Source organism: Maribacter vaceletii, from assembly GCF_003634105.1.
GTDB classification, from domain to species: domain Bacteria; phylum Bacteroidota; class Bacteroidia; order Flavobacteriales; family Flavobacteriaceae; genus Maribacter_B; species Maribacter_B vaceletii.
This window is the reverse complement of record NZ_RBIQ01000007.1, coordinates 1,730,142-1,787,734: the sequence shown is the minus strand read 5'-3', so window position 1 is coordinate 1,787,734 and position 57,593 is coordinate 1,730,142. Positions and strand designations below refer to the sequence as shown.

At 31.0% G+C, this 57,593-nt stretch carries 64 protein-coding genes (1 of these 64 only partly in view); 52 read left to right on the top strand and 12 right to left on the bottom strand.

From position 1 onward, the window contains the following. Window positions 1-202: 202 nt before the first annotated feature. Window positions 203-2,191: a putative porin gene (locus CLV91_RS07450; protein ID WP_121065575.1), complete on the bottom strand. Its 1,989-nt coding sequence runs from the start codon at window positions 2,189-2,191 to the stop codon at window positions 203-205. Between the two features lie 149 nt (window positions 2,192-2,340). Here CLV91_RS07450 and CLV91_RS07445 point away from each other — a divergent pair, with 149 nt between their 5' ends. The 6 genes from CLV91_RS07445 to CLV91_RS07420 all read left to right on the top strand — a co-directional run bounded on the left by CLV91_RS07445 (window position 2,341) and on the right by CLV91_RS07420 (window position 12,238). Beyond that, window positions 2,341-2,937: a ribonuclease HII gene (locus CLV91_RS07445; protein ID WP_121065572.1), complete on the top strand. Its 597-nt coding sequence runs from the start codon at window positions 2,341-2,343 to the stop codon at window positions 2,935-2,937. Window positions 2,938-2,968: 31 nt separating this feature from the next. Then, a complete protein-coding gene (locus tag CLV91_RS07440; RefSeq protein WP_121065569.1) occupies window positions 2,969-5,428 on the top strand; it encodes a ribonuclease HII in 2,460 nt (819 codons plus the stop codon). Between the two features lie 126 nt (window positions 5,429-5,554). Then, window positions 5,555-6,874 (top strand): OmpA family protein, encoded by a 1,320-nt coding sequence (locus CLV91_RS07435; RefSeq protein WP_121065566.1) that lies wholly within the window; start codon window positions 5,555-5,557, stop codon window positions 6,872-6,874. A 2-nt stretch (window positions 6,875-6,876) separates the two neighbouring features. After that, complete coding sequence (locus tag CLV91_RS07430; RefSeq protein ID WP_121065563.1) at window positions 6,877-7,575, top strand: TapB family protein; 699 nt, start codon at window positions 6,877-6,879, stop codon at window positions 7,573-7,575. Between the two features lie 73 nt (window positions 7,576-7,648). Further along, a complete protein-coding gene (locus CLV91_RS07425) occupies window positions 7,649-8,920 on the top strand; it encodes a S8 family serine peptidase (RefSeq protein WP_121065560.1) in 1,272 nt (423 codons plus the stop codon). A gap of 594 nt (window positions 8,921-9,514) precedes the next feature. Then, window positions 9,515-12,238, top strand: a complete 2,724-nt coding sequence (locus CLV91_RS07420; RefSeq protein WP_121065557.1) for a CHAT domain-containing protein — start codon at window positions 9,515-9,517, stop codon at window positions 12,236-12,238. Window positions 12,239-12,243: 5 nt separating this feature from the next. Here CLV91_RS07420 and CLV91_RS07415 read toward each other — a convergent pair whose 3' ends face one another. Further along, complete coding sequence (locus CLV91_RS07415; protein WP_121065554.1) at window positions 12,244-12,978, bottom strand: tetratricopeptide repeat protein; 735 nt, start codon at window positions 12,976-12,978, stop codon at window positions 12,244-12,246. A 4-nt stretch (window positions 12,979-12,982) separates the two neighbouring features. Beyond that, complete coding sequence (locus tag CLV91_RS07410; RefSeq protein WP_121065551.1) at window positions 12,983-13,549, bottom strand: RNA polymerase sigma factor; 567 nt, start codon at window positions 13,547-13,549, stop codon at window positions 12,983-12,985. A 197-nt stretch (window positions 13,550-13,746) separates the two neighbouring features. On the opposite strand from CLV91_RS07410, the gene CLV91_RS07405 reads away from it, so the two are divergent. The 7 genes from CLV91_RS07405 (at window position 13,747) to CLV91_RS07375 (ending at window position 19,849) form a co-directional block, all read left to right on the top strand. After that, a complete protein-coding gene (locus tag CLV91_RS07405) occupies window positions 13,747-14,817 on the top strand; it encodes a YncE family protein (protein ID WP_121065548.1) in 1,071 nt (356 codons plus the stop codon). A gap of 137 nt (window positions 14,818-14,954) precedes the next feature. After that, complete coding sequence (locus CLV91_RS07400; RefSeq protein ID WP_121065545.1) at window positions 14,955-15,965, top strand: Kelch repeat-containing protein; 1,011 nt, start codon at window positions 14,955-14,957, stop codon at window positions 15,963-15,965. 35 nt (window positions 15,966-16,000) lie between these two features. Then, window positions 16,001-16,363, top strand: a complete 363-nt coding sequence (locus CLV91_RS07395) for a hypothetical protein (protein ID WP_121065542.1) — start codon at window positions 16,001-16,003, stop codon at window positions 16,361-16,363. Between the two features lie 4 nt (window positions 16,364-16,367). Next, complete coding sequence (locus CLV91_RS07390; RefSeq protein ID WP_121065539.1) at window positions 16,368-17,021, top strand: hypothetical protein; 654 nt, start codon at window positions 16,368-16,370, stop codon at window positions 17,019-17,021. Window positions 17,022-17,175: 154 nt separating this feature from the next. Then, window positions 17,176-18,372, top strand: a complete 1,197-nt coding sequence (locus CLV91_RS07385; RefSeq protein WP_121065537.1) for an outer membrane protein assembly factor BamB family protein — start codon at window positions 17,176-17,178, stop codon at window positions 18,370-18,372. Window positions 18,373-18,584: 212 nt separating this feature from the next. Further along, window positions 18,585-19,115, top strand: a complete 531-nt coding sequence (locus CLV91_RS07380; RefSeq protein WP_121065534.1) for a hypothetical protein — start codon at window positions 18,585-18,587, stop codon at window positions 19,113-19,115. Between the two features lie 140 nt (window positions 19,116-19,255). Then, window positions 19,256-19,849 carry a collagen-like protein gene (locus tag CLV91_RS07375; protein ID WP_121065531.1) on the top strand — a complete coding sequence of 198 codons (594 nt, stop codon included), beginning with the start codon at window positions 19,256-19,258 and terminating at the stop codon, window positions 19,847-19,849. Between the two features lie 141 nt (window positions 19,850-19,990). Here CLV91_RS07375 and lipB read toward each other — a convergent pair whose 3' ends face one another. Both lipB and CLV91_RS07365 read right to left on the bottom strand, forming a co-directional pair. After that, window positions 19,991-20,692, bottom strand: coding sequence for a lipoyl(octanoyl) transferase LipB (gene lipB / locus CLV91_RS07370; protein WP_121065528.1), 702 nt, complete (start codon window positions 20,690-20,692; stop codon window positions 19,991-19,993). A 54-nt stretch (window positions 20,693-20,746) separates the two neighbouring features. Further along, the gene (locus CLV91_RS07365) at window positions 20,747-20,902 is read right to left on the bottom strand and encodes a YqaE/Pmp3 family membrane protein (protein WP_121065525.1); all 156 of its coding nucleotides are present in this window, start codon (window positions 20,900-20,902) and stop codon (window positions 20,747-20,749) included. Between the two features lie 151 nt (window positions 20,903-21,053). On the opposite strand from CLV91_RS07365, the gene lysS reads away from it, so the two are divergent. Together lysS and CLV91_RS07355 are read left to right on the top strand one after the other, a co-directional pair. Next, window positions 21,054-22,745 (top strand): lysine--tRNA ligase, encoded by a 1,692-nt coding sequence (gene lysS / locus CLV91_RS07360; protein ID WP_121065522.1) that lies wholly within the window; start codon window positions 21,054-21,056, stop codon window positions 22,743-22,745. A 95-nt stretch (window positions 22,746-22,840) separates the two neighbouring features. Further along, window positions 22,841-24,271, top strand: coding sequence for an SLC13 family permease (locus CLV91_RS07355; RefSeq protein WP_121065519.1), 1,431 nt, complete (start codon window positions 22,841-22,843; stop codon window positions 24,269-24,271). 66 nt (window positions 24,272-24,337) lie between these two features. Here CLV91_RS07355 and CLV91_RS07350 read toward each other — a convergent pair whose 3' ends face one another. Then, the gene (locus tag CLV91_RS07350; RefSeq protein ID WP_121065516.1) at window positions 24,338-24,742 is read right to left on the bottom strand and encodes a hypothetical protein; all 405 of its coding nucleotides are present in this window, start codon (window positions 24,740-24,742) and stop codon (window positions 24,338-24,340) included. 551 nt (window positions 24,743-25,293) lie between these two features. Here CLV91_RS07350 and CLV91_RS07345 point away from each other — a divergent pair. The 28 genes from CLV91_RS07345 (at window position 25,294) to CLV91_RS07215 (ending at window position 45,805) form a co-directional block, all read left to right on the top strand. Beyond that, window positions 25,294-25,479 carry a hypothetical protein gene (locus CLV91_RS07345; RefSeq protein WP_121065513.1) on the top strand — a complete coding sequence of 62 codons (186 nt, stop codon included), beginning with the start codon at window positions 25,294-25,296 and terminating at the stop codon, window positions 25,477-25,479. 298 nt (window positions 25,480-25,777) lie between these two features. Continuing rightward, the gene (locus CLV91_RS07340) at window positions 25,778-25,957 is read left to right on the top strand and encodes a hypothetical protein (RefSeq protein ID WP_147406406.1); all 180 of its coding nucleotides are present in this window, start codon (window positions 25,778-25,780) and stop codon (window positions 25,955-25,957) included. A 156-nt stretch (window positions 25,958-26,113) separates the two neighbouring features. After that, window positions 26,114-26,587, top strand: coding sequence for a hypothetical protein (locus CLV91_RS07335; protein ID WP_121065507.1), 474 nt, complete (start codon window positions 26,114-26,116; stop codon window positions 26,585-26,587). Window positions 26,588-26,797: 210 nt separating this feature from the next. Next, window positions 26,798-27,673: an AraC family transcriptional regulator gene (locus tag CLV91_RS07330; protein ID WP_317124771.1), complete on the top strand. Its 876-nt coding sequence runs from the start codon at window positions 26,798-26,800 to the stop codon at window positions 27,671-27,673. 93 nt (window positions 27,674-27,766) lie between these two features. Beyond that, a complete protein-coding gene (locus CLV91_RS07325) occupies window positions 27,767-28,405 on the top strand; it encodes an O-methyltransferase (protein ID WP_121065501.1) in 639 nt (212 codons plus the stop codon). A gap of 97 nt (window positions 28,406-28,502) precedes the next feature. Continuing rightward, window positions 28,503-28,910 (top strand): ester cyclase, encoded by a 408-nt coding sequence (locus tag CLV91_RS07320; RefSeq protein WP_121065498.1) that lies wholly within the window; start codon window positions 28,503-28,505, stop codon window positions 28,908-28,910. Between the two features lie 10 nt (window positions 28,911-28,920). Continuing rightward, complete coding sequence (locus CLV91_RS07315; RefSeq protein WP_211333196.1) at window positions 28,921-29,472, top strand: nuclear transport factor 2 family protein; 552 nt, start codon at window positions 28,921-28,923, stop codon at window positions 29,470-29,472. A 23-nt stretch (window positions 29,473-29,495) separates the two neighbouring features. Continuing rightward, window positions 29,496-29,909 carry a MoaF-related domain-containing protein gene (locus CLV91_RS07310; protein ID WP_121065493.1) on the top strand — a complete coding sequence of 138 codons (414 nt, stop codon included), beginning with the start codon at window positions 29,496-29,498 and terminating at the stop codon, window positions 29,907-29,909. A 42-nt stretch (window positions 29,910-29,951) separates the two neighbouring features. After that, complete coding sequence (locus CLV91_RS16815) at window positions 29,952-30,113, top strand: hypothetical protein (protein WP_170146712.1); 162 nt, start codon at window positions 29,952-29,954, stop codon at window positions 30,111-30,113. A 371-nt stretch (window positions 30,114-30,484) separates the two neighbouring features. Beyond that, window positions 30,485-30,802, top strand: coding sequence for a hypothetical protein (locus CLV91_RS07305; protein ID WP_147406405.1), 318 nt, complete (start codon window positions 30,485-30,487; stop codon window positions 30,800-30,802). A 5-nt stretch (window positions 30,803-30,807) separates the two neighbouring features. Then, window positions 30,808-31,227, top strand: a complete 420-nt coding sequence (locus CLV91_RS07300; protein WP_147406404.1) for a MoaF-related domain-containing protein — start codon at window positions 30,808-30,810, stop codon at window positions 31,225-31,227. Window positions 31,228-31,477: 250 nt separating this feature from the next. After that, entirely contained in the window at window positions 31,478-32,659 is a 1,182-nt protein-coding gene (locus CLV91_RS07295; protein WP_121065484.1) for an integrase core domain-containing protein, read from the top strand. 74 nt (window positions 32,660-32,733) lie between these two features. Next, window positions 32,734-33,444, top strand: a complete 711-nt coding sequence (locus CLV91_RS07290; RefSeq protein ID WP_121065481.1) for a hypothetical protein — start codon at window positions 32,734-32,736, stop codon at window positions 33,442-33,444. Between the two features lie 9 nt (window positions 33,445-33,453). Next, window positions 33,454-34,332, top strand: coding sequence for a hypothetical protein (locus CLV91_RS07285; RefSeq protein ID WP_121065478.1), 879 nt, complete (start codon window positions 33,454-33,456; stop codon window positions 34,330-34,332). Window positions 34,333-34,479: 147 nt separating this feature from the next. Next, window positions 34,480-34,893, top strand: a complete 414-nt coding sequence (locus CLV91_RS07280; protein WP_121065475.1) for a VOC family protein — start codon at window positions 34,480-34,482, stop codon at window positions 34,891-34,893. 256 nt (window positions 34,894-35,149) lie between these two features. Continuing rightward, entirely contained in the window at window positions 35,150-36,640 is a 1,491-nt protein-coding gene (locus CLV91_RS07275; protein ID WP_121065471.1) for a pyridoxal phosphate-dependent decarboxylase family protein, read from the top strand. A gap of 94 nt (window positions 36,641-36,734) precedes the next feature. Continuing rightward, window positions 36,735-38,210: a serine hydrolase domain-containing protein gene (locus tag CLV91_RS07270; protein WP_121065468.1), complete on the top strand. Its 1,476-nt coding sequence runs from the start codon at window positions 36,735-36,737 to the stop codon at window positions 38,208-38,210. 116 nt (window positions 38,211-38,326) lie between these two features. Next, the gene (locus CLV91_RS07265) at window positions 38,327-38,686 is read left to right on the top strand and encodes a VOC family protein (protein WP_211333195.1); all 360 of its coding nucleotides are present in this window, start codon (window positions 38,327-38,329) and stop codon (window positions 38,684-38,686) included. 172 nt (window positions 38,687-38,858) lie between these two features. After that, the gene (locus CLV91_RS07260) at window positions 38,859-39,881 is read left to right on the top strand and encodes a phosphotriesterase family protein (protein ID WP_121065807.1); all 1,023 of its coding nucleotides are present in this window, start codon (window positions 38,859-38,861) and stop codon (window positions 39,879-39,881) included. A 124-nt stretch (window positions 39,882-40,005) separates the two neighbouring features. Next, on the top strand, window positions 40,006-40,557 hold the full coding sequence (locus CLV91_RS07255) for a TetR/AcrR family transcriptional regulator (protein ID WP_121065462.1): 552 nt from the start codon (window positions 40,006-40,008) through the stop codon (window positions 40,555-40,557). Between the two features lie 51 nt (window positions 40,558-40,608). Further along, window positions 40,609-41,469, top strand: coding sequence for an SDR family oxidoreductase (locus tag CLV91_RS07250; protein ID WP_121065459.1), 861 nt, complete (start codon window positions 40,609-40,611; stop codon window positions 41,467-41,469). A 1-nt stretch (window position 41,470) separates the two neighbouring features. Then, a complete protein-coding gene (locus tag CLV91_RS07245; protein ID WP_121065456.1) occupies window positions 41,471-41,824 on the top strand; it encodes a DoxX family protein in 354 nt (117 codons plus the stop codon). 165 nt (window positions 41,825-41,989) lie between these two features. Next, window positions 41,990-42,625, top strand: coding sequence for an MOSC domain-containing protein (locus CLV91_RS07240; protein WP_121065453.1), 636 nt, complete (start codon window positions 41,990-41,992; stop codon window positions 42,623-42,625). A gap of 88 nt (window positions 42,626-42,713) precedes the next feature. Next, complete coding sequence (locus CLV91_RS07235) at window positions 42,714-43,295, top strand: Crp/Fnr family transcriptional regulator (RefSeq protein WP_121065450.1); 582 nt, start codon at window positions 42,714-42,716, stop codon at window positions 43,293-43,295. A 52-nt stretch (window positions 43,296-43,347) separates the two neighbouring features. Then, window positions 43,348-44,001: a hypothetical protein gene (locus CLV91_RS07230; protein ID WP_121065447.1), complete on the top strand. Its 654-nt coding sequence runs from the start codon at window positions 43,348-43,350 to the stop codon at window positions 43,999-44,001. A gap of 8 nt (window positions 44,002-44,009) precedes the next feature. Beyond that, complete coding sequence (locus CLV91_RS07225; protein WP_121065444.1) at window positions 44,010-44,465, top strand: DoxX family protein; 456 nt, start codon at window positions 44,010-44,012, stop codon at window positions 44,463-44,465. A gap of 1 nt (window position 44,466) precedes the next feature. Then, complete coding sequence (locus tag CLV91_RS07220) at window positions 44,467-45,006, top strand: NADPH-dependent FMN reductase (RefSeq protein WP_121065441.1); 540 nt, start codon at window positions 44,467-44,469, stop codon at window positions 45,004-45,006. A gap of 100 nt (window positions 45,007-45,106) precedes the next feature. After that, window positions 45,107-45,805, top strand: coding sequence for an aspartate/glutamate racemase family protein (locus CLV91_RS07215; RefSeq protein ID WP_170146710.1), 699 nt, complete (start codon window positions 45,107-45,109; stop codon window positions 45,803-45,805). A gap of 264 nt (window positions 45,806-46,069) precedes the next feature. Here the strand turns inward: CLV91_RS07215 and CLV91_RS07210 are convergent, their stop codons facing one another. Then, window positions 46,070-46,444 carry a Fur family transcriptional regulator gene (locus CLV91_RS07210; protein WP_121065435.1) on the bottom strand — a complete coding sequence of 125 codons (375 nt, stop codon included), beginning with the start codon at window positions 46,442-46,444 and terminating at the stop codon, window positions 46,070-46,072. Between the two features lie 115 nt (window positions 46,445-46,559). Between CLV91_RS07210 and CLV91_RS07205 the strand changes: the two genes are divergently transcribed. The 7 genes from CLV91_RS07205 to CLV91_RS07175 all read left to right on the top strand — a co-directional run bounded on the left by CLV91_RS07205 (window position 46,560) and on the right by CLV91_RS07175 (window position 52,949). Beyond that, window positions 46,560-47,495 carry an NAD(P)/FAD-dependent oxidoreductase gene (locus CLV91_RS07205; protein WP_121065432.1) on the top strand — a complete coding sequence of 312 codons (936 nt, stop codon included), beginning with the start codon at window positions 46,560-46,562 and terminating at the stop codon, window positions 47,493-47,495. A gap of 2 nt (window positions 47,496-47,497) precedes the next feature. Further along, window positions 47,498-48,100, top strand: a complete 603-nt coding sequence (locus tag CLV91_RS07200; RefSeq protein ID WP_121065429.1) for a class I SAM-dependent methyltransferase — start codon at window positions 47,498-47,500, stop codon at window positions 48,098-48,100. Window positions 48,101-48,173: 73 nt separating this feature from the next. Then, window positions 48,174-48,734 carry a TetR/AcrR family transcriptional regulator gene (locus tag CLV91_RS07195; protein WP_121065426.1) on the top strand — a complete coding sequence of 187 codons (561 nt, stop codon included), beginning with the start codon at window positions 48,174-48,176 and terminating at the stop codon, window positions 48,732-48,734. A 60-nt stretch (window positions 48,735-48,794) separates the two neighbouring features. Next, entirely contained in the window at window positions 48,795-49,457 is a 663-nt protein-coding gene (locus tag CLV91_RS07190; protein WP_121065423.1) for a peroxiredoxin-like family protein, read from the top strand. Window positions 49,458-49,461: 4 nt separating this feature from the next. Beyond that, complete coding sequence (locus tag CLV91_RS07185) at window positions 49,462-50,541, top strand: alkene reductase (protein WP_121065420.1); 1,080 nt, start codon at window positions 49,462-49,464, stop codon at window positions 50,539-50,541. Window positions 50,542-50,726: 185 nt separating this feature from the next. After that, a complete protein-coding gene (locus CLV91_RS07180; protein WP_121065417.1) occupies window positions 50,727-51,818 on the top strand; it encodes a serine hydrolase domain-containing protein in 1,092 nt (363 codons plus the stop codon). A gap of 111 nt (window positions 51,819-51,929) precedes the next feature. Continuing rightward, the gene (locus tag CLV91_RS07175; protein WP_121065414.1) at window positions 51,930-52,949 is read left to right on the top strand and encodes an adenosine deaminase; all 1,020 of its coding nucleotides are present in this window, start codon (window positions 51,930-51,932) and stop codon (window positions 52,947-52,949) included. Window positions 52,950-52,961: 12 nt separating this feature from the next. Here the strand turns inward: CLV91_RS07175 and hemL are convergent, their stop codons facing one another. The 4 genes from hemL to CLV91_RS07155 are packed head-to-tail and all read right to left on the bottom strand — an operon-like array spanning window position 52,962 to window position 56,322. Continuing rightward, on the bottom strand, window positions 52,962-54,239 hold the full coding sequence (hemL, locus tag CLV91_RS07170; protein ID WP_121065411.1) for a glutamate-1-semialdehyde 2,1-aminomutase: 1,278 nt from the start codon (window positions 54,237-54,239) through the stop codon (window positions 52,962-52,964). An 18-nt stretch (window positions 54,240-54,257) separates the two neighbouring features. Then, window positions 54,258-55,073, bottom strand: a complete 816-nt coding sequence (locus CLV91_RS07165) for a glucosaminidase domain-containing protein (protein ID WP_121065409.1) — start codon at window positions 55,071-55,073, stop codon at window positions 54,258-54,260. Then, entirely contained in the window at window positions 55,070-55,978 is a 909-nt protein-coding gene (locus CLV91_RS07160; RefSeq protein ID WP_121065406.1) for a 1-aminocyclopropane-1-carboxylate deaminase/D-cysteine desulfhydrase, read from the bottom strand. Before CLV91_RS07160 ends, CLV91_RS07165 begins: the two co-directional genes overlap by 4 nt. Window positions 55,979-55,989: 11 nt before the next feature. Then, entirely contained in the window at window positions 55,990-56,322 is a 333-nt protein-coding gene (locus tag CLV91_RS07155) for a hypothetical protein (protein WP_121065403.1), read from the bottom strand. Window positions 56,323-56,529: 207 nt separating this feature from the next. Between CLV91_RS07155 and CLV91_RS16810 the strand changes: the two genes are divergently transcribed. Both CLV91_RS16810 and CLV91_RS07150 read left to right on the top strand, forming a co-directional pair. Next, the gene (locus tag CLV91_RS16810) at window positions 56,530-56,688 is read left to right on the top strand and encodes a DUF5522 domain-containing protein (protein ID WP_170146709.1); all 159 of its coding nucleotides are present in this window, start codon (window positions 56,530-56,532) and stop codon (window positions 56,686-56,688) included. 78 nt (window positions 56,689-56,766) lie between these two features. Then, window positions 56,767-57,327: a DUF4136 domain-containing protein gene (locus CLV91_RS07150; protein ID WP_121065400.1), complete on the top strand. Its 561-nt coding sequence runs from the start codon at window positions 56,767-56,769 to the stop codon at window positions 57,325-57,327. Between the two features lie 56 nt (window positions 57,328-57,383). Here the strand turns inward: CLV91_RS07150 and CLV91_RS07145 are convergent, their stop codons facing one another. After that, window positions 57,384-57,593, bottom strand: the final stretch of a protein-coding gene (locus CLV91_RS07145) for an Lrp/AsnC family transcriptional regulator (protein ID WP_121065398.1). It continues 258 nt past the right edge of the window; the window shows 210 of its 468 coding nt (coding positions 259-468); its start codon lies beyond the right edge, outside the window — the gene reads right to left on this strand; its stop codon occupies window positions 57,384-57,386.

Genomic DNA, 57,593 nt, shown 5'->3' with positions numbered 1-57,593 from the left:
ACAACTCTTTTTTAAACTTTATTTTAAATTTTTTTTAAACCAAAACCAACACCCCTTAAAACCAATCACTTACAACATCAAAAAAATTGAGAAAATATAGAAATGTAATCTGCAATAGCACTAGATAAAAACAAAAGCTATTTTTATAATGCTAAAGAGAAACCACAGAGCAGTTAACATAGAGGTAACATTTGTTGTTTTCTTAAGAAAAAAAGTTCCAAACTAACCCAAATCTTATTACAAAATCTCTATAAGGATAGTTTGGAGCAGCATAATGATTATTAGTTTTACCAAAAGAGGAGTTAAAATGTTCTGCTTTTAAGTAAATTCTTGTTTGTTGCACTTTGGCATTTATAAAGAAGTCTAATAAAGGATAGCCTCCTAAGTTTTCCGTGTTTTGAATATAGAACTCTCCTAATAAAGGATTGTATGCATCTATATTATAGGAAGAAAAATACTTAAAGGTTATTCCTGTTTGAATATACATTGCTTTTTTAAAAACATCTGATGAGAAATAGAGTGTATTTCTTGTTACTAATTCTGGAACGTTTAATACTTGATTAGTTTGCGCTACGTTTTGATACATTATAGTATTATGAAGAGCAAACTTTCCTAGCCGTATTTCTTTTTGATATTTTACTTTAATATGATTTACACTGTTTCCTTCTTGAAAAGGTTTTACTGCGATGCTTTCTTCTCCTTCTCCTAACGGAACATCTGGATTTATTTTAAAATAGGTATACTTATTTAACGTTGTTAGGTTACCTTCTAAAAGTCCCCATTTTTTTGATTTCAATTCAAAATTGAGATTATTGACTTTCTCTTTTTCAAATTCCGTATTATACCAGTTATAGTTAAGGTGTTCGCTTTGGTATAATATTTGGTTAAAGTCTGGCATTCTAGAAGAAGAATGTATCCCGAACTTTATACTCGTGTCTGGATTAAAAGAATAACTAGCGGAACCATTAAATATATTACCAGTAAGATTACCGGATATTGTATACTTTATATCTGCATTAACATTAAACCCGCCTATTTGTTTTTTATAATTACCACCTAAGCTAATTTCTTCTCCTTTTAATTGGCTTGGTATAATCTTATCCTCTTTTACAAGCACACTATTAAAGTAGTAATTATAGTTATACAAACTTATATTCCCTTCTAACTTACCTAAAGTAGCATTATAAAATTGTGCTCCAATTTGATTGTACATTGTTTTTAGAACTGCTTTATCATTAACCTCATCTAAAAATGCTTCTCCAAAATAACTATTATCCTCATTTTGCATGTATTGATAATATTTTGTTTCATAGTTAAAGGTATGTGCTAATGCTAAAGAGGTTTTTTCCACTCTACTAGAATCTTTACTTTTTCTAAGCAACTTATAGTTATGTTCTAAAAAATACCTTTTGCCTAATACTTTGTTCTTTGCATCTACAAATAAAACATCTAATCTTCCCCGGTCACTAAAATCTGGATCACCAGAAGCAAATTGCAGCTCAGCATCTGCTAACCCTCCATTTTCCTCGGTCACTATATCTTGTGCTGCAATATGCCCAATTAAACTATACCTGTTATTTTTAGAAAGGTAATTGGTAGTTGCTTTAAAATTTCCTGATTCTGCTTGGTTAATCTGATATTTTCCTAAAGAACGAAACCCTTTAAAGCCCAACGAAAAATTAAGCCTTCTAGAGGTGTTAAAAGTTAGCATAGCATCTAATAACTGCCCTTGTTCAAACGTGGTTTTAAAAAACAAATCGGACATTGGGGTAGCTACATTATAATATTTAATATCTTCTACCTCTGCATAATTAAAATGCTTTGCTTTTGCTCCTAACCTTGGATACAAGGTAGCTCTATTAAAATTTACTCCTAATTTAGTATATGGCTGCCCAACATTTGCGAAAGGCATTAACTCAAAATCGTCCTTTCTTAAATAGTTATACTTAAACTCTTTCCGTATAGTTAATGTAGTATCTAAATAGGTGGTATCTCTTGCGTAGGTTATAATTTTATAATCCTTGATTGTGACTCCTAAAGTATCTCCTTCTTTTACAGAAGCTTTATTTTTAGGTCTTGGTCTTATTTTTTTTAAAACCGTATCTGTTTTTTTTGCGGATATAATAGAATCTGTTTGCGCAGAAACAATAGTTGCGAAACAAATTAAAAAGAAAGAAAAATAATATTTCATAGTATAACTTACAAAAGCAAAGTTAATTTTTTTGTTCCTAATGAAATGTGAAAGTTTTCATGTAAATCAAAATTAATGAACTTTAAATCTTAAAATTCGCCTCTTGTTAGTATTTTAGTAAGCTATAATCTTATATTTTATATATTCTTTTGCTTACCAATATTTTTAAATTTCATGATGAAATAGGAACCGATGAAGCCGGAAGAGGTTGTCTTGCCGGGCCAGTTACTGCTGCTGCTATAGTATTACCTGATGGTTTTTCTAATAGTATTCTAAACGATTCTAAACAATTATCAGAAAAAAAGAGAGTAGAATTACGCCCAATTTTAGAAGCAACTGCTATTTCTTTTGGTGTAACACATATACATCCTACTAAAATTGATGAAATAAATATTTTAAATGCCTCCATCTTGGCCATGCATGAATCTATTGGCCAATTACAAACCTTATCTGAATTTATTATTGTAGACGGCAATAAATTTAAACCTTATAAACATTTTACGCATGAATGTATTATAAAAGGGGATAGTAAATTTATGCGCATTGCCGCGGCATCTGTTCTTGCAAAAACCTACAGAGACGATTATATGGATAAAATTCATGAAGAATTCCCGATGTATAATTGGAAAAAAAATAAAGGCTATCCTACAAAAGAGCATAGAGAAGCAATTAGAAAATTCGGCATAACCAAATACCACAGAAAAAGTTTTAGACAATTACCAGAGCAGATAGTTGTAAAACCTTAAAAATTATAACTTTGTTGTAAAGTAACCTTACATGAGATTTAAGATTTTAATTATTCTAGCTTTTATACTATTTCTTGGTTGTTCTCAAGAAGCTTCTACTACGCATTCTTTACTGAGTTATGTTCCTGATAACGCATCTATCCTAATTAAAATAAACAACTTAGACTCTTTAAAAAATCAACTAAACACTAACGATTTTATTTCTAAAATGAAATCTTGGAAGGCATTCTCAAAAACAAAAAATAAAGTAATTCCTTTAAAATATATAACAAGCAACACCAATGGTATTTTAAGTTTTACTGAATTAGGAAAAGAAAATTTTGAATTCCTATATATAACTGAGCAAATAGATAGTCTTAGTATAGATACTACCGCAAGAGACTCTATACATTCTATTTCCTATGAAAATAAAATAATAGAAAAGCATGTCTATAGAGATGCTTCTTTTTTTACTCTTAAAATTGCTAAAGCATCTATTATAAGTTCCTCTGAAATTTTATTAGAAAACCTACTAAGAAAGCAAAATAATTTAAGTGTAAACCCTGTTCTTGAAAAATTACTGAGCGTTCCCAATCAGAACAAATCGGCCGTTATAATAGCTAACATAAACAATGTAAATTCTATACTTACTCCCCTACTTAAAGACACTTCTTCTTTTTCTATTTCTAATTATGCAGATTGGTTATCTGTAGATGTAACCTTAAATCCAAAAAGTATACATATAAGTGGTATAAGTATTGCAAATGACTCTATTCCTAATTTTTTAAACCTATTTAAGAATACAAATGCATTAAAAAATACAATTGCATCTTTTGCTCCTAGTAGTGCAAATGCAATAGAGTCTTACACTTTTGATGCATATTCTACCTTTTCTAAAAATCAGCAATTATTTTTAGACCGTTCTACGCCTCTAGATTCTTTGTTTAATACGGTAGAAGAAATAGGATACATACACCTTAATAAAGAAAAAGCTATTGTGCTTAACACCTATGGTTCTGAAAACATTTATGAGTATTTAAATGCCAATAAAAAAGAATCTATAGATTATCAGGGAAATGAAATTTTAGCTCTTAAAAACAATACCCTATTAAACAATTGCCTTAATCCTCTCATTAATAATTACAAAGCTTCTTATTGTACCGTATTAGAAAATTCTTTTATTTTCTCATCAAATAAAAATACACTCCAAACTATAATTAATAGCTATAAAAATAATGCAACGTATACCAATAATAATGTGTACACTTCTGTAAACAATACTCTAGCGGAAGAAGCTACTTCTTTGTATATATCTGATGAGAAAAACATAAAAAACAGTATCGCTAAATATTGCACCACTTCTTTTTACAACGATTTTAAAAAGGCAAAGTTTTCTGATTATGCTTTTGGAATACAAACTGTAGCAGATAAAAAGTTTTTTCATACAAATATTTCTATAACACCTATTGTTGAAAATAATACCCGTACTAGTGTTTCGCCACTTTTCTCTTTGCAACTAGAAAGTGATATTTCTATGGGGCCGCAATTTGTAACAAATCACACTACTAAAAAGAAGGAAATAGTTGTTCAGGATATTAATAATGTACTTTATCTTATAGCTACAACAGGGCAAATTCTATGGAAAAAACAGTTAAATAGTGCTATCCAAGGAAAAATTCATCAAGTAGATATATACAAAAACAAGCGTTTGCAATTGGCTTTTACAACAACAAACCAATTTTTAATTTTAGATCGTAATGGTAAAGAGGTTGCTCCTTTTACTATGGATTTTAAAGATGGCAGTCTAAACCCTTTAGCTGTTTTTGACTATGAGAATAAAAAAGAATACCGCTTTGTAGTTACCCAAGGGAAAAGAGTATTTATGTACAACTCTAAAGGCAAAATTGTAAAAGGCTTTAAGTATACCAAAGCTTCTAATAATATCCTTTCCGCTCCAAAACATTTTATTATTAAAAACAAAGACTATTTAGTTTTTAAATTAGAAGGAGGAAAACTTAAAATAGTAAACCGTATTGGAAAAGAACGTGTAAAAGTAAAAGGTAAAATAGATTTTTCTGAAAACGAAGTTTATGCTTATAAAGATAGATTCAATACTACAGATATTGATGGCACACTACACCAAATAGATGTTAACGGAAAAGATACAAAAACCCAATTAGCACTTGTAAAAGACCACGGCTTAGTAACCACTTCTAGGTCTTTGGTTTATATGAATGATAATACCTTAAGTATTAAAGGAAAGAAGGTTACTTTAGATTTAGGTGTTTATGACAAACCCCAAATATTCTTAGTAAATAACAAAATGTACATTAGTATTACGGACATTCAAAATCAAAACATTTACTTGTTTGATAGTCAAGCTAGGCCCATTCCTAACTTTCCCATTTTTGGCACCAGCGCTATTGACCTTACTGATATGGATGGGGATAAAAAACCAGATTTAGTTACCAAAGACCTGGATAACTCTATTGTGGTGTATCAAATTCAATAATATTATTTACCAAGTATACTTATTATACTACCAAAAACACAGCCTTATAATACGTTTGTAAAAAATTTAAACTTTTAAGATGTTAACCTTTGTATTTTGCTTACATAAAATAGGCAAACAACTATAATGAAAACGTCATCAAAAAAAATAAAATTCATTTTTACACTTCTTACTATCTGTCTATTCTCTTTAAATGCTAATAGTCAATTTTTAAAAAACTTAGGAAAAAGAGCAGAAAAAGCTGCAGAGAGAGCTGTTGAAAAAAGAGTAGAAAAAGAAACTGAACAAAAAACAGACCAAGCATTAGATAGTATTTTTGAACCTGGAACTAAGAAAAAGAAAGCTCCAAAGAAAAAAAAACAGACGAAAACAAATCAAGATTCTTCCTCTGAAAATTCTTCTGAAATTAGTATCCAAAGTTCTTCTTCTGACCCAGCCATTGAAGTATATAGAAAATTTGATTTTGTTCCTGGAGACAAAGTTCTTTTATATGACGATTTAGCCAATGATTTTCCTGGTGATTTTCCTGCAAAGTGGAATAGTAATGGTAGTGGCGAAGTGGTTACTATGGGAGAAAATCGCAATAAATGGATGGAATTAAAATCTGGTCGGGGTACCTACTATATTCCAGACACTCCAAATTTGCCTGAAGAATTTACTATTGAGTTCGATTTTTTAACCACAGGATTAGACCAAAAAACTTCCTCTACTACTATTTTTGGTATTTATTTAGATGATAATAATGGTTTTACCACTAAGAAAAATACTGCCATTATTGAAATTCCAATGTGCCAGTTTATAGAAATAGGAATGGTTATAGAATCTTGGAGTAATGGAAAAAGAACGATGCGAAATTCTTTAGACTTAGACATTCGTAAAACCATACAAAAGGAAGCTCATATTTCTATGGCAATTAATAAACAACGTGTTCGCTTATGGATAAATGAAACTAAATATGTGGATATTCCAAGACTACTACCAAAAGCCGATATTACCTCTGTTAAATTTTCTCCTTTTAATTTTAGAGATGGCGTGGATAAAGTTTTTATTCGAAATTTAAAAATTGCAGAAGGTGGTGTAGATTTAAGAAGAAAATTAATTGCAGAAGGAAAAATATCTACTAATGGTATTTTGTTTGATAGTGGTTCTGCTACCATACAACCCCAATCTATGGGTATAATTCGTCAAATATATCAGGTGATGGCGCAAGAAAACAATTTAAATTTAAAAATTGTAGGTCATACCGATTCTGATGGGAAAGCAGATACCAATATGAAGCTTTCTAAAAAACGAGCAGAAGCTATAAAAAATGCACTTGTAACTATATATAATGTATCTGCCGACCGATTAACTACGGCAGGAAAAGGAGCAACCGAACCCGTTGGAGATAATAACACTGCCGACGGCAAAGCCCAAAATAGAAGAGTAGAATTTATAAAACTATAAAAATGAAAAAAATTACCGCATTACTTATCTGTATTCTTTGTGCTTTTTTCTATACAAATGCACAAGATAATTGCAGTAAATATTACCCAATGAAAGAGGGTTCCTCTTTTGAATATACCAATTACAATAAAAAAGGAAAAGTAGAGGGCATTACTACCTATAGTATCTCTTCTGTTTCTTCGGAAGGTTCTGCTACAAAAGCCACTTTAAATTTAGCATTAAGTGATAAAAAAGGAAAAGAAAATTATAAAACAAGTTATACCTATACTTGTGAAAATAATATGGTAAGCATTGACTATAAATCATTATTCCCAGCTGCGATGATGAAACAGTATGAAAGCATGGGCATGAAAATGGAAATTTCAGGTAATGACATAGAAGTACCTAATAACTTAGAAGTTGGTAAAGAACTTAAAGATGCCAATGTTACTATTAATATGAATATGAGTGGCATGGACATGTCTATATCCGTAGACATGACTAACCGCAAGGTTCTAGCTAAAGAAAGTATAACTACAGTTGCAGGTACGTATACTTGTTATATAGTTTCTGAGAAGACCACTTCTAAAACTATGGGAGCAACTATTGAAATGTCTTCTAAATTATGGTTAGCAGAGGGTGTTGGTATGGTAAAAAACGAGACTTACAAAAAGAATGGGGATCTAATGAGCCGTACAGAGCTTACAAAGTATACTAAGTAATTTTTTTTAATATTAAAAATGTTAACCTTTCCAATTAATCAACATTAATAAAAAACACCTTTAAAATCATATAATGAAAAAGATTATTCATGTCTTATCTATTACGATACTGCTTATACTACAAGCTTGTAATTCTGATGATGACAACCAAGAACCGCAAAATGAAAACCACGACCCAACAGTAACCATTTCTCCCGATCAAATGATTGTTAGGTTTGATGCTTCTGTAACCGAAGAAGAACGTATTACTATTAGAAACGAATCTAATGTTACTAATTTTAAAAAATGCGATTGCGGTAATGAGAATATAGAATTATGGGGTATAGACCCAAATGTATTAGATGTAGAAAATGCTGTCAGAGGCTTAAGAGAAAGGGAACGAGGAAGAGCGGAAGGCGATTACCAATTTTCTTTTAGCTTACCAACAGTGACGGACTTTGAGGTTCCGGATGCTATTATCCCTTCAGATATTATTCAATTCACATCCAATACTACAGAACCTGAAGCCGTTACTATTGCGGTTATAGATACTGGAATTGATTATCGCCGATTTTTTGAATCTGGGGGTACTTTATACCAAGATCCTGGTGCCCCAGATTGCGAACCAGAAGATCCAGAACACACCCATACTTCTGGATGGAATTTTATAGATAACTCTGGCACTTCATTAGACTTAAATGGTCATGGCACCTATGTGACAAAACTAATAACTTCCACTTTAGAGGAGAAGAGTATTGGTTATCGTATAATGCCCATACAGGCATTTAATGAAAATGGAGAAGGTTCGCTTTGGGATATTGTCTGTGCTATAGGGTATTTACAACGTGTACAGCAAGAAGGTGGTACTATACATATAGTAAATACTAGTTTTGGTGGCACCATAGAAAAAGAATTGTTTGAAAACGATGGACTTTTAAGCACTATGATTGGGGAATTGCAAAATGATATGCTTTTTGTCGCTTCTGCTGGTAATGAAGGTATAGATGCGGACACTAGTAATGTACGCCATTTCCCTTCTGGCTTTACTGCCGAGAATATTTTAGCCGTTGGTGGTACTATAGAAAATGGAAGTGATTTTAATATGCATCCAGAATCTAACTACGGAAAATTAAGTATAGATGTAGCTGTCCCTTTTGAGGGGTATACCATAAGCGTTGATGGTCTTACAGATGTTGATTTAAAAGGAACTTCCTATTCCGCTGCTCGTGTTTCGGCATTGGTATCCGAATATTACATTAACAATGGTAAACCTAGCCCAGTAGACCTTAAAAATCAATTTTTGAGTACCGCTACTTCTGTTCCGGCATTAAATGATTCTATACATTCTGGAAGAATAATACGATAATAAACATCTACTCTATATTTTAAAATCCCGCATGTATTTGTGGGATTTTTTGTTTTTTACCCTCTAATGAACGTTTCGTTTACATCCGTAGGTTCTCGATACAAAATTCTTTCAGAATTTCACTCGAACGGACGGATTAACAAACTACAAGAAATATCTAAAACGTCCCTTCGAGGTTTTTTTGTAATGAAATGCATCAAAAAATGTATCGAAAACTACTTTAAAGTCAATTTTTCGTCCATTCAAGTACTTTTTCGGGTAAAATTATAGAGATCAGTAGATAAATACGCAACAGTAAATATCCTCAACGGATGGTAATTATGTCTTTTAAAAGATTCACATGTCAGTTCGAGCGGAGTCGAGAACTATTCGTTAGTTCTAAATAGACTTCGACTTCGCTCTCCCTAACATTTACAAAAAATTTGAGCTGTAATTTAGGCAACTATCTCCAGACCTCTATAAAATTATATCGAGAATCCTTGAAAACTAATTTTTCGTGCCTTCGAGTGTCCTGAACCTGATTCAGGATGTATCGAGAATAGAAAAATTAGCCACACCTATAGAGCAAAGTAAATACTTTCCTATCTTTAAAAAATGAAACCTTTTTTCCTTATAGCCTTCCTAATAACTGCATTTTGTTCTGCACAAGATGATGCTTTATTACATATTATAGATAGTGATATTTCCATAGAGGAAAAAGAGCATCAAATAGATTCTCTTTTAAGCCTACGAAATCAAGAACAACCTACCGAATTACTAGCCGATTTTTACCACGATTTAGCAAGCAAATGGTTTTTAGAAAATTGGTGGGATTCTGAAAATCAAGAGGACTTAGATAATGCTTTAGTATATGCCCATAAAGCCTATGACATAAAAAAGAAACTCCCAAGTTTAAAAAAAAGTTCTTTAGAAAAAACACTATTTAATCTAGGGCATTTTAATTATTTAAATAATGATTTGTATGAGGCTATTGATTTTTTTCTACTACTAATTACTACTGGAAAAGATACTCGCCTTATTCAAAAAGCGAATTTAGATTTAGGCAAAATCTATATGTACCTTGGCGACTTTTACAAAGCATTAGATAGATTTAACGCTTATACTACACATTACAATTCTAATACTATCCTTAACAATAGAGAAAAAATAAGTATAGCTAATGTATATATCTTAAAAGCCAATGTGTTTTCGCAAATGGGGATGAAACAATATGCTGCTGATATTCTGTTAAACTTAAGTAATGCAGATAAAATTCTAAAAAAAACAAACAATAATGACACCTTTTATAAAAACAAAATAAACCAATTAAAAGGAAATTTATTATTAAGACTAGGATATTACACTAATGCCATTGCTCACCACAAAAAAGTTATAAATGATTCCATAAATCTTTACCCAGATGAAATGGCTTTTATCTATAGCAGTTTAGGCTTGTCACAAATTAGAATCGAAGATTATAATAATGCCTTATTTAATTTAAAAAAAGCAATTTCGTATGACAACAATTTCACAGATTCCTATGAAAATTTAGGAGACCTCTATTTAAAACAAAACCAATTTAAAAAAGCACTTTTCTATTACCAAAAAGCAATGGTAATGGCAACGCATAAAAAAGAAGTTCTATACGATGGCCTTCTTACCACACAAGATTTAGAATTGGCAGCAGAAAAGGTTTTTTTGCTAAACCATATTATTACCAAAGCCAATGGTTGGTTAGCCTATTATAAATATAACAAGCAAAAATCGCATCTTATAAATGCACTAAAAACGTTTACATTGGCGGATCAGTTGGTAGATATTATCCGTACAGGAAATACGGAATACCAATCTAAATTGTTTTGGAGAGAAAAAGGAGCATCCTTATATATGAAAGCGGTAGAAGTTTGTCATTTATTAGACAAACCCCAAGAAGCTTTTCGTTTAATGGAGCGTAACAAAGCACTACTCTTATTAGAAGATGTTTCTAAAGAAATGGCGCAACTACCCAAAAACCTACTTAAGCAAGAGTATACATTAAAACAGAACATTTATTTATCTGAAAATGAGTTACAGATTACGGAAAGCCAAACAGACAGCACCGTAAATACACTTAAAAACAGCATTTATAAGCACAAACAAGCTTATGAATCTTTTGTAGATTCTGTTTCTTTAGCCTTTCCTAAATATGCAAACCTTAACAAAAAAGTAGATGTACTTTCTTTTCAAAATTTTAAAGAAACCTGTATTTCTAAAGAAGAAGTTGTACTACAGTATATTATGAACAAAGAACAAGGCTATGGTCTCTTAAGTACTTTGGAAAAAACTATACTATTTAAAATTGAAAACGTTGAAAGTCTAAATACAAAAATAATTGAGCTCTATGGCCTTCTAACGGATATAACTGCAAACAAAGAAAAAATAGCGCGCTACAATACCCTTTCTAATACCGTTTTTAAAACCTTAATTCCTTCTTCTATTTATGAAAATATCCAAGGAAAAAAAGTAACCATAATTTCGGATTATAGTTTACAACAAATTCCATTGGAGGCATTAGTAACTAACGTAGACAAAAGCACCTATTTAATTGAAGATGCTGAAATACAATACGCCTACTCTATGTCCTATTTAAATGCTAAAAAAGAAATTACAACCAATGCCGAAAAAAAATTACTTGGTATAGCTCCTATTACATTTACCAATTTAAAACTACCAAAACTTGTTTTTAGTGGAGATGAAGTCCGTGGTATCCATAAACTATACCAAGGTGATATTCTATTAGATACTACTGCCTCCAAATCTAAGTTACTTCCTTTACTTAATAACTATAAAATAATACACCTATCTACCCATGCAGATGCTGGCGAGGACGGAAATCCCTGGATTGCATTTAGTGATGAAAAATTATTCTTAAAGGAAATATACGCCACAAAAAACCAAGCAGACATGGTGGTTTTGAGTGCTTGTAACACTTCTATTGGTGAGCTTAAAAAAGGAGAGGGTGTTATGAGTCTTGCCAGAGGATTTTTCCATTCTGGAGCAAAAAGTGTCGTATCGTCTTTATGGACTATTAATGATAAATCTAGTAAAGATATTATGCTAGAATTTTATAATGGTCTAGAGCAAGGGTTAACCAAGTCGGCTGCTATGCAAAATGCTAAAATTAATTATATTAAGAAGTATAGAACCACCCTAACACCTTCTTACTGGGCTGGTTTAATTGTTATTGGCGATAACGCGCCCATAGAAAACAATACCTTTAATTGGATTTGGGTTTTAATCCCCTTTATGGCAATAGTTATAATCTTCTTTTATTACCGATTTAATAAATCTAAAAAATAACGGTATTATTCCAACTCTTGCAAAAGTAATTCTGCCTCAGTTGTTTTATAGTTGCCAGTAGCAATTACATCTTTTAAAGCCAATTTTGCCTTTTCTTTATCTTTTAACTTTAAGTAAGATAAAGCTGTATACCACATTGCTTCTGATGAAAACTCTCCTTTTTCAGCTATTACCTCTTTAAAAAACGGAATTGCTTTTTTAGGTTCGTTATTATTTAAATACGCCTGTGCTAAATAAAAATCTACATAACTGTTCTCCTCTTTTGCATTTAGAGCTGTTAGCAATTCTATAGCAGAAACAATATCATTGGTTTCATACGCAACAAAAGCTTTTCTTTCTAAAGAATTATCTTCTTCTGCTCCCCTTGTTATAGAATAAACCGTGTTGGGGTACTGTTGAAAATTATCCTCATAAAGTGTATTGTAATTTGTTCCAAAAGCAGAATTATAACCTAACCAACCTATCCCAACCAACAAAACAATAGAAGCCGCTATAGACCATTTTTGAAAATTGAGTTTAATTACTGGTTTGGTATTTTGCTTTATATCGGCTTCAAAATCTTTTAACTTGTTTTTTAAAGCTTTACCCTCTTTATCCTGAATAACTTTTTGTAGACTTTGCTCAAAAGCAAACTGGGCCTTAAATTCGGTATCTGAAGATAATAGTGCATTAAACTCCTTCTCTTGTTCCGGAGTTAATGTGCCAGAAAAATATTGATATAATAATTGTTCTTTTTCCATCTTGCTACATGTTTTCTTTTATACGTTCTTTTAAAGTCTTCATGCAACGCGATTTTGCTGCTTTAACAACATTCTCGCTATTATAATCTCCTTCCACTACAATTTCTTGTATGGTATATCCTCTATAGTAAAATAGTTTTAAAAGCTCTTGACACTTTTTACCTAAGGCAGTAAAATGTTTTTGAAGTAATTCTTGCTCTGTTGTTAATCCAGAAGGTTCTATCTCTATAGTATTTACAAGCTCATCTTCTTTACCTACTAAAGATAAGTCAAAATCGCCGCTAACCTTTTTCTTGTTCTTTCTCATAATATCAAAAATTAAATATTTTCCGATACTGAACAGATAGGTAGATATACTACTGGTAAAACTGTCTATCTTTCCGCTCATTACGTTATTATAAAAAATTACATAGGCATCTTGGTATACATCTATATTCTCATCATCAGATAAGTTATAGCGTTTTGCATAGTTTAAAAACTTATCTCTATTCTCCTCGTATACTTTTTTAAGTACCGCATCGGAGCCTTTTTTTAAGTCTTCTAATGTAATATTTGCCGCTGTATTTTTCACTTTAATGTAATGGGGAACATTAGGTTAACAGTCTTGATGCCTAAATTTAGTCTTTTTCCTTTTTTTAAAGACACTCAAATTAAAAAAACTACTGAGAAACTTAGATATTGTAGTGTTTTGCTTACTTTTAAAAAAAATAAATTCTTTTGTTAACCTTTTAATTTTTATCCCATAAAAGAGAAATTAAAAGATTTATTATGAAAACAAATACAACATTTTTAAGAGCCCTATTTTTATTTATTATTATAACTGTAGTAACAAGTTGTAATAAAAACGATGATTCTTCAGAACCTATTCCAACAAATTCTGTTTTTGGCAAATGGGAAGTAACCAGTGGACAAATGGCAATGAATGACTCTAAGTACGTATACATTAATGAAGACAACACTATACTTATATTAAGTGAAGACGACCGTGGTTTTAGAGACAGTTACACTACAAATATTACAATAACTGAAAATCAAATTATTTTAAGTGGTGGAGGCCAAGGTGGTTCTTCTATTAATAATTTTACATTAGAAGAGAACAAGCTTACTATTATAGTTCCTTATGATGCACCTCCAGCAATTTTAGAACGAAGAACTATGGATAATGAAGCTTCTAATTGGATTAAACCCCTATCTATTTTAAGCAAAGGCAATGTACCTTGGGGTAGAGATGTTGATATTACTTTTGATGGCGAATTTATTCTTGGTTACCACAGCGATGACCGAAATATACTTCAAATTAACCCTGACGATTTTTCAATAGCAGGTACTATCCCTACAACAAACTACCCAAATGCCTTAGAAATAGAAAAATCTGATTCTCCTCATCGCCAATTATTTCAAGGAGGGAGTGGTAATGGAACATTTGATTCTTATTTATATTCTAGTAATTCTGAATACTATACCTCGGAACCACTAGGAGCACACATGAGAGGAATTGCCTCTATAGAGCCTGGCCAATTATGGGTAAATAGCCATAATGCAGAAAAACTTTATAAATACAAATCTAATGGCGCACTATCTCCAGGAGAAATATTACAAACTATAGATCTAGGTTTTCAGCCTAAAGGAATGGATTATAGAGATGGGTATTTGTACATGGTTAAATATGATAAAGTGTATAAATGTACTACCACACCAGATCTTAGAGCTGTAGAAACATATGCATTAAAACAACATGATATAGAAGGAATTACTTTTGATGGCACCAATTTTTGGCTCAATGCAGAATCTAGAGAAAATGATGGATATGAACTTCTTAAAATAGATTTAACTCTTTAATTACAATACCTAAACTACTTTATAAACCTGTGCTTCTTTTATAGTTGTACAGGTTTTTCTTTTAAAAAAAATCTACTATCTGTTAACCTTTTAAGGTAGAAAACATAAAAGGGAAATAACATTTAAAAACTACAATTATGAAAACGTTTAAAATAGTATATCTAGCACTTTTAACATTAGTTATTATTTCCTGTGATAAACATGAAATAATAGAAGAAGATAGTATTCCAAAAGGAGGAGAAACAATAGAATTAAAATTTGAAGTAAAAACCCAACAAGACCAAATGGGCGATTTTGCAGAAAATGCCATGATAGAATTTAATGGTAAAATTTGGTCTTACGGAGGTGTCAATGATTACGGTGCTACTGGAGGTCATTTTGGTTGGTCTAGTGACAATGGAATTAACTGGAGTTCTTTACCTATGACACCAACATCATTAACCACTTTTAGAAGAAACCACACCTTAACTCTTTTTAATGATGAACTTTATATCATTGGTGGTGAAGATGCTTCCGAAAATGCTTATGGAGATATCTGGAAATCTACCGATGGTACTAATTGGACAAATGTGCATGCTACTGCTCCCTTTGGATTAATTCCGGAACATGAAACTCTAGTCTACGATAACAAAATGTTTGTAATAGCGGGTAATAGAACTACGGAAAATACAGAAGTATGGTCTACCATTAATGGTACAGATTGGGTACAAGAAACAACAAATGCTTTCTCAGGAAGAGCAGGCCAAAAAGGAGTTGTTTTTAATAATGCCATGTATATCGTGGGCGGAGAAGATATTGCTGGTCGTAAACTAAATGAAATATGGACCAGTACTAATGGTTCTTCTTGGACACAAGTGAATTTTATTCATTTTCCCGGCAGAAATGCACATACTGTAAACGTGTATGATAACAAAGTTTGGGTAATTGGTGGTAAAGATGCCTCAATAGACTACAACAATGAAATTTGGTACTCAGAAAATATGAGCGATTGGACAATCTATACTGGACCAAGGCCAGGTACCGAAGGTATTAACTCTCATACCATACTTAACTATTCTGATAAACTATGGCTTTTTGGAGGATACCAAAATGATGGTACTGGAACGGCAGAACTAAGAGGTGAAATCACTACAATAGAAATAGATTAAATCTTCCATAATAAAAACTTTAAAAAATTAAAATCATGAAAGTATTTACAACCTTAAGCACTCTATTACTATTAAGCTTATGTACACCCATTTTTGCGCAAACAACTCCTTCACAAGATTCCACAAAACAAGCAAACCTTTTAGATGAACAGGTTAAAATGTACGGTTCTGTTTTTAGTCTTGGAGGTGCAACAGAAGAAGAGAATCCTGTAAAAGGTGCTACAAACTACTTAGACTTATTAGATAAATTAAACCTATCTCCTGAGCTAAAAAAACAAGTAGAAGAAATATACCAATTATATGACACGAGTTTGGATCCTCTAAAAAAAGAAGAATTAAAAATAAGAGCCAATAAAATGATACAAGATGCTATGGCTAAAAGCGCCTCTGAAAACTAATATCATGAAAAAAAACATACTAATCATATTATTATTCAGTGCGTTAGCTGGTTTTAGTCAAGCTACACCTAGAAAAAAGAAAATTAGCATTGGATTAACTGTTATGGGGCAAAATGTTAGTGAAAATACTATAGAAAGTGAATTATCTTATTTTGACTCTAAACCTATTAATTACGATGTACAATTTAAAATTGGGAAGATTTTCTTTAGAGAAAAAATTACCGCAGGTTTCGCTATTAGCTTTAGTACTGTAAATTTTTATGATTGCGAATCTGCTAATTATGATAGAAGACATTCCACCGGAAGTGACTTTGATTCTAATTCCCCAGAATACTATAAATCTACCTTAGAAATGCAATTAGGTGTTTTTGCAAAATACAAAGTTTATGATGAAATTTTTGTGGATGCATATGTTGGTTTATTTGGGGTATTCCCAGATGGTGGCTTTTTTCCTAGTATTAATAACTACGACATAACTAAATATAATTTTAGCATTGGCTACGGTATTCATTTATGGCACTTTCTTGCCTTAGAACCCCATATTAGTATTCGTAACTCTAGAAAAATTTATATGGGAAGTAAAGATCATTATGACAAAATAAGTCCACTTTCTTTTGGATTGGGAATTACATTTAAACTTACAGGAGCTAAACCTTAGTTATATAAAACAAGTAATCCTAAAAACAACAAAAATATTTTGAGTTAGTTCGTTTTTTAGAAAGAGCCAAGATTAAATTCTTGGCTCTTTTATATCCCTAATGTTAACCTTATCTATTTTAAAACATTAAAAAGGGAACTTTAAAACAAAACCCATGAAAAATATAAAATTGCAACGAACCATTTCAATCCAATATTTATGCCTTTTAACACTTGTATTAGTTATGCAGGCATGTTCTAAAAATGATGACACCGTACCTACTATAGAACCAAGTATTCTTCCCATATCCTTATCAGGAGACTTGGCACTTGTAAGGAATGAAAAATCATTGTTAATAGATTTAAATAATGGAAATTTAATAGAAGAAACAGCTACTTCAACTACAGAAAAGTATATACATTTTAATGAAAATTATTATATTTTTCAATCTAACAAAATTCAAAAAACAAATGCATTGGGCGGTGCTCCTATTTGGGAAAAAGAATATATAAATGACCCAGACAGTTCCTACAAAATAGAATCTGCCAAAACTACTTTTTTTGAAACTACTCTTTTTGTTTCTTATAGAAAACAACACAACAGTACTTATAGATCCACATATTATTTTGAAGCGCTAGATATTACAAATGGGAATAGTTTATGGAAACATGAAGTAAGTAGTGAACTAACTCCTTATGTATATAAAAACAGATTAATAACCACCACAAAACCTAATGGAAACGCTTCTATGATTTTCCAATATAGAAACAAACAACTTGGGCATTTAGAAGTGGAACGTACACTAACAGAAAGAATTGGTGGTTTACTATTTAATGGTGATTTTATATACGCTACCTCTTGGCAAAAAAGAGTATTTGCCTTAGACAGAGAATTAAACACGGTTTGGAGTTTTGAAACAGAAGAAGCAAACCCACGTCAACCAATAATTTTAGGGAATCAATTTATATTCTATTCCAGAGATAAACATGTGTATTCTTTAAACAAGGATACAGGAAATTTAAATTGGAAAACTGTAATGCCAAACGGTTTTACTTTAGAAATAAGTGCTTTTAATGATAAAGTATATATTGGGCAACAATCGGGAGATTATAAGTTAACTGTGTATACTCTAAACATAGAGAATGGAGCTATTGACAAAACGCATAATACAGCCATGTCAGAATCTTATTATTCCACAAAATTGCAGTTTTACAAAGACTATTTAATACTTATAACATCGCCGACATCTAATGAATCTGATTCACAAATTCAAGTAGAACTTATTCACCTAACAAGTTCAGAAACACTTTGGTCTACCTTATATAATATTCCATTACGTAATTTAGAAACAACTATAAACGCTACAGATTAAAAACTTTTTTAGTGTTGTAAAGTAAACTACCTCGGGGCAAGCCCACGAGGCATTTATAGGAAACTGATTTTGATTTCGAGGCAAGCCTCGGAGCATTTAAATCTCGATTATCGAGTAAAAGCCGAGATAAAAATCTCGGCTTTTTTATTCTCACATGTTAACCTTTTTAGAAAGAAAACATTAAAAGGAAACAATCTTTAAAAATTACAATTATGAAAACTTTAAATTATTTTAAAACATTAGCATTAATAGCTGTAACATTTTTCTTTGCAAATTGTACAAACCCAGATCGTGATAATGATGTATATGATGAATCTGTAACTATAGATTTATCAGCAGAGAAAATTACTTTTTCAATTAACAAAACAACACAATGGGAAGGTACTGCAACAATTACAGGAACAATTAAAAACATTGGCGACCATTTTTCTTCTGGTAGAGGGCAACAAATTGCTTATTTATATGAAAGAAGCCTTGGTACACCAACTACACAATTAGGAAATATAGTTGCTTCAAAATCATTTTCTGAACTAGCCAGTAATGGCACATTAGAAGTTTCTTTTACTAGACCTTGGAACTCTTCATCACCAGCAGAAGGAGAGTTTGCTCCAGAATACATCCTTGTATTAAGTTATGACCCAGACCTTTTTATAGATGGTAATAAAAGTAATGACGATACCAACCATGATAATAATGAAATTTTAGAAAGTGGCATAGAAATAAATAACCTGTTTAGAAACTAAAAAACGTTCTTTTTTATGTAGTTGGTTTTAGTTAGTTCTTTAAGCTGAGATTTTATCTCAGCTTTTTTTATTTCTGATGTTAACCTTTTAAAACCTTAATCATAAAAGAGAAATAATAATAACTTTTTAAAATTTTAATTATGAAAACAACAATGAAATTATTAGGATTAGCTTTTATGACTTTAAGCTTAACACTTACCTCTTGTGGTAAAGATGGGGATGACGGATTAGATGGTGCTATGGGGCCAGCTGGTGCTCAAGGTATTGCCGGTCAAGATGGAACTAACGGCACCAATGGTGAAGATGGTGAAGACGGCAATGCAAATGTAAAAACCATTAAAATTGATGCCTCTGCTTGGGAAGGTAGCTTTGAGTCTGTTGATGTGTCAGAAATTACACAACCGGTATTAGACAATGATGCTATATTAGCATACATGCTCTCACAAAATAGTTTTTATTACGCTATGCCAGGTACAGTAGACGGGGGCGTTTATAATACTAGACCTTATTACAAAGTTGGAAAATTCTATGTTAATTTTAATAATTTGGATGGTACAAATTACTCTATTTCGGCTGGGGATATTGTAGAAGTAAAATTAATTATTATTGAATCTACAGAAAGTTCAACTTCTAGTAAATCTGGAAAATCTAATGCCCGTTCTCAATTGTTAAATGCCGGTGTAGATGTTAATGACTACCATGCTGTTATGGATTATTACGGATTAAATCACTAAAAATCATCCTTTTATATAAGAAAAACCGAGGCTTACCCCTCGGTTTTTTATTTAGTAAACTACCCTGGGGCAAGCCCGCGAGTCGTTTAGTTGGAAACTAATTTTGATTTAGAGGCAAGCCTCGGAGCATTTAAATCTCGATTATCGAGTAAATTCTGCTTCAAACAAAATAGCAAAATGCTTTAATAACTTTTCTTTTACTTCTTCCATAGAAACTTCTTTTTGCCCTATTTCTACATTTAAAGATGTAACAGCTTTGTCTTTTATTCCACAGGGAATCATTAAATCAAAATATCCCAAATTAGCATTTACATTTAAGGCAAAACCATGCATAGTTACCCATCTACTTGCTCTAACTCCTAAAGCACATATTTTACGCGAAAAAGGAGTACCTACATCTAACCAAACCCCAGTTTCTCCTTTAGAACGCTCTGCTTTTAACCCATATTCTGCAAGTGTTAAAATCACCATTTCCTCTAAAAAACGAAGGTATTTATGTATGTCTGTAAAAAAATTATCTAAATCTAAAATGGGGTAGCCTACTATTTGCCCAGGACCATGATAGGTAATATCTCCTCCTCTATTAATTTTATAAAACGTAGCATTTTTTTCTTTGAGTTGCTTTTCATCTACCAATAAATTAGACATGTCGCCACTCTTCCCTAAAGTATATACATGCGGGTGTTCTACAAAAAGAAAATGGTTAGGAGTTACCAATTGGGCATCTTCTCTCCTATTCTTAATCTTTATATCTAAAATTTCTTTAAAAATTTGCTCTTGATAATCCCAAGTTTCTTTATAGTCCTTTAGTCCTAAATCTTGTAAAATAACCTCTTTATTCATTACTACAAAGATACAAAGCTGGTAAGAAACAATTGTACATACTAATTTCTATGTTTAGTTGGGATTGTTTAAAATTACCAAAGCTGCAATAACTCCTGGCACCCAACCACAAAAAGTTAGTAATAAAACAATTAAAAAAGAACCACATCCTCTTCCTATTACCGAAAGCGGCGGAAAAATAATGGCTAATAATACGCGAAAAAAACTCATTCTATTTTTGATTTAATTTGATTGATGTACTTATTTGACGAATATTTTTCCATTTTGTTACAAACTAGGCTGCTTTATAACAACATTCTCGTTTTGCAAAATTGATAGATTAGCCTAGACTACCTATATTTGCAGCCTTAATTATTTAGATATGCAACTTTCGGAACAAGAAGTAATAAGACGCGACAAATTAGCTCGCTTAAGAGACTTAGGAATAGACCCTTACCCAGCGGCATTATACCCAGTAGATGCCACCTCAAAAAGTAGTAAGGAAAATTATGAAGAAGGAAAAAAAGTTGTAATTTCTGGTAGATTAATGTCTAGAAGAATACAAGGGAAAGCTTCCTTTGCTGAACTTCAGGATAGCGAAGGTCGTATACAAGTCTATTTTAATAGAGATGAAATTTGTACAGGAGAAGATAAAACACACTATAACGAGGTTTATAAAAAGCTCTTAGATATAGGTGATATTATTGGTATAGAGGGCGAACTTTTTACCACTCAGGTTGGTGAAAAAACCGTAATGGTAAAAAATTTCACACTTCTTTGTAAAACCTTAAAACCTCTTCCGCTACCTAAAAAAGATGCTGAGGGGAATATATACGATGAGTTTAATGACCCAGAATTACGTTACAGACAACGTTATGTAGATTTAATTGTAAATCCATCTGTAAAAGAAACGTTTGTTAAGCGTACTAAAATAACAAATACCATTCGTCAATTTTATAACGACCGTGGTTATTTAGAAGTAGAAACACCAATATTACAACCTATTCCAGGTGGTGCATCTGCACGTCCGTTTTTAACACACCATAACGCTTTAAATATTCCTTTATATTTAAGAATTGCCAATGAATTGTATTTAAAAAGACTTATTGTTGGTGGTTTTGATGGGGTATATGAGTTCTCTAAAGATTTTAGAAACGAAGGAATGGATCGTACCCACAACCCAGAATTTACGGTAATGGAATTGTATGTAGCATACAAAGATTACCACTGGATGATGGATACCACAGAAGAATTATTAGAAAAAATAGCTATAGATTCTAACGGAACTAGTAAAGTTACTGTTGGGGAAAATGAAATAGAATTTAAAGCACCATATGCTAGAGTGCCAATTTTAGAAGGTATAAAAACACATACTGGTTTTGATGTTGCTGGTATGGACCAAAAACAACTGTTAGAAGTTGCTAAAAAATTAGGTCTAGAGGTGGATGATTCTATGGGTGTTGGAAAATTAATTGATGAGATTTTTGGTGAAAAATGTGAGCACCATTACATACAACCTACTTTTATTACAGACTATCCAAAAGAAATGAGTCCGTTAACCAAAGAGCACAGAGATAATCCTGCATTAACAGAGCGTTTTGAGCTTATGGTAAATGGTAAAGAACTAGCAAATTGCTACTCGGAACTTAATGACCCAATAGACCAACGCGAGCGTTTTGAAGAGCAACTTAAGCTTTCTGAAAAAGGAGATGATGAAGCTATGTTTATAGACCAAGACTTCTTGCGTGCTTTAGAATACGGTATGCCTCCTACTTCTGGTATTGGTATTGGAATAGACCGTTTGGTAATGTTAATGACTAATAATTCTTCTATACAAGAAGTATTATTCTTCCCGCAAATGCGACCAGAGAAAAAAGCGGTGGAGTTAAGTGATAATGAAAAAGTAATTTTCGAGATTCTTAAAAAGACAAAACAAATGCCTTTAGCAGATTTAAAATCTGCGGCAAATCTAAGTAATAAAGCTTGGGACAAAGGTATTAAAGGACTTACCAAAAATGGTTTAGTTAAAGTTGCAAAAGAAGGAGATACACTACTTTGCCAATTGCAAGAGTAAAATAAAAACACATTTACATAGATTAAGGAGTCCAAAATAGGGCTCCTTTTTTTTATCCAACAAAAATCATAGCTTAGAGGCAATAAACCAACCAAATGAGCCTTAGTAAAAAAATAGGCCTTTTTCTAGGACCTATATTATTTTTTATTGGTATTAATTTACCTTTTTATGTAATCTCTGATAAAGGAGATGCGGTTTTAGCTGTAGCACTTTGGATGGTTATTTGGTGGATTACCGAAGTAGTTTCTATTTCTGTTACTGCGCTATTACCATTATTTTTATTCCCTCTCTTAAAAATAATGCCTATTGCAGATGTTGGTGCAAATTATGGTAGCCCAATTGTATTCTTATTTTTTGGCGGTTTTGTAATGGCGCTAGCGCTAGAAAAAGTTAACCTACATAAAAGAATTGCGCTAAACATTATAAAAATAACTGGTACTACACCTAATAAAGTTGTTTTAGGGTTTATGATTGCAACCGCAACTTTGAGTATGTGGATTAGCAATACGGCAAGTACAGTAGTTATGTTACCCATAGCCATATCTGTAATAAAATTATTAATAAATGATGCGGATGGTTTTACTAAAGAAGACCAGAACTTTGCCTTAAGCGTAATGTTAGGAATAGCCTTCTCTGCAAATGCTGGTGGCATAGCAACAGTAATTGGAACACCTCCAAATTCTGTTATGATAGGGCTATTAGAAAGCGAATATAATATTGAAATTTCATTCTTAAAATGGATGGTCATTGGAGTTCCTTTTTCTTTTACAATGATTACTATAAGTTACCTTGTTTTAGTTAAATGGATGTTCCCTAATAAAAATTTAAAGTTTAATGCCTCTAAAGGTGTTATTGAAGAGGAATTAATAAAGTTAGGACCAACTAGCGGAAAAGAAAAAATGGTTTTGGTAATTTTTGGTGTAACCGTATTCCTTTGGATATTCCGTACACTTATAAATAGTATTTTTCCAGAATTAGGCCTATCCGATACTATGATAAGTATTATGGCTGCAATAGCTCTATTTACAATTCCTTATAATTTAAAAAAAGAAGACTATATTATTAAATGGCAAGACACTAGTAAATTAGCTTGGGGTATTTTAATACTCTTTGGTGGTGGCTTGGCACTAGCAAAAGGAATGTCTGTTAGCGGTATTGTAGATTTGGTTGCCAATACTATAGCTGCAAGTAATATAAGTATTTTTGTAACTGCTGCACTACTTATTTTTTTAATGCTATTTATGACGGAGCTTATGAGTAATGTAGCTCTTGTAGCACTTTTAGCGCCCGTAGTAGCAGGTATTGCTATTGGTTTAGAAATACCTATTCTATATCTTTTAATTCCTGTAACTATAGCTAGTAGTTGTGCCTTTATGTTGCCTATGGCTACACCACCAAATGCAATAGTATTTGCAAGTGGCTATATAAAAGTGCATCAAATGGCTCGTGTTGGTGTTATACTAAACCTTATTGCTGTAGCATTATTAATTTTACTATTTCAGTTTATATTACCCTTATTATTTTAAATAAGAAAACCCCTGTCTCCACAGGGGTTCTAAACTAACTAACTCAAAAAATAACTAACTTAATTTTTAGTTTACCGCAAATGCATTAAAGTTCGCCGGTAAAAATATATTTGTATCTAATTCTACTTTAATAGTATCATTAGTATCTATGTAATTAATACTTTGTACATCTTTAGCATAACTATAAGCATCAAAACCAGAAGGTAAGTACTTTGTAAAATCTTCTTCTTCTATTAAAGAATCCTCTACATAAATCACACTATTTACATTAAAATAAAAAGTATTTGGATCAAAGCTTTCTGGTAAATAGTCTGCTGTATTAAATCCTAAATCTATTTCTACCTCTTCTTCTATATATTCAATTGTATTAATATCAAAATCTTCTACGTTCTTAGGAGTATTGTTTGCAAAAACTCCTTGACATACTGCCAATCCTAAGGCAACTGATAAACTTAATCTTTTGTAACTCATAACTTTATAGGTTAAAATTCTATGCAAAGGTAAAACCACATTTTAGAGTTATTATTGCGTTTAATGTTTTCTTAACATTGCTATGTAGAGGGCTAAAAAAGTACTTTAGCAATACCTTTCTAGTAAAATTATGAATATGATAATTTGCCGTTTATAAACTTATCACTTACGCAGTATTTGCAGGTAATTTTTACGACAAAAAAATGTGCTTTTTTTGTGTTAATTTTTTCATAACGGTTAGTATAGCAGCCTTTCATCGATAATTTAAGGCTTTAAACTACATAGAAACACCAAAGGCAAAGCCCAAAGAAAACTTTGGGCTTTACACTTAGCTAATTCAAAGAATTTAAAAATGACAACTCTTTATATATAAGACGCAACATAATAGTAAGTGTTACACTTAATCGAAAAAAAATAAGCTTTCGATAAACGGTATACTAGTGCTATTCTAAAAGCCGTTATTACCACATTGTAATATTCTTTTACAATGCAAAAGAAGTAGTTAACAACAAAACGCTTTGTATGTAGAAGAAAATAAAAGCCCCCAAGTCATGACGTATAAAACAAAGAGTTTCATTTATTTTAGCGTATTTATTGCTACAGCACTTGTATACTATATAACAGATTCTTCATCAGAAACAGAAAAAGAGATTTATGTTTCAAAAGAGAAAGTAATCTTAGAATCTACAGATACTATTACAACCACTGCAGAAATAAATTTAGAAGATAAAGAATAGTACTAAACTTATTTTTATAAAGAAAGGGCACAGCATGTATGTTGTGCCCTTTCTTTATAAAATACCTATACCTTAATATATAGGTGCAAATATTATGAAATAGTAAGCAGGCAAAAAACATCGATGAAATGCATATTACATATGGTAATAGATGAACTGCAAAATTCTCCGATTAAAAAAACGCTTTTACCACACTTTTAGGACTTTTCACATCTAAATAATCGCATTTGGCAACAATGCCCTTTTTAGTACTATGATGCAACCTACCTTTGGAGAAGAAATTAAAAAACCCCGAATCATGACATATAAAGTAAAAAGTTTAGCGTATTTAGTAGCATTTGTAGCAATAGCATTTACATACCATATTACTGACTCACAAACAGAAAACAAAACGTATACAGAAACTGCAGAGCTAATACAAACCAATACAAGCAATACCGTTTCTACCACTGCAATAGAAATACAAGAAATAAAATAACCCCCAATATTAACCTACTTAAAAAGGCGCAGAGACAACTCTGTGCCTTTTTTGTTTTATACTATAGCTGTTAAAAAATTCCTAAAGTAGTAACTACTATTAAACCTTTTTACAAAATAACGGTCTTAGGAGTATAATCTTTAAAAAAATAAAAACATGAAAAAGATATTTATAACACTGTTAGTTTTAGTTGGTATTACTGCCTTTGCACAAAGACCAGAAGAAAAAAAAGGAAAAGAGCATCATAAAACAATGCATGACTTTACTCCTGAACAAATTGCAACTTTGCATACTAAAAAAATGACTTTAGCGCTAGACCTTACCTCTGCACAGCAAAGTAAAGTAAAAGCTTTAGCTCTAGAAAATGCTAAAGAGCGAAAAGAAAAAATGGAAGAACGCAAAGCCCAACGTAAGGATAAAGATGCAGAGAGACCTACAAAAGACGAACGTTTTGCCATGCAAAATGCTATACTAGACCATAAAATTGCACAAAAGGCTAAGATGAAACAAATACTTTCTGAAGAGCAATATACTAAGTGGGAAAAAATGCAAGCACATAGGTCTAAAAGAATGAAAAAGCATAAAAAACATGCTAAAAAAAGAAAAGGACCTAAAAATGAAGAAAAGTAAAAGTTTTTAATTACGTTTTTTATTGTTGATTGTTAAGTCGTATTTGTAAAAATGCGGCTTTTTTTATTTTTATGTTAATAAATATAAACGCCGAAAAAATTAAGGGTTTATTATTTAGGTTATTTTTATTAAAAAAATTGGGATAACAGGACAAAAGTTCCACTTATAACGAGTTAGCAAACATGCAGAATAACCTAACAATAAACTTCTATTAAGGATACACCTACCATAAAGTTCGAAGGTTCGTCAACATCTAGTTCATTTTTTGACATAGTAACTCTTAAAGAAGTTTTTAAGAGAACTCCAAGCGACCATAAACAAACTGAACATCACAAAGTATCTTTCTATGTGCTTTTTATTATTACAAAAGGAAAAGGAACACATACAATAGATTATAAAGATTATTCATATAAAGAAGGCACCGTTTTTTCTTTAAGAAAAGGAGTTACTCATAAATTTACCAAGAGTAGTAACACAAGTGGAGAGTTATTGATTTTTACTGAAGACTTTATCATTAAACATATTGGAAAGCTAGATGGTTTAAAGTCAATGCAATTATTTAATGAACTATTAGAATCTCCAAAAATTCAATTAAGCAAAGTAACTTATTTAGAAGTTAAAACTATTTTAAAACAGTTAAACACAGAAAATCAATTCGAAAAAGACATCTATTCTTCTAGCATTAAAAGGAGTTTGTTACACGTTTTGGTATCAAAAATATTTCGTGAAAAAATTAATCAAAAGAATAGCAATACAAATTCTAAATATTTAAATCAGTTTTTAACGTTTCAAAATTTGATTGAACAACAATGGATTGAAAACAAAAAAGCTTTGAATTATGCTAAACAAATGTCCATAACACCAAAGACATTAAACAATATTGTAAAGACTACTATAAAAAAATCTGCAAAGTCTTTAATTGATGATATAGTAACCACACAAATCAAACATCTTTTAATAAATACAGAATTATCTGTTACAGAAATTGCTTATCAATCTGGATTCGATGATCCAACTAATTTTTTTAAGTACTTCAAAAAAAACACTTCCCTTTCACCAAATCAATTTAGAAAATCACATAAATAATTTTCCTTTTTTTACAGTTTTATTGCATTTTATTATCATAACGATAATATGAAGCTATTGTAATTTTGTTTCCAAATATTAAAAACAAAAAAAATGAATACAATTAGCAATAAAAAAACTACAATAACACTTAACAAACTTCATAAAGAATCCTCTTCAGAAAAACTAACAATTATGAAAGGAGCCATAAAAGGGATTTTTAGAGAGCTAAGACCAAGTGACATGGAAGATGCTTATATAGCAATAACAAAGGAACAAGGAGAATATATCTATGATTTACTTATACGTGAAGAAGCAAAGAATATTATAGAATTTGGCACATCTTTTGGAATTTCTACTATTTATTTAGCAGCAGCTGCAAAAGAAAACAATGGACATGTTATTACAACAGAATTATTAGAATCCAAAGCCAATATTGCCCATCAGAATTTTAAAGATGCAGATGTTGGTCATTTGATAGATTTAAGAATAGGTGATGCAATGAACACATTGTTAAATGTACCTAATAATATAGACTTTTTATTGCTAGATGGCTGGAATGACTTATACCTTCCACTTATAAAAATATTAGAACCTAAATTAAAAAAGGGAGCATACATTTATACTGACAACATAAATTTTACAGGTTCAAAACCATTTGTAGAATATATACAATCTCATCCTAAAAAATATAGAACCAAAAGATTGTCAGAAGCTAAAGGAGGTGCTGGATTAACACAATACTTAAATTAACATTCCCTTTTTTACAGTTTTTAGATTTCTTTTTACCATAGGTAAGCAAATTGAACAATCTAAATTTGTAGTATTAAAAGTAATCAAACTTAAAATTATGAAAAATAGAGAAGCATTAAGTGCATTTTACAACAAAGCATTAACAGTTAACACTGAAACTACACCGGAAGTAGTATTAAACGAAATTCTAGCAGACAATTTTGTTTCTAAAGGTTCAATTGAAAACAAAAGCAAAGAGCAATTAATTGGACAATTAGGATTCTTTTGGAAATTGATTCCAGATTTAAAATGGGAACCACAAGAAATTTTCAGTGAAGGAAATAAATTTATTGTGAGAAGTCTTGTTACAGGAACACCAAATGGTGATTTTATGGGCTTACCTACAGATGGAACAAAATCATTCAGTATCATGACTATTGATATACACACTATAATTGATGGAAAAGATATTGAAGTATATCACCTGGAAGATTGGGGAACAGCAATGAAACAACTAAAATCATAAAATCAATAAAATGAAAAATCAACTAATCGCAATTTTTGGAATTGCTCTCTTACTTACAAGCTGCAATACCGAAAACAAGAATAATAAAAATTCTGAAAAACAAACAGCAACAACAATAGAAACTATAGAAATGAGTGAAGCAGATATATTGGCTCAAGAGTCACAAAAAACATTAGATATAGCAAATGCCTACATGGCTGCAATGGGTAAAGGAGATATGGAGGCAATGAAAAATCTAATGCATGAAGATATGGTATGGCAAAATGCTGGAGACTCAAGTTTACCATGGATGGGACCTTGGAAAGGAAAAAAAGCAATACTAGAAGAGTTTTTCCCTGCATTTGGGGCTGGTTTTGTAACAAAAAAATGGGAACCTACAGACGCTATTGCTAGTGGTAATACAGCAGCATATTTTGGACAAATGATTGGTGAATTAACCCATTCAGGAAAAGACACAAAAGAGTTTACATATGCGCTTCGTGTTAAGGTTAAAAATGGTAAAATAATTCTATGGAACTGGTTTGAAGACAGCTTAGAAGTATCAAAAACTTATCACAAATAAAACAACTTAAAAAACTAATAATTATGAAAAAAGCAACACTTTTAATATTTTTTATTTCTCTAGGATTAACATCCTTTTCACAGAACACTACTAGTTTAGATAAAGAAGAACATTTACTTGATGGAACAAGTTTTACGTTTCAATACCAAAACGCAGGAGCTGTTGATATTTCATTTACGAATGATTCATTAACCTATAAGTGGTTAAATGGTAAAAATGCAGGCAAACCAGCTCAAACTTATCCGTATAAATCAACAAAAATAGATTCAGGCATTTATTTAGTTAATTGGCATGAACCAGATACGGAGAATTTTGTCACACAGGTTTATAATTTTAACAGTAATTCAGTTAAAGTATCTGTTATTTCTAAATATGGTAGTGAAATACCCTTTTTAGGCTTTCAATCTGGTGTAATTGAACATGTGATTAGAAATTGATTATATCTCAATACTAATCATAAAAATTAAAATTTACTTATAATGAAACAACGAATAAATAGCAAAAAATCAGGCATAATTTATGCTAAAATAGCTGCTGTGGTATACGTGCTTTGGGGTATACTACACCTATACTCTGCCAAACAGGTATATGATTTGGCTCAGTCAATAGACGAAGGAATGATTAAAGGGCGTGTATTATAAGATGCCTATAACCTTGTATTCTTTGCTTTATTCGGAATTGTTATTGGTTGTATATTTATTTGGAAAAACAACAAACTTGGATATTGGCTAAACCTTATAGTTGTAAGTATAGGAGATATAGGATTTATTCTAACAATTATGTTACCAGGTTATATTGGTATATGGCCAGGCGCATTAGGCCCTCTTTTATGGATAATTGCTGCTATACTTAGTAGTATTGGAAGATTAAAAGAATAAATTTTTAACTAAAAAAGAAATATAAATTGACAACACTTAATAAAACTCAAATTCCACTTTGGGTAAATATTATGCAAAGTATCTTAATCCTAATCATGTTAGGTCAAGTTTATATGTATTTCTTAAATCACCAGATGATAGTAAATTCAGGTATACAAGTGGAAGGAATACCAAACTTAAACCTAATTTACGAAATGGGTGCAAGAACCTTAGTCATGGCTATAATTTCAATTTATGTTATGATTACACAAAGCCCAAAACAGTATATAATTATACTAATCATGAATGTATTAAGGGAAGGCTTAGAAACAATCATTGACCCGTTATATCCAGTATTAAACGCCCCAGCTTCCCCAATGGTTGACTTAGGGATACACTTAATAATTGTAGCTATTGAAGTTTGGGCTTTTGTTACAGTACTAAGAATAACAAAAAAACTATCACAAAAATAAATATCATGAAAAAATCAATATTCATAGTAATCCTTTTACTAATAAGCTTGACAACATTTGCTCAGACAAATACTAGTCTAGACAAAGAGGAACATCTTTTAGATGGCACAAGTTTTACATTCCAATACCAAAATGCAGGAGCAATAGACATTTCATTTGCGCATGATTCATTAACCTATAAGTGGTTAAATGGTAGAAATGCAGGCAAACCAGCCCAAACGTATCCATACAAATCAACAAAAATAGATTCAGGCATTTATCTAGTTAATTGGCATGAACCAGATACGGAGAATTTTGTAACACAGGTTTATAATTTTAACAGTAATACAGTTAAAGTGTCTGTGATTTCTAAATATGGCAATGAAAAACCCTTTCTCGGTTTTCAATCTGGAGTAATAGAACATATTCAGAATAACAAACAATAAAGTGAACACTGCTTAATAAAAAATTTGATTAATTGGTTGGTAGCACGTTAGTTAACTACGTGTATGAGTAATAGCGATTTGGGTTTTAATTCAAATCGCTATTCTTTTTTATTTTGTAAATTACTTTCAGAATAGTAGTGCATATAAATTCGCTACTAATCATACACAAACCGTTGTATGTAATTTGGTACGTTAAAGGCACATAGTTTACACTTTTTAAAGACTAATTTTCTGAATAAAACCAGAAATTATGCCTTGGAAAGAAACAACTACTATGGAACAAAAAATCGAATTTATTTGTGAATGGCGTACAGGAAAGTATACCATAACGGAATTATGTAGAACTTTTGAAATCTCTAGGCCTACGGCTTATAAATTAATAAGCAGATTTGAAAATCAAGGTTTTGAAGGCTTAAAAAAACACTCTAGAGCTCCTGGAAAACACCCAAATGCAACCAAGGAGAATATCGTTGAAAGTATTTTAAAATTAAAAAAGAAATACAAGCTTTGGGGAGCTAAGAAAATAAGAGAATTATTGTTTAAAGAATTTACATCCCAAGAAGTGCCTTCGGTGGTTACGGTTCACAATATTCTTAAAAGGAACGGTTTAGTATGTCCTCAAAAAAGAATGCGAAGAGTTAAACCAGTCCACCCTATTTTTGACCCTAAATCTTGTAATGAAGTATGGAGTGCTGATTACAAAGGAAAGTTCTTAATGGGGAATAAAATTTATTGTCATCCTTTGACAATTGCAGACTCTAGAAGTCGATTCTTATTCACAGCCAAAGGTCACTATAAAGAAAACTTAAAGTCTGCTAAGGCTGAATTTAAAAGGGTTTTTAGAATATATGGTATCCCTAAACAAATACACACTGACAATGGAAGTCCTTTTGGTTCTGTTAGAGCTATTCAACGATTTACGCAACTCTCGTATTGGTTTATAGAACTTGGTATTGCTCCAGTATTTTCTGACCCTGCCAGTCCCCAACAAAATGGAAGACATGAACGTATGCATCGTGATTTAAAGGCCGCTTGTGCTAAACCTTCTGCATTTGATCTAAAGGCACAACAACGTCGATTAAATCACTTTGTAAAGGAGTATAATAACATAAGACCACATGAAGCATTAGGCATGAAAACACCTGCCGATATACATGACTTTTCTACCAGAGCTTTTCCGGAAAGAATACCTAACTTTGATTATGATACTAAGTATAAAGTTCTTAAAGTAACAGAAAGTGGAGCTATTAGATGGAAGTCCTATTATTGGGTATATGTGTCTGCAGCTTTAAAAGGAAAATATGCTGCTATTGAAAACCTTGGAAATGGAATTTGGAAAGTATTTTATAGAAACGTACTTTTAGGATACTTTGATGAAAAACATCTTAGAAACAAACAACAATCCACTAGGTTAGAAACTAATTTAGTGTAAACCCTAATCTTTAACTTGTGTAAACTATCTCCCTTTACGAACATTTGAAGCACAACAAAAATCATCAATAAACAATGAATATATTCTCTTATCACCTTGTCAAAATACCATATAGTTTGGCGATAAAAGGATTATTTTCTAACCCAATTGACAAAAAAACTGAAGGTCTAATACATTCTGAATATATGACAGCGATGACATTAGGCTCTCCAATCATGTCATCTTCAAGGTTTCTTATAAAGCAAGTCGCAATTTTTGCACAATGGGAAAATGAAAATGCTCTTGAAAGCTACTTAAAGGAAGAAAAATTCGGGAAAATATTGACTAAAGGTTGGCATGTTCGATTAGAATTCATGAGAGAATGGGGAAAAATAAGCGGATATAAAATCCCTGAACAAAAGACAAAGTTGGAAAACAAAGCATCTCCAGTTGTTGCTGTTACAATCGCAAGAATGAAACCTTTTGCTATTCCAAGATTCTTACGTTGGGGAAGACCCGTAGAGAAGTTAGTAAGAGACCACACTGGAACGTTACTTTCATTAGCATCAATTAAATTCCCAAATATAGTATCTACATTTTCTATATGGAAAACTGAGAAAGAAATGACTAATATGGTTCACGGACATAGTGATATGCCAAAACCGAAAAGACATTCAGATGCAATGAAGGAAAGAGAACGAAAAAACTTCCATTTTGAATTCACGACATTACGTTTTAAACCTATTGCTGAATTTGGTTTTTGGAATGGACAAGAAAGTTACATCCCAAACCTTAAAAATAAATAACCAAAGTAAATGGGAATTGCTTCTTTAAAACAAAACTTTCAAGATTGGATAACTCAACAATGGGTTATACTATTCGGAAAAAAAATCCTTGCTAAAGATTACAAATGGCTTTTAGGTCCTTTTGGAAAAACTAATGGAATTGGCTTAAAATTTATAGAGCAATTAGCAAAAAAAGAACAATTAATTATAGACAAAAAGCAAATTGATAAAGGCTTATTGAATTCCATTAATCAATTAAACTTAACAGAAAAAGAACTTAACCGATTATCCAAAAAAGTAATTGACTTTTACGAAAATACAAGTAATTATAATTTTGATATAATCGTTAAATGGAATCCCTTGTTTAAAGCATTTGGAGTTTTATTAAAAATATTGTTTAGCAATCGTATTGAACAATTAAATATTCCGATGGATAATAGTAAAGAATCTACAGCTTTAAATAGTGAAATAATTCATTTGATAAATAAAAACACAAAAGAAGTTAAACGAACTATATGGTTAAGGACTTTCAAAAAATCTAAGCAAGTTGTTTATTCAGGTGTTTATGAAGCATGTACAATTCCAAACGGACAAAATTGTATCAAAGCTATTTTCCCTTTACCAAACGGAAGTGCAACGGTTATATTAAATCCAATCGTTGGCGAAAATGGTGAACTCATTTTAAATTCGTCAGGTAGAAAAATTGGAGATAGTGGTTTTTATTTTCTATTAAAAGATTCTAAAGGAAACTTATGGACTAAATTCATTATGTCATTTAAGGACAAACTTGTTGTCAGCTCGGAAAATGAAAGAATAACGGCAATACAGACCTTAACATTATGGAACTTAAGAGTATTACAGTTTAAGTATGACATAAAAAAAACTACATACAACAACGTGTATAATTAATTCAAGGGAATTCCTTCGCAGGAATTCCCTTGAATTAATTAACTTGCCAATACGTCGGAAAATCCTAACTGATTTTCCGTAACAAACCATACACAAACCGTTGGCAAACATAGTGGAAAAATTTATAGATGGACTAAAAATTCACGATTGAAACAAAGGATTGCACATATTGCATTAGTTGTTAAGGACTATGATGAAGCTATCGAATTCTACACCAAAAAGTTGGACTTCAAACTTATTGAGGACACAAAATTGACGGAGGAAAAACGATGGGTTATGGTTGCGCCTAATGGAGCAAAAGAATGTTGTTTATTGCTTGCAAAAGCTGCAAATGAGCAACAAGCTGCAAGTATAGGAAACCAATCAGGTGGTCGAGTTTTTTTATTTCTATTTACAGACAATTTTTGGAGAGATTATAAGAAAATGGTAGATAGAGAAATAAAATTCGTTAGACCACCGGAACAAATGGACTATGGAATGGTTGCGGTTTTTGAGGATTTGTACGGTAATATGTGGGATTTACTGGAACCAAATGAAAAGAATAAAGGAGTTTTGGACTGAAATAGTTACGTGCCAATCTGAACATAAACTACGTTTGACAACAAAACATAAACGTAATGCGGTGGTTTGGGTTTAAACGAATGGTTTGTGTATTTTTATGATGTCCGCAAAATCATTGGGATTTTGCTTTGGACAGAAAAATTAAAACAAAACAAAATGCTTTCGCTAAGTGCGCAGACGGAAACGAAAAGTTTCCTTGCCTGCCCTACTTGCCATAGCCGAGACCTTGTAACACATTAGGGTAAAATATAACATTATGGATGGAAATCGAAATAATTCAATAGAAATCAACAAAGAAGAGTTTCGGAAAATCGGACATCAATTAATAGATGATATTTCTGAATTCCTTTCTAACATTGATAAAAAACCTGTTACTGTAAAAGAAAGTCCAAGTCAATTACAAAGTATATTAGGAAACACTTCATTGCCAGAAATGGGAATACCCGCAACCGAATTGATTACCAGAACAACGGACTTATTACTTAACCATTCATTACTTAACGGACACCCTAAATTCTTAGGCTATATTACTTCATCTGCTGCCCCAATTGGGGCCTTAGCAGATTTATTAGCAGCATCTGTAAATCCAAACGTTGGAGCGCATATTTTAAGCCCAATGGCTACTGAAATTGAGAAACAAACTATTCAATGGCTTGCAGAGTTCATTGGTGTTTCACCTAACTACGGAGGCATTTTAGTGAGCGGGGGAAATATGGCAAATTTTACAGCATTTTTAGCCGCCAGAACAGCTAAAGCACCTAAAAGCATAAAAGAAAATGGACTTTCAAATATACCGCAAAAGCTAACTATTTATTGTTCTAAAACCACACATACCTGGATTGACAAAGCAGCCATATTATTTGGTTTAGGCACAAAATCTGTTCGATGGATTCAAACTGATTCTTCAAATAAAATGAACAATAAAGTACTAGTTGAAACAATTAAAGAAGATATAAAAAATGGTTTTAAGCCAATTATGGTTATCGGTACTGCGGGTGATGTTAGTACTGGAGTGGTTGATGATTTGAAAGGCATTTCAACTATTTGTATAGAGTATGATTTATGGTTTCACATCGATGGAGCTTATGGTATTCCAGCTACGGTTATTCCAAAATACAAAAACCTATTTGAGAGTCTTTCAGAAGCGGATTCTATTGCTCTTGACCCACATAAATGGTTATACAGCCCACTTGAAGCTGGTTGTACTTTGGTTAAAAACCCTCAGCACCTAATAGATACATATAGTTCACATCCTGAATATTACAACTTTAGCAAAAGTGAAAACGAAATTGCTCAAAACTTTTATGAATATGGACTTCAAAACTCGCGTGGATTTAGAGCCTTGAAGGTTTGGTTATCATTACAGCAAGTTGGCAGAAGTGGTTATGAAAAACTTATAAGTGAAGATATTGAACTCTCAGAAGTGTTATTTGACCTATCTAAAAAGCATCCCGAATTAGAAGCAGTTTCTCAAAATTTAAGTATTACAACTTTTAGATATATGCCACTAAACTTTGAAAAGGACAATGAATATTTAAATAAACTAAATGAGGAATTATTGAATGAATTACAAACTGGCGGTGAGTTGTTTTTATCAAATGCTATTGTAAATGAAATGTATTGTTTAAGAGCTTGTGTTGTCAATTTTAGAACCACAAAAAAAGACATTGAAGAAATTATTGATATAACAGTTAGAGAGGGAAGAAAGACTCATTCGGAATTACAAGAACCAAAAGTGAATAAATAACGTGTTACAACAATGGCTATAATTTGAAAAAAAACTGTAACATAATCGAAAACAAGTGGACTTATTCATCATCAATCAATCAAACAGCTATAAAATGAATTTAACTATTAAAGTACTAATTATAGTTTTTTTAACTATTTCATCTTCAAACTCTTTTTCTCAGAATACTAATAAAAAGCTCTTCAATAGAATTGACTCATATTTGGAGTCAAGCGTAACAAATGGCTTTTCTGGAGTTGTTTTAGTTTCTAAAAAGGGTGAAATTATTTTATCTAAAGGATATGGATGGGCAGATAGGGACAATAAAATACCCAACTCACCATCAACAGTTTTTAATATTGGTTCTGTAACTAAACAATTTACAGCATCAGCTATTTTAAAACTTGTAGAACAAGGAAAAATTAAAACATCAGATAAAATAAGTACATATTTTGCCCAGACACCTATTGATAAAAGGGATATAACTATTCATCAATTATTAACACATACATCAGGAATTTCTAATAGAACAGGAGGTTTTAGATACAATGAAGCAAGTAAAAAACAGTTTCAAAAAGATTTTTTCGAGTCTGAATTACAATCTAAACCAGGCACAAAGTACCAATATGCAAATGCTAACTACATCATGTTAACGATTATATTGGAGTCGATTTCAGGACAAACGTATAGTTCTTTTCTAAATGACAATTTATTTGAACCTTCTGAAATGACAAGTACAGGATATAAAAGTATCACCTTTAATACAGACAGGCTTGCACATGGATACTACTATAATACAAATGATGAAAAATGGACAGATTGGGGAACAACCCAACAACACCTACCATACAACGATAAACATTGGTATAGTATAGGTAAGGGAGACATTCATTCCACCATTGAAGATTTATATAAATGGCATTTAGTTTTAAAAAACAACGTTGTTTTAACATCTAAAACTAAAGAAATCCAAGAAACACCTTATGTAGCCGAAAATGATAAAATGACTTCGTACTATGGTTATGGTTGGGCAATATCTCAAAGTAAAAGAGACAAGAAAATCGTTGCTCATAATGGTAGTAATGGATTGTATTTTGCAGATTTTGTTAGATTTATAGATGATGATGTAGTTGTTATATACATAACAAATGCGTTTTTAGGTAGTGAATCAGAAAACGTTGCTCGAGAAATTGGCAAAATGATTTTTGATTCCAATTATACTGCAACACCAATTTCAAAGAACATTTATGAATTGATTCATGAATTTATGAAAACCAATCCATCTACAAATGCAGAAAAACTAACCGATTTTTTAAAGAAAGAACTTAAAAGTGAATTTAACAACCATGCCATACTAAACCGATTAGGGTATAGCAGATTGAAAAAAGAGGACAAACCTGATTGGGCGTTAGAATTGTTTAAACTTAATGTGAAATTATTCCCTGAAGATGGTAATTTATGGGATTCACTTGGTGAAGCTTACTTAAAATATGACAAAAAAGAAGAAGCCATAAAGAGTTATACAAAAGCAGTTGAATTAGGTAGTGAAGGGTCAAAGAACACATTGAATGAACTGTTGAAAGAAAACTAAATTGAAAAACTGTTGCCAACATTTTATATAGGTAATGGCAGGCAATCTGCCACTACTCATTCAATTTAACGTTACCACACATTGACATAAAAAATATGGAAAAATTAAACCGAATAATGACTAATATCTGTTCTACTAATTTAACAGAAAGTCGAGATTTCTACATCAAATTATTTGACTTTAATGTGGACTATGATAGTGAATGGTTTGTTCATTTAATTTCAAAAGATAAAAAATTAGAATTAGGAATAATTGACCAAAATACGGAACTAATACCACAAGAATTTCAATCATATCCAAAGGGTTTTTACATAACTTTTGTAGTACAGGACGTAGACAAAATATTTGAGACTGCTTTATCTGAAAAATTAGATGTTATTAGTGAACCTAGTGATACTTTTTATGGACAAAGAAGGTTGCTACTAAAAGACCCTAATGGAGTTTTAATTGATATTTCATCACCCATACAAAACTGAAATTTCTCAAGGAATGAACAAAAAACTAATTTCAAAATCTAAATTAAAAATTAAAAGACTAGTTGAAAAATAAAAACGTGTGGTAACAATGGCTATAATTATAGCATCAGTTTAACTAAATTTATGTTTGTTATACATGGCTTATTTAATAGAATTAAAAGCATCAATAATTATGAAACTAAAATATTTGGCTTTATTCTTCATAGTACTTGGTTATGGGTGCTCATTAAAGACACAACAACCATTAATACAGGATGTAAAAGGAGTTCATCCAGTAGACACAAATCAAATATGGTTATCGCACGAACATATTTTAGTTGATTTTATAGGGGCAGATAGTATACAGCCTCAAAGTTGGAACCATGATACAATAATTAATAAAGTTATTCCATATTTCGAAGAACTTAAAGAATTTAGAGTAAAGTATTTTGTTGACGCCACGCCTAATTTCTTAGGAAGAGATGTATTGCTTCTTGAAAAAATAGCCAATAAAACAGGAATTAGAATTATTACAAATACTGGCCTTTATGGAGCTCGAAATAATAAATACATTCCTAAATATATTCATGAAATAACAGCCAAAAACCTTGCAGAAAAATGGATTAATGAATATGAGAATGGGATAGATAAAACTTCTATTAAACCTGGTTTTATTAAAATTGGTGTTGATAACACAAATCCATTAGATACAATACAGCAAAAGCTTGTAAAAGCTGCCGCACTGACGCATTTAAAAACCGGTTTAACTATAGCATCACACACTGGAGAAGGAAAAGGGTTATGGCCGCAATTAAAAATTATAAAAGAAATGGGAGTTTCACCAGAGTCTTTTATTTGGGTACATGCCTACCAAGAAAATAATAATGAGAATTATCTAAAAGCTGCTGAGATGGGATGCTGGATAAGTTTGGACGGATTGGGTTGGGAATTGGAAAAACATATTGAAAAAATACTATTTGCTAAAAGAAATGGGATTTTAGATAAAATTTTAATTTCGCACGATTCTGGTTGGTATGATCCACAAAAAGAAAATCAAACTATTAAACCGTATACAAATATTTTCAAAGAACTATATCCAAAATTAAAATCAAATGGATTCACAGATGATGAATTTAAATTATTGATGTCTGTTAATCCATCAAAAGCATTCGCTATAGGAGTTAGAAAACTGCCTTTAGATAAAAATGTTAAATAACCTTCAAGGCATAACCTGAAGTACATTTTAAAAAATTAGAAAATAATTAAAGAAATAATCTTTCCATTTTAAAAATTCTGAGTAAATTTTGGAATAAACATTCCATTTTAATTATCTTTGTAAAGTGAATAAAAAACAAAACATATTATCTTCTGCTCTCAAAATCCTTGTAGAAAAAGGAGTACATAACACTCCTATGTCTGCTATTGGAAAGGCAGCAGAAACCGGAATGGGAACTATTTATAATTACTTCCCAAATAAAGATGCCTTGATTAATGAAATTTACACAGATATAAAAAAACAAGAAAAATTAATCTTTGAGAACTTTGAATTGGATAAGCCAATTAAAACTCAATTTGAAAACTATTTTACCATTGCTGTTACTTTCTTTATTAACAACCCTAACTATTTCCAATTTATGGAACAACTTCAAGCGTCTCCTATTATAACGACAAACAGCAAAAAAGAAGGTAAAAAATCTATTGCTCCTGTTTTTGAACTTTTAATACTAGGAAAACAACAACGGATTCTTAAAAACATTGAAACGGAAGAAATTTTAATGTTTATAGGTGGGGCTATATTATCCTATTTAAGATGGTATTTTAATCAAACAGAAAAAAAACAAACCTCTCTTAAAAATCAAGTAACAATGGTTTGGGACGCAATCAAAGAATAAAAAAATTTATCAATAATTTGGAATGAATATTCACTCCAATAAAAAATAATTATGAAAAAAAACGTATTAATTACAGGAACATCAACTGGTTTAGGGTTTGAAAGCGCAATTCTATTTGCCAAAAACAATTACAAAGTATATGCTACCATGCGTAATCTTAAAAAATCAGAAAAGCTTAAACAGAAAATTAAAGAAGAAAATCTTGATATAGAAATACTCTCTTTAGATGTAACTAAAATAGATTCAATAGAATCAGCCGTAAGGACTATTATAGAAAAAGATGGAAAAATAGATGTATTAGTAAATAATGCTGGAGCAGGTTTTGCAAAAACAACAGAACAAGCTTCAGAAGAAGAAATTAGATGGGTTACAGATGTAAATTATCATGGAGTTGTATTTTGTACACAAGCTGTATTACCTTATATGAGAAAACAAAAATCTGGACAAATAATTAGTATTACTTCTGTTGGTGGTTTGGTTGGGCAACCATTTAACGAATTATATTGCGGAGCTAAATTTGCTGTAGAAGGATTTATGGAAGGGCTTGCAACCTATGTTAGTGATGCCTTCAATATCAAAATTACTTGTATTGAACCAGGAGGAATAGCTACAGAATTTATGACTTCTGCTATTGAAAAAACTGCGATTGAAGGACAATTTGCAACGGGCGAATACTTACCAATATTTGAAAGATATATGGCAGGAAACCAAAAAAGAGCAAATGAGGGCAAAGAGCAAGTTTACCAAACAGGAATGGAAGTAGCAGAAGTTGCTTTAGGTATTGCTAAAAATGAAAATCCTCCTTTAAGAATCCGAACTTCGCAGTGGGCCGAAGATTTTTGTAAGTTAAAAACTAAAGCTGACCCAGATGGACACAAAATAGTGCAACAATTACAAGATAGTTTTTTGTAATATGAAAGTGATATATTGGTTCTCAACAGCAATAATATCTGCTTTTCTCTTCTTAAGCTCTTATAGTTATTTATTCAGTAAAAGTACAATTCAAGGAATTAGAGCTTTAGGTTTTCCTGACTTTTTCAGGATAGAACTAGCCGTATTAAAATTGATAGCTGCAATAGTATTACTAATACCGTTTGCGCCTTTGCAACTAAAAGAATGGAGTTATGCAGGTGTAGGATTATTTTTAATAACGGCTTTAGTTGCACATATCAAACATAAGGATTCTATCTTTATTATAATTTTACTTCTAATACTTATGGGAATTCTAATAATATCCAACATTTATATGAATAAGCTTTTAAAATAAATACTGTGACAAAAAATTGCATATAAAAAATAACTAGGAAAGCATTAACCTTCTAATTTTGTGCCTTTTGTGTCTTTGTGTTTAACTTAAATTTTAGTAAATTTAAATACGCTATTATTCTTACACTAGACAATTACCCTTAAATAGAGTATAAAATACCACTTAATGAAAATTATTTCTACTAACATAGGAAAACCTACAAAATTCATTTGGAATGGAAAGGAAGAAACCACTGGTATATATAAAAAGCCCACAGATAAGCCGATATATTTGACAAAAAATGACGTGATAAATGATGAGGTGTCGAATAGACTAAATCATGGGGGATATTATAAAGCTTGTTACTTGTTTTCTTCTGAACAATATCCGTATTGGAAAAATTTATACCCAAACCTTGATTGGTCATGGGGAATGTTTGGAGAAAATTTAACCGTTGCAAATTTTGATGAGAGAAATGTATATTTAGGTGATATTTATAAAGTAGGAGAAACAATAGTGCAAGTATCCCAATATAGAGAACCATGCTATAAGTTTGGATATAAATTTGGAACTCAAAAAGTACTTAAACAATTTATAAAACATGGATTTGGAGGAACATATTTAAGTATTTTAGAGGAAGGATATGTTAATATTAATGATGAATTCTTATTAATAGAACGTCCAAAAGTTAGTTTAACTGTATCTGAATTATTTTATTTAGTTCATACAAAAGAAAAAGACCAAAATTTACTGAAAATTGTAGTAAACAGTAAAGCTATTCCGCCAAAAAAAAGAATGCTATTAAGTAAATATATAAAGTAAGTATTTAACCACACAACTAGTCTTATACGATAACAGTAATTATAAAAAATACTTAATCTTAAAATAGTTACTGTAATGCCTATAAAAAATGAACTACAAATTAATTTTAAAAAACATTAGTCGTTTTATAGACTTAAATCAAGAAGAACAAGACTTATTTATTTCTTTATTAAAAGAGAAAAAACTTAAAAAAAAAGAGTTTCTACTTAAACCAGGAGAAATTGCAAAATACGACTATTTTACTACTAAAGGTTGTTTAAAAATTTACAAAATAGATGATAAAGGTTCTGAACATATATCTATGTTTGCTGTTAAGGACTGGTGGTCCGGAGATATAGCTAGTTTTATAACACAGCAACCTGGAAACTATTTTGTACAAGCGCTAGAAGAATCTGAAGTGTTACAAATCTCAAAAGAAAATTTTGATTTACTATTCGAAAAAATTCCAAAGTTTGAACGTTTTTATAGAATCTTATATCAAAGATCATTGGTTTCTTATATACAACAATCTGATCAGAACATTTCTTTAAACGCCGAAGATCGCTATCGTAATTTCATCAAAAAATATCCTTCATTAATTAATAAAATTTCTCAAAAAAATATTGCTGCTTATTTAGGTGTTACACCTGAATTTTTGAGTGTGCTTAGAAAAAAAATGGCATCAATGTAATTTCTTAATGTACATTATTTTTTCTAGATACAAAGAGTTTGTTCTTTGTAGTATGAAAAAAACACATGTTATTTTAATTTTTTTCTTTTTGGTTATTAGTCAAAAAGTAGTAGCTCAATTTACACAATTAGAATTTGCTTCTGGAATTGGTAAAACTGATTTTACTTCTTTTTCAAATAGACCAATCGACGATAAAAAAACATTTTCTATCCTAACTTTAGCTTTTTTTCAAAAATATCATAACAAGGAAAATATAATTTTTGATGAGCTGGGAGTACAAACTACAGCTTTTTGGAATTTTAGCAAATCAATATCAATTGGCCCATCTCTTTATTATAATAGTGTTGCTGGTTTTTCTGAAAGGATCTCTTTACTATTTAATGTAAAAACAAAAAGATTTTCTCTTGTTGTTATCCCTTCTGTTGCTCATTTAGAAGTCAGTAATTTTATTAACGGAGAATTAGTTGTTCAAATACAACTTACACAACCATTAAAAAAAGAATGGAATGCGTTATTAAGCGCTCAAATACTTACCCATTGGGATAAATTCTCGATACATTCCAGAAGTTTTCAACAAATAAGAACAGGTCTTTCATATAAAACAACACAATTTGGTTTAGCAGCAGACTTTGATCAATATGGTAAAAATCCAATAACAAAAACCTCTATAGGTTTTTTTGTTAGAAAAATATTCATTAACAAATAAACATAAAAATGATACGTAAAATTCTTAAAACAAAAGACAATTGGGGGCAATTAATTGCTCGTTTAACACTAGGATTAGTACTATTTCCTCATGGGGCTCAAAAAATGCTAGGCCTATTTGGAGGGTACGGCTATACAGCAACTTTAAATGCTTTAACCAACCAAATGCAACTCTCTTGGATTATAGCATTTTTGGTAATCAAAATAGAGTTTTTTGGAGCCATTTTCTTAATACTTGGGTTTGCTAGTAGAATTTGGTCATTAGCCATAGTTTTTCTATTCATAGGAATAATTTTTACAGCACAAATGGAACATGGTTTTTTTATGAATTGGTTTGGTGCTCAAAAAGGAGAAGGTTATGAATATTCTTTATTGATTATAGGTTTAGCAATTACAACGGTAATAAATGGTTCAGGTAAATTTTCTCTAGATACTCAGATTATAAAATACTTAAACAAAAAATAAGATGAAAAACATAATAGCTTTAGGAGGAAGTAATAGTAAAAACTCTATAAATAAAGAACTCGCTATTTATACCGCTAATAAAATTAATAATGTTGAAGTAAGCATTGTAGATTTAAATGATTACGAATTACCACTTTACGGAATTGACTTCGAAACAGAATTTGGAATTCCTGAGAATGCAGTAAAACTAAGCAAGCAAATAGAAGATACAGATGGATTGGTTATATCATTAGCAGAGCATAATGGTTCTTATACGGCCGCTTTTAAAAACACTCTAGATTGGTTATCTAGAATTGACATTAAAGTATGGAAAGATAAACCAATATTATTGTTAGCAACTTCTCCTGGTAACAGAGGCGGTAAAACAGTTTTACAATCGGCAAAAGAATATTTTCCATTCCTAGGGGGTAATGTAACTGGGGATTTTTCATTGCCAAATTTCTATGAAACTTTTAAAGAAAATAAAATTTCTGATACTAAATTAAAAGAAAAATTAAGCCTTAAAATACAGTTTTTTAAAGAACAGGTGTATAAAGGATAAAAGAATGGTAAAAAGAAGTGTAGCAAATAACTTATAAACTACTACCTTTAATGTAGAAACATTACCAATGTTTTGCAAAAAAAGAACTGTAACAAAATTTATGAAAAAATTTGGATTAATTGGAGGAATTGGCCCTGAATCTACGATTGAATATTACCAACAAATTATAAAGAAATTTAAAGAACTAACAAATTCTAATTCCTATCCAGATTTTTTAATTCAGAGTATAGATATGAGCAAAGTCTTAGAGCACGTTTCTAACCAGGACGAAAGTTCTTTGGTTGAGTTTCTTGCCAAGAAGATAAAAATTATTGAAAACGCAAAGGTTGATTTTGGTGCAATGGCATCAAACACTCCACATATTATTTTTGATAAATTATCTAAACAAGTAAACATCCCGTTAGTAAGTATAGTTGAAGAAACTTGTAAAATAGCTAAATCAAAAGAACTTAAAACAATTGGATTATTAGGGACAATTTCGACCATGACCAATGGGTTTTATCAAAATGTTGCAAAAAAACATGGCATACATATAGTAATCCCTACAAAAAATCAAATGGATTACGTGCATGACAAGTACATTAATGAACTACTTTATAGAAATATACAACAAGAGACTAAAAATAAATTAATTAGTATTGTTCATGATTTATCTAAAAAACACGCCATTAAAGGTTTAATTTTAGGCGGAACAGAATTGCCTTTAATTCTTAATCAAGATGATTTTGAAAATATTGAAATTTTAGATTCCACAAAAATACATGTAGATACAATTGTAAGGATGATGATTAGCGAATAAAAAGTCTGCTCTGACTGTTTATATAGAATAAGGAACAGATTAAAGAAATCTATAAAAACGAAGCGTAAATTTAGCGTATCAATTTGGGCAAATAATTATCTTAGATAACTTATATAGACCTTATAAAATCTAAACACTCAAAAAATCTAAAAAGAACTTTGCGTTATTCCACAAGAAAGTTAGGAAACTAATGCGTACTCAAAAAGAATACAAGACTTACCCTAAAAGAAAGAATCCAAATTAAGAAAATAATTAAAACATTATTTAAGAACAATTATTACAAACTCCTGTTAAGACACAAGTTGCATTTTGAACTTTGTAACCATTAGGTAGCAAATAATTTACAGGAGTTTCAAGACACTCTATACTATCACAAGATAAACACCTAAAATGAAAATGATACTGGACTTTATTTGTTTCTTCACATTTTCTACATATGGCAAAATATTGCTTACCATCTTCTGCTACAATTTTATGTACTATATTATCATCACAAAACCTGTTTAAAACTCTATATATAGTTGCTCTATTAATATTTATACTAAGCTCTTTTTCTATTGCATCTTGACTTAAAGCTTTTTTTGAATTTGACAGCAAACTAAGTACCGCTTCTTTAGCAGGTGTATTTCTTCTTTTCATATTATAGTGCGAATATGTCGCAATAATACAAAAAATACTTTATATTTGACAAATACTTAATTGCGACTTATTCGCATTAAATAACTTTTCTTAACATTTTTAATATAATACTATCATGAACCAAAATGAATATGAAGTAATTATAATAGGCGGAAGCTATTCTGGACTTTCCGCAGCAATGGTTTTAGGACGCTCCCTAAGAAAAACTTTAATTATTGATTCAGGAAAACCATGTAATAGGCAAACTCCACATTCTCATAATTTTCTAACACAAGATGGTAGTACACCGCAAGAAATATCTAAAATTGCCAAAACTCAAGTTTTAAAGTATGATACTGTAACATTTTATGAAGCATTAGCAACTGGTGCAAAGAAAACAAAAAAGGGCTTTGAAATTACTACTTCTTTAGATACTACTTTTAAAGCTAAGAAATTAGTATTTGCTACAGGAATTAAAGATTTAATACCAAAAATAAAAGGGTTTGTAGATTGTTGGGCAATTTCTGTTGTGCATTGCCCATATTGCCATGGGTATGAGATAAAAAATAAAAAAACAGCAATTATAACCAATGGAGAAAAGGCAGTACATATTACTCCTTTAGTACATAATTTAACTAAAAATAGTACTCTTATTACTTCTGGCAAAGCAGGTTTTAGTTCTGAACAAATATTAAAATTTAAACAGAATAACATTGCTATTATTGAAAAAGAAATTTCTGAAATTGTACATACTAACGGGCAATTAGAAAAAATCATTTTTAAAGATGGTAGTAAAGAAAACTTTGATTGTGCTTATGCCGCAATCCCTTTTGAACAAAATACCACTATACCAATGGAATTGGGATGTGAACTAACAGAAGATGGCCACCTTAAAGTAAACTCTATGTTTCAAACCACTGTAAATGGTATTTATGCATGTGGAGATAATAGCACTCCTATGCGCTCAGTTGCAAATGCTGTTTATGCTGGTAATGTTACAGGAGCAGTGATTAATAAAGAACTAGCTGATGCTTCTTTTAACAACGTTAAAGCAATTAAAATCTATAACTAATAATGACAGAATTCTGGGAAGAAAATTTTAATAAAAAAAAGGAGATGTGGGGACTTGATGCCTCAAGGTCAACTATTATGGCAAAAGACTTTTTGTTAAAAAACTCTGCAAAAAATATTCTTATTCCTGGAATTGGATACGGAAGAAATGCCCAGGTATTTAAAGAAAATGGTTTTGATGTCACAGGAATAGAAATCTCGAAAACTGCTATTAATTTGGCGCATAAAAATTATGGAGAAAATTTCACCATTTATCATGGCTCAGTAACACAAATGCCTTTTGAAGATAAAAAATATAATGGTATTTTTTGTTATGCACTAATTCATTTACTTAATAAAAAAGATAGAAAACAACTTATACATAACTGTTATAACCAACTTACAAAAAACGGTTACATGATTTTTACTGCTATAACAAAAAACGCTATTAATTTTGGAAAAGGAAAAGCTTTTGAGAAAGACCAATATGAATTTAATAAAGGAGTAAAAATATTCTATTATGACATAGAAGCTGTAAAAGCGGAATTTAATGCTTACGGTCTTTTTGAAATAAATGAAGTAGAAGAAAACCAGCCTATGTATTTTATAAAATGCAAAAAGGAATAAAATTAAATAAAAGTTAAAATGTTTTTTATTTCTAACCGATTGGTTAGTTTTGTGCTGTATTATAAAATATAAAATGCCAAGAGTTAAAAGTTATTGCGAAGTAGATGTAATTAAAAAAGCCATGCCTGTATTTTGGAAACATGGCTACAAAGGCACTTCTATGCAAATGCTTGAAAAAGAAATGGGAATAAATAAGTTTTCCATTTACTCTAGCTTTAATAATAAACATGGTGTTTTTATTGCATGTTTAAAATTGTATCATCAAAACACCAAGGACATTTATTTACGATTTAAAAACTCTGAAGGTGGTACAGAAGATATTAAAAGACTATTCCAAGATTCTTTAAACATCTGGTATTTAAATGATAAACTAAAGGGTTGTTTTATAACAAATACACGTAACGAGTTTGCAGAAAGTGATGATGCCCTAGTAATGAATCAAATAGAACAGCGAAAAGACTTAAAAGATATTATCATTAAAAAATTAAGGCTAAGGGGTACTAAAACAGAGGAAACTATTTTAGAAGAAGCAAATTTTTTAGCATTGTCATTACATTCTTTAAGTACCGCATCTAGAATAAGCTCTAAAAAAGATATTGAAAATTATATAAAAATGGTTTTCAAGTATATATAACTTTTTTTTAATCTATAACTAACCGATTGTTTAGAAACAATTAATATAAATAATAATTACATGGAAATAAAAGAACAAAATTTACAAACACAATTAGACGAAGTAAAAAACAACTTTGAATCTAAAGCAGATGCATCCATCATAAAAATATACAATGACGGTATTAAGGCTGTTACCAAAAGTGGTGTGTTAGAAAATGCAAAAAATGTGGGCGATACCGCTCCAAATTTCATTTTAAAAAATGCCCTTGGCAATCCTGTAGAACTACAAGAATTTCTTAAAAAAGGGAAAGTAGTTTTAACCTGGTACAGAGGTGGATGGTGTCCTTTTTGTAATTTAACTTTACGTGAACTACAGCAAGAATTACCTAATTTTAATGCAAATAACGCAACCCTGATTGCACTAACGCCAGAAGTTCCTGATAATTCTTTAAGCACAAAAGAAAAGCACAATCTAGATTTTGAAGTATTGAGCGATTTAGGAAACAAAATTGCTAAAGAATATGGTATTGTTTACAAACTTACAGATGACGTTGCAAAAAGCTACAACAGTTCTTTTGGTTTAAACAATTACAATGGAGACGATTCTAATGAGCTTCCATTAGCTGCAACATACATTATTAATGAAGACGGAACCATTGCTTACGCCTTTTTAGATGCAGAATATCGTAACAGAGCAGAACCAACAGAAATAACAAAATTCCTTTCTTCTAATCCATCATAAAAAAATGAAAAATTCAAAATTATTATCCGCTTTTAAATCAAACAGTTTAAATCTAAATAACCATGTGGTTATGGCACCAATGACTCGTTCTCGTGCTACAGGCAACACACCAAATGATATTATGGCAAGGTATTACGGTTTACGTTCCAGTGCAGGTTTAATTATTACCGAAGCTACTTCGCCTTCAAAAAACGGATTAGGCTACCCAAATATTCCTGCTGCATATTCTAACGAGCAAATAGCTGGTTGGAAAAAAACAACCGATGCTGTGCATAAAAATGGTGGAAAAATATTCCTTCAGATTATGCATACAGGCCGTATTGCACATATCTTAAATTTACCAGAAGGCGGTGAAGTAGTTGCGCCTTCAGCAATACAAGCTGCAGGTGAAATTTTCACAAGTGAAGGTGCAAAAGAACACTCTATACCTCGTGAAATGACCATTGCAGATATTGCGCAAGCGCAAGATGAGTTTGTACAAGCTGCTAGAAACGCTATAGAAGCTGGTTTTGACGGAGTTGAAATTCATGCCGCAAACGGTTATTTAGCTGAACAGTTTATCAACACTGGCGCTAACCAAAGATCAGACAATTATGGTGGTTCTACAGAAAATAGAACACGTTTTGTTTTAGAGATAACAACCAAAATTGCCAAAGCAATTGGAAGCAATAAAACCGGAATTCGTATTTCTCCGTTCAGTGAATTTAATGATATGCTTATTTTTGATACCATGCAAGAAACTTATACTTATTTAGTAGAGCAGTTAAACAGTTTAGATTTAGCTTACTTACATATGGCAGGCATGTCCGCTAAAATTCCTGAAGGATATTTACAAGAATTAGGCGCCAAATTTAATGGAACTGTAATTTACAATGGCGGTTTAGGTTATGATTTAGAACGTGCTGAAAAAATAGTTTCTGAAAATGAAGATAGCTTAGTGTCTATAGGTTTTCCTTTTATTTCAAATCCTGATTTAATAGCTCGTATTACTGAAGGTGCAGAGCTAAATGAGGTAGATCAAAATACCATGTATACTCCTGGCGAAGAAGGGTATTTAACCTACCCTACTCTAGAAAATGCATAATAGATTTTAAAAGAACCTTAAAAAAACGGTTTAGGAGTAATCTTAAACCGTTTTTTTGTAATGTAGTTTGTGGTATTTAAGGAATGATAAAATGTTTATTGTAATTTGTTGCAAAAATGAATTATTTATACACAAAATTAGAATAGACTGTTTGGAATATGAAAAAAAAATCTAACTAAAGATTTATGAAAAATATAGCCTCATTAATCGTAATAGCATTATTTATTAATGCATACTGCCATGGGCAAAACACCTATTTGTATTCTAAACCTAAAGAACGTACAGACGGCTGGAAAACTAACACTTTATTAGCCCAAAATGTAGATACAACAGCAATACATGAATTATTTAACCAAATACTGAATAGGGAAAATAAAATTCATAGTGTTCTTTTGGTAAAAGATAATCAGTTAATTCTTGAAGAGTATTTTAATGGGCAATTAGCTAACCAACCCCATGACTTACGTTCCACTACAAAAAGTATACGATCCATTTTAATGGGAATTGCTATTGATAAAGGTTTTATTCAAAATATTAATGACCCAATTTTAAAATACTTAAAAGGTTGTATTCCAACTAAAAACCTAGATCCCAGAAAAGAAAAAATAACTATAAAGCATCTTTTAACAATGTCCAGCGGATTAGATTGTAATGATTGGGATAAAAAATCTAAAGGGCAAGAGGACAAAGTTTACAAAAAAAAGGATTGGCTTAAGTACACACTTAACTTACCAGTTATAAATGAACCTGGAGAAGTTTCTACTTATTGTTCTATGGGTGCAATTCTTATAGCAGAAATAATAAGTCGGGCATCCGGGATAACAATCCAAGAATTTGCACAAAAGTATTTATTTACCCCATTAGGAATAACAAATTTATATTGGGGCCATACATCAGACAAAAAAATACTTTCCTCTGGGAAAAGGTTATATATGACCTCCCGAGATATTGCAAAAATAGGAGTATTAATACTTAATAACGGAATGTGGAATAAAAAGCAAATTGTTTCGCAGAAATGGGTTAATGAGTCTACCACTCCTAAAACAAAAATTACAGGAATTAACTATGGCTACTTTTGGTGGTCTATACCGTACCAAGTAAATAATGAAATTATAAATTCAAAAACCGCAACAGGAAATGGTGGGCAATACATTATGATTATACCCAAAATGAATATAGTTGCCATATTTACTGGTGGTGCATATAATTCTCACGAAGACAAATTAGCATTTGAAATAATGCAAAAAGTGTTTTTACCTAGTATTGTCACTAAATAATAAAAATTAGTATTCCTATACTTTTAGGAGATTTATAAAATTACTTATGTATTTTTATAAAAATTCAACCTAAATATTTACATTAATCCTAGTCTTAACTAGTATAATTTTATGGCATTTCCTAATCTTAAAAAAGTTATTAAAGGTATTCCTAAAGCAGAACTCCATTTACATATTGAAGGTAGTTTTGAGCCCGAACTTATGTTCCAGATAGCTAAAAGAAATAATATAATTTTAGATTATGATTCTATAGATTCTTTAAAAAAAGCATACCAATTTAATAATCTTCAAGAATTTTTAGATATATACTATACTGGTGCTAAAGTGTTGTTATATGAACAAGATTTTTATGATTTAACATGGGCTTATCTAAACAAAGTACACGATCAAAATGTTGTGCATGTAGAAGTGTTCTTTGACCCGCAAACGCATACAGATAGAGGTGTAGATTTTGCCGTTGTTATTAATGGCATTTATAAAGCATTAGAAAAAGCTAAACAAGAATTAAACATTTCTTACAAACTAATTATGTCTTATTTAAGGCATTTAAGTGAAGAAGAAGCTTTTAAAACATTAGAATCTTCATTGCCTTATAAAGATTGGATTGATGGTGTTGGTTTAGACTCTTCTGAAATTGGAAACCCACCTAGCAAATTTGTTCAAGTTTTTAAAGCTTCTGCAAAACACGGTTACAAATTAGTAGCTCATGCTGGCGAAGAAGGCCCTGTAGATTATATTTGGGAAGCTTTAGACCTTTTAAAGGTTATAAGAATAGACCATGGAAATCGTTGTTTAGATGATGAAAAGCTAGTTCAAAGGTTAGTTAAAGAAAAGATTCCCCTAACCTTATGCCCATTAAGCAATGTAGCACTTAAAGTAATTTCTAAAATGGAAGAACACCCTGTTGCAAAAATGCTGGAAAAAGGAATTATTGCGACTATACATTCTGATGACCCTGCATATTTTGGTGGCTATATGAATGCTAATTTTTACGAAACAGCAAAAGCTTTAAACCTAAATAAAAGGCAGATAATGCAATTGGCAATTAATGCTTTTGAAGCAAGTTGGTTATCTTCTAATGTTAAAGAAAAGCATATTTTAGAGGTAAAGAATTATTTTAATTCTTTATAAAAAAACTGTAAATTAAAACACCTTATCTATTGCTTCAATAGTTTTATCTAAATCTTCATAAGACAAAGCATCATTTAAAAAATAACTTTCAAAAGCAGAAGGTGGCAAATAAATACCCTGCTCTAACATGCCATGAAAATACTTCTTAAAAGTATCATTATTCCCTTTTGCCGAGGTAGCAAAATCTACTACTGGAGTATCTGTAAAATGAACAGAAATCATACTACCATAACGGTTTATTTGGTATGGAATATCTTTGGTTTTTAAAACAGTATTAAAACCATTATGCAAATATTCTGTTTTTTCTGCAAGGCTCTTAAAAACTTCTGGGTTATTATTTAACTGGGTAAGCATTGCCAAACCTGCACTCATTGCTAATGGGTTACCACTAAGTGTTCCTGCTTGGTATACGGGGCCGTCTGGAGCTAAATAACTCATAATTTCATTACGAGCAGCAAAAGCACCAACAGGTAGACCACCACCTATTACTTTTCCAAAAGTAACAATATCTGCATCTATACCTAAGGCTTCTTGTGCACCACCGGTTCCTAAACGAAAACCTGTCATTACCTCATCAAAAATTAATAAAATACCTTCTTTTGTACAAAGTTCTCTTAGGCCAGTAATAAATTCAGAAGTAGGAATAATACATCCCATATTACCTGCTATTGGCTCTATAATAATTGCAGCAATTTCACCAGCATTGGCTCCTGTTAAAGCTTTTACACTTGCCAAATCATTATAATTTGCTAATAAAGTATCTTTTGCTGTTCCTTGCGTAACCCCTGGACTATTTGGGCTCCCAAAAGTAACTGCACCACTACCCGCTTGTATTAAAAAAGAATCGGAATGACCATGGTAACATCCAGCAAATTTTATGATTTTATCTTTTCCGGTATATCCTCTTGCTAAACGAACCGCACTCATACAAGCCTCGGTACCGCTATTAACAAAACGTATTTTATCTATATTAGGAACCATAGAAACTGCTAGTTTAGCCAAATCTGTTTCTATCTCTGTGGGCATCCCAAAAGAAGTTCCTTTTTTAGCTTTAGCTACAATGGCATTTATAACTGGCTCATAGGCATGCCCTAATATTAATGGACCCCAAGAAGCTATATAATCTATAAGTGTATTACCATCCTCATCATACAAATATGCTCCTTTTGCTTCTTTTACAAAGATTGGATCCCCGCCAACTGCTTTAAAAGCACGTACTGGAGAATTTACACCTCCAGGAATATATTTTTTAGCATCATTAAATAAGGCACTACTTCTTTTATAAATCATCTTTTTATAATTGCTATTTTATTTTACAACAAGTTCCTGGCCAATAGACAAATTGGTGTTTTGCATTCTATTTATTCGCATTAATTCTTCTACAGACACAAAATATTTTCTTGAGATAGAATACAAGGTATCTCCTTTTTGAACAATGTGTTTTTTAGAATTTGCTTTAGGCACTATTATTGGTTTTCTTTTTACGTTTGTTACACTTCCTGAAGGAGTATCATAATTATATAATTGATATTTATCAATTAAGTAAATAAGTTTTTGCGGATATTTTTTATCAGTTGCATATCCTGCTTTTCGGAGTCCTTTAGCCCATGCTTTATAATCCTTATGATGATAATCAAACAAAAAAGCATATCTAGACCTTGTTGTTAAAAAAACACTGTGGTCTCTATAAGAATATCTTGGATGGTTGTACTTTCTAAAACACTCTCCCTTTTCATCATCATCATGAAAATCATAATCGCCCTCCCAACCTGTATGGCATTTTATTCCAAAATGATTATTAGTTTTCATGGCTAATTCTCCTTTTCCATAACCACTTTCTAATAATCCTTGTGCTAAAGTTATACTTGCAGGAATACCATAAGCCATCATTTCTATCTGAGCAATTTCTGAAAAAGTATCAATATATTCTTGAGCCGTATTAAATTTAAAATAAACAAACTTTCCCTCGTCTTTTGGCAGGTCTTTATATGTTTTTACGGGTGTTTTCTTTTTATGAGAAACTACATTATCGGTTTTTAATTTACCAGAACGTATGGTTGTTTTTTTTGATTTACAACCAACTACTAAAAGAATTACACAAATAAGAAAACTATATTTTTTCATTCAACAATTACTAAAGGTTGCTTTTTATTTTTTAAAACTGTATTCATTCCTTTTATACCTTGTAAGCCTCCTGTATGGATTGCTAAAATTTTTGTTCCAGGCTTAAAATTATCTTCTTTTATCATTTCTAGTAAACCATAAACCATTTTACCTGTATAGATTGGGTCTAAAAGAATATTGGTTTCCTTTTTAAAAGCATTAATAAATTGAATTAATTCTGGAGAAACCTTACCATAACCTCCAAAATGATATTTATTTTGAAGCTCCCAATTTATTTTGCTTGCAAATTTACGAATATCTTCTTGTAAAAAATTGCCTTTTAAAGCAGGAAAACCAATTACTTTTTGTTCTTTGTTAGATGCATTTATTATACCAGAAATAGTGCCTCCTGTACCTACTGCTGTAGTAATTACATTAAATTCACTATCCTTAGAAGATAAAATTTCTTCACAACCTTTTATTGCTAGAGAATTACTACCGCCTTCTGGTAATAAATAAAAATCTTTAAATTCTTTCTTTAATTCGTTTATAAATTCTGGTGTTTCTTTAAACCTATACGCCTCTCTACTAACAAATTTAAAATGCATACCATGTTCTTTTGCTAAAAGTAAAGTGGCATTATTTTGCCATTTATCTTGCAGTTCTTCTCCTCTAATAATACCAATAGTTTTTAAACCTTCTTGCATACCTGCATAAGCAGTTGCAGCGATATGATTAGAGTAGGCTCCGCCAAAAGTTAGTAACGTATCTTGTTTTGCTTCTTTTGCAGCTAGTATATTGTATTTTAATTTACGATACTTATTACCCGAAATTAATGGGTGTATTAAATCTTCTCGTTTTATATACAACGAAATTTGCTTCTCTATAAGTAATGGATGATTTACTTTTTGATTTTGCGTTTGCACTAAACTTTTGTTTAACTACGCCAAAGGTATTTAATAAAGCTGAAAAACTTTCTTTGATTTAAATAATCTAAATTATTCTCATTATAATAAGCTTCGCGCTCAAAGCTAATATTTTGATATGCTTTATAAGTGTTTAAATAAAAAACACTACGTAAAAGCCACTCTGTTATATACCAAATATAAAAAGGAAGAATAAGCAATTCTTGCTGTTGTTTAAGGTGTATTTTTTCGTGATTAATAAGTACAATATCTTCTTTTAAGGTAGTATCCTTTAGAATTATAAAAGGCCATAAAGACAAGCCTACGTAATTTTTATAGAAGAAATGTTTGAATATTAATATCATAAATACTTTTTACAAACGCTTATCCCCAAAGATAATTGTAATTTTTTAATCTTAAAAAGTTACTAGATTTACATACAAACAAAATCGATTAAAGAATAAAAAACCTATAAACCTTACTAAAATGTATAGGTTTCTAGTGGGCATAAGGCAGTTATCAACAAAGAATCCTTAATTTTATAGCAAAACTTTATAAGCTATTTACTGTACATGAAAGAGATTATTCCGTTAGAAGAAGGTGATTTTTACTTATCTAAAGAAGGGTATAAAGTATTTACAGAACAATTTCATTTAAAAAGAGGATATTGTTGTGAAAGTGGTTGCAGACATTGCCCCTATGGCTACAATGCAAAGACAAACAGACAATAGCAAAGTGTTTATTCGGCATGATTTTTGAGATGTTTTAATTACAAAAAATCTATTCTAATCCCAAAAAATATAGTTGTTATGAAAAAACTACAATTACTCGCAATACCAATATTACTATTGGCTGTATTAAGTTCTTGTACCTCGGTACGCGTACTTTCTGATTATGATAAAGATGCTAATTTTAATTCGTATAAATCCTATGCGTTTTACAAGACTGGTATTGATAAAGCTCAAATTTCTGATTTAGATAAAAAAAGAATTTTAAGAGCTATTGATTCTGAAATGGCTATAAGAGGATTTACAAAATCTAATTCTCCAGATATCTTGGTAAGTATTTTCACTAAAGAGAAAGAACAAGTTGATGTTTACAATAACTACTGGGGCGGTGGTTTTGGTTGGGGCTGGAACCCTTATTACTGGGGGCCAGGATGGAACAATGGCACACAAGTAAGCACCAGAACACAAGGCTCTCTTTATATAGATTTAATTGATTCTAAAAGCAAAGAATTAGTTTGGCAAGGAAAAGGAATAGGAACTCTTTCCCAATCTAAAAGCATAGAAAAGAAGGAAGAACGTATTCAGGAATTTGTAGGAGAGATATTAAAAGCTTATCCGCCACAAATAATGGCTGTAAAATAAGCATCTGTACATGAATTTAAAAGAGAGAGTTGTTTAGCTAAACAGCTCTCTCTTTTTTATAATAAAGGAAAATAAGTACTGTCTTTTACTTCGTTTAAAACAAATGCACTTTTAACCATTCCTATATGTGGCAAAGATGCTACCTTATCTTTGGAGAACTTAAAATAGTCATCTAAATCTTTAACTACTATTTTTAACAAAAAATCGAACTCCCCACCTACTACAAAACACTCTACTACTTCTGGATACTTTTTTACACTAGCAGC

Excerpts from the sequence above, each read along its gene's own strand:
- CLV91_RS07310 (WP_121065493.1), top strand. The coding sequence starts at position 29,496 with ATGAAAAAAGCAACACTTTTAATATTTTTTATTTCTCTAGGATTAACA.
- CLV91_RS07400 (WP_121065545.1), top strand. The coding sequence starts at position 14,955 with ATGAAAACGTTTAAAATAGTATATCTAGCACTTTTAACATTAGTTATT.
- hemL (WP_121065411.1), bottom strand. The coding sequence starts at position 54,239 with ATGATTTATAAAAGAAGTAGTGCCTTATTTAATGATGCTAAAAAATAT.
- CLV91_RS07335 (WP_121065507.1), top strand. The coding sequence starts at position 26,114 with ATGAAAAAGATATTTATAACACTGTTAGTTTTAGTTGGTATTACTGCC.
- CLV91_RS07245 (WP_121065456.1), top strand. The coding sequence starts at position 41,471 with ATGAAAGTGATATATTGGTTCTCAACAGCAATAATATCTGCTTTTCTC.
- CLV91_RS07250 (WP_121065459.1), top strand. The coding sequence starts at position 40,609 with ATGAAAAAAAACGTATTAATTACAGGAACATCAACTGGTTTAGGGTTT.
- CLV91_RS07350 (WP_121065516.1), bottom strand. The coding sequence starts at position 24,742 with ATGAGTTACAAAAGATTAAGTTTATCAGTTGCCTTAGGATTGGCAGTA.
- CLV91_RS07215 (WP_170146710.1), top strand. The coding sequence starts at position 45,107 with ATGAAAAAATTTGGATTAATTGGAGGAATTGGCCCTGAATCTACGATT.
- CLV91_RS07385 (WP_121065537.1), top strand. The coding sequence starts at position 17,176 with ATGAAAAATATAAAATTGCAACGAACCATTTCAATCCAATATTTATGC.
- CLV91_RS07220 (WP_121065441.1), top strand. The coding sequence starts at position 44,467 with ATGAAAAACATAATAGCTTTAGGAGGAAGTAATAGTAAAAACTCTATA.
- CLV91_RS07420 (WP_121065557.1), top strand. The coding sequence starts at position 9,515 with ATGAAACCTTTTTTCCTTATAGCCTTCCTAATAACTGCATTTTGTTCT.
- CLV91_RS07295 (WP_121065484.1), top strand. The coding sequence starts at position 31,478 with ATGCCTTGGAAAGAAACAACTACTATGGAACAAAAAATCGAATTTATT.
- CLV91_RS07415 (WP_121065554.1), bottom strand. The coding sequence starts at position 12,978 with ATGGAAAAAGAACAATTATTATATCAATATTTTTCTGGCACATTAACT.
- CLV91_RS07150 (WP_121065400.1), top strand. The coding sequence starts at position 56,767 with ATGAAAAAACTACAATTACTCGCAATACCAATATTACTATTGGCTGTA.
- CLV91_RS07325 (WP_121065501.1), top strand. The coding sequence starts at position 27,767 with ATGAATACAATTAGCAATAAAAAAACTACAATAACACTTAACAAACTT.
- CLV91_RS07180 (WP_121065417.1), top strand. The coding sequence starts at position 50,727 with ATGAAAAATATAGCCTCATTAATCGTAATAGCATTATTTATTAATGCA.
- lipB (WP_121065528.1), bottom strand. The coding sequence starts at position 20,692 with ATGAATAAAGAGGTTATTTTACAAGATTTAGGACTAAAGGACTATAAA.
- CLV91_RS07230 (WP_121065447.1), top strand. The coding sequence starts at position 43,348 with ATGAAAAAAACACATGTTATTTTAATTTTTTTCTTTTTGGTTATTAGT.
- CLV91_RS07275 (WP_121065471.1), top strand. The coding sequence starts at position 35,150 with ATGGATGGAAATCGAAATAATTCAATAGAAATCAACAAAGAAGAGTTT.
- CLV91_RS07425 (WP_121065560.1), top strand. The coding sequence starts at position 7,649 with ATGAAAAAGATTATTCATGTCTTATCTATTACGATACTGCTTATACTA.
- CLV91_RS07175 (WP_121065414.1), top strand. The coding sequence starts at position 51,930 with ATGGCATTTCCTAATCTTAAAAAAGTTATTAAAGGTATTCCTAAAGCA.
- CLV91_RS07290 (WP_121065481.1), top strand. The coding sequence starts at position 32,734 with ATGAATATATTCTCTTATCACCTTGTCAAAATACCATATAGTTTGGCG.
- CLV91_RS07305 (WP_147406405.1), top strand. The coding sequence starts at position 30,485 with ATGATAGTAAATTCAGGTATACAAGTGGAAGGAATACCAAACTTAAAC.
- CLV91_RS07265 (WP_211333195.1), top strand. The coding sequence starts at position 38,327 with ATGACTAATATCTGTTCTACTAATTTAACAGAAAGTCGAGATTTCTAC.
- CLV91_RS07430 (WP_121065563.1), top strand. The coding sequence starts at position 6,877 with ATGAAAAAAATTACCGCATTACTTATCTGTATTCTTTGTGCTTTTTTC.
- CLV91_RS07315 (WP_211333196.1), top strand. The coding sequence starts at position 28,921 with ATGAAAAATCAACTAATCGCAATTTTTGGAATTGCTCTCTTACTTACA.
- lysS (WP_121065522.1), top strand. The coding sequence starts at position 21,054 with ATGCAACTTTCGGAACAAGAAGTAATAAGACGCGACAAATTAGCTCGC.
- CLV91_RS07320 (WP_121065498.1), top strand. The coding sequence starts at position 28,503 with ATGAAAAATAGAGAAGCATTAAGTGCATTTTACAACAAAGCATTAACA.
- CLV91_RS07210 (WP_121065435.1), bottom strand. The coding sequence starts at position 46,444 with ATGAAAAGAAGAAATACACCTGCTAAAGAAGCGGTACTTAGTTTGCTG.
- CLV91_RS07355 (WP_121065519.1), top strand. The coding sequence starts at position 22,841 with ATGAGCCTTAGTAAAAAAATAGGCCTTTTTCTAGGACCTATATTATTT.
- CLV91_RS07300 (WP_147406404.1), top strand. The coding sequence starts at position 30,808 with ATGAAAAAATCAATATTCATAGTAATCCTTTTACTAATAAGCTTGACA.
- CLV91_RS07165 (WP_121065409.1), bottom strand. The coding sequence starts at position 55,073 with ATGAAAAAATATAGTTTTCTTATTTGTGTAATTCTTTTAGTAGTTGGT.
- CLV91_RS07340 (WP_147406406.1), top strand. The coding sequence starts at position 25,778 with ATGACATATAAAGTAAAAAGTTTAGCGTATTTAGTAGCATTTGTAGCA.
- CLV91_RS07225 (WP_121065444.1), top strand. The coding sequence starts at position 44,010 with ATGATACGTAAAATTCTTAAAACAAAAGACAATTGGGGGCAATTAATT.
- CLV91_RS07205 (WP_121065432.1), top strand. The coding sequence starts at position 46,560 with ATGAACCAAAATGAATATGAAGTAATTATAATAGGCGGAAGCTATTCT.
- CLV91_RS07390 (WP_121065539.1), top strand. The coding sequence starts at position 16,368 with ATGAAAAAAAACATACTAATCATATTATTATTCAGTGCGTTAGCTGGT.
- CLV91_RS07200 (WP_121065429.1), top strand. The coding sequence starts at position 47,498 with ATGACAGAATTCTGGGAAGAAAATTTTAATAAAAAAAAGGAGATGTGG.
- CLV91_RS07435 (WP_121065566.1), top strand. The coding sequence starts at position 5,555 with ATGAAAACGTCATCAAAAAAAATAAAATTCATTTTTACACTTCTTACT.
- CLV91_RS07185 (WP_121065420.1), top strand. The coding sequence starts at position 49,462 with ATGAAAAATTCAAAATTATTATCCGCTTTTAAATCAAACAGTTTAAAT.
- CLV91_RS07190 (WP_121065423.1), top strand. The coding sequence starts at position 48,795 with ATGGAAATAAAAGAACAAAATTTACAAACACAATTAGACGAAGTAAAA.
- CLV91_RS07375 (WP_121065531.1), top strand. The coding sequence starts at position 19,256 with ATGAAAACAACAATGAAATTATTAGGATTAGCTTTTATGACTTTAAGC.
- CLV91_RS07260 (WP_121065807.1), top strand. The coding sequence starts at position 38,859 with ATGAAACTAAAATATTTGGCTTTATTCTTCATAGTACTTGGTTATGGG.
- CLV91_RS07285 (WP_121065478.1), top strand. The coding sequence starts at position 33,454 with ATGGGAATTGCTTCTTTAAAACAAAACTTTCAAGATTGGATAACTCAA.
- CLV91_RS07365 (WP_121065525.1), bottom strand. The coding sequence starts at position 20,902 with ATGAGTTTTTTTCGCGTATTATTAGCCATTATTTTTCCGCCGCTTTCG.
- CLV91_RS07395 (WP_121065542.1), top strand. The coding sequence starts at position 16,001 with ATGAAAGTATTTACAACCTTAAGCACTCTATTACTATTAAGCTTATGT.
- CLV91_RS07405 (WP_121065548.1), top strand. The coding sequence starts at position 13,747 with ATGAAAACAAATACAACATTTTTAAGAGCCCTATTTTTATTTATTATT.
- CLV91_RS07195 (WP_121065426.1), top strand. The coding sequence starts at position 48,174 with ATGCCAAGAGTTAAAAGTTATTGCGAAGTAGATGTAATTAAAAAAGCC.
- CLV91_RS07155 (WP_121065403.1), bottom strand. The coding sequence starts at position 56,322 with ATGATATTAATATTCAAACATTTCTTCTATAAAAATTACGTAGGCTTG.
- CLV91_RS07270 (WP_121065468.1), top strand. The coding sequence starts at position 36,735 with ATGAATTTAACTATTAAAGTACTAATTATAGTTTTTTTAACTATTTCA.
- CLV91_RS16810 (WP_170146709.1), top strand. The coding sequence starts at position 56,530 with ATGAAAGAGATTATTCCGTTAGAAGAAGGTGATTTTTACTTATCTAAA.
- CLV91_RS07235 (WP_121065450.1), top strand. The coding sequence starts at position 42,714 with ATGAACTACAAATTAATTTTAAAAAACATTAGTCGTTTTATAGACTTA.
- CLV91_RS16815 (WP_170146712.1), top strand. The coding sequence starts at position 29,952 with ATGAAACAACGAATAAATAGCAAAAAATCAGGCATAATTTATGCTAAA.
- CLV91_RS07380 (WP_121065534.1), top strand. The coding sequence starts at position 18,585 with ATGAAAACTTTAAATTATTTTAAAACATTAGCATTAATAGCTGTAACA.
- CLV91_RS07345 (WP_121065513.1), top strand. The coding sequence starts at position 25,294 with ATGACGTATAAAACAAAGAGTTTCATTTATTTTAGCGTATTTATTGCT.
- CLV91_RS07440 (WP_121065569.1), top strand. The coding sequence starts at position 2,969 with ATGAGATTTAAGATTTTAATTATTCTAGCTTTTATACTATTTCTTGGT.
- CLV91_RS07450 (WP_121065575.1), bottom strand. The coding sequence starts at position 2,191 with ATGAAATATTATTTTTCTTTCTTTTTAATTTGTTTCGCAACTATTGTT.
- CLV91_RS07240 (WP_121065453.1), top strand. The coding sequence starts at position 41,990 with ATGAAAATTATTTCTACTAACATAGGAAAACCTACAAAATTCATTTGG.